The following is a 57,671-nucleotide window of genomic DNA, read 5'->3' on the forward strand; positions in this document are numbered from 1 at the left end:
CATCCGGCGGCAACGCGACGAGCGCGCCGGGGATCACGATGAGATTCCACTGGCCCGGGCGATAGATGGTCTGCATCAGCGACCCCCTCCTGCTGCGGCTTCACGCGGACGCGTGTTCATGTCGATGTCGTCGTCGGTGGCGAGCAGTGTGCCCGGGCGCGAGGCGACCGAGACGGCATCGGCGATGACGACGGTGATGTTGTCGCGCCCGCCGGCTGCCACGGCCGCCTCGATGAGCGCGTCGGCAGCCCGCTGCGGGTCGGGCGTCGTGCCGAGGATGTCGCGGATGCGCTCGTCCGACACCTCCGAGGTGAGGCCGTCGGAGCACACCAGCATCCGATCGCCCAGCTCGGCCGGGAACATCCAGTAGTCCGCGTCGCCGGTGCTGGAGGCGCCGATCGCCCGGGTGATGATGTTGCGCCGACGATCGGTGAGCGCGTCGAGCGGCGTGAGCTCGCCCGCCTCGATGAGTTCCTGCACGACCGAGTGGTCGACGGTGATCTGCTCGAGCTCGCGGTCGGCGAAGCGGTAGGTGCGCGAGTCTCCGATGTTCACCGCGAGCCAGTAGCCCATGCCGTCGACATCGGCGATCACGACGCCGCTGAGCGTCGTGCCCGCACGGCCGTTGCCCGAGGTCGACAGCTCCTCGACACGCTCGCGGGCCGTGGCCAGCGCCCGGCGCACGTCGTCGAGTTCGAGCGCCGCGCGCCCGATCGAGAAGGCGAACTCGGCGATGACGGCCGCACTCGCGCGCTCCCCCGCCTCATGCCCGCCCATGCCGTCGGCGACGACGAACACGGGCGAGGTGGCGAGGTAGGCGTCCTCGTTGAGCGGTCGGCGCAGACCCGCGTGCGTCGCCGCCCCCGACGAGACGACCAGTCCGGGCCTCATGCGTAGCCCCCGACCGTGACGATGCGGTCGCCGATCTCGATCGCGTCACCGAGCCGGATCGGCACGCGCTGACCGGGCGGGCAGGCGATGCGCTGCCCCTCGCGCACGATCGTGGTGCCGTTGGTCGAGTGGCGATCGAGCACCCATCCGCCCGAGGTCTCGGCGGCGGCCTCGAAGTGAGTCTTCGACAGCGAGAGCGTCTCGTCGCGCACCGCGACCGTCGCCGCGCCCTCCTCCGGGGAGGGGTTGCGGCCGAAGACCGTGCGCCGCGAGACCGACACGCGGGTGCCGTCGTCCCACGTGAAGACGAGACGGTGCCCGGGGATGCTGATGCGGGTCGACTCGACGTCGGGGTCGTCGACGAGCGGTGCCGGGGCGGGCGCAGCCGGCGCGGCCGCGGCGGCCGGGGCGGGCGCGGCAGGCGCGGCGGGCGCGGCAGGCGCCGGTGCGGCGACCGGTGCCGGGGGCGCGGGCGGCGTCGGCGCGGATGCCGGGGCGACGGGCTCGGGCTCGGCGGGGGCCGAGGCCTGGGGCTGCGGCGGGCGGGGCGGAGCATCCTGCGTCACGCCGGGGACGAAGGCGATCAGGTCGCCACCCTCGCCGATCGGCGCGGCCGGTGTCACCGGCGTCGCCGGGGCGGGGAACACGGGCGCCGACGGCGCGTAGGCCTCGGCGGGAGCGGGCGGGCTCTGCGGAACCCCCGCGGCGGCGGGAGGAGCAGCGGGCGACTGACCGGGAGCGGCCGGCGGTGCGTAGGGCGAGACCCCCGCGTGCGGGGCCGACGCGTGCGGGGCCGGGGCATGCGGCGCCCCGTACGATCCGGGGTGGGGCAGACCCGGGATCGCGGGCGGCTGCGACGGAGCGGTCGGCGCGGGGGACGTCGGCGACGCACCGTCGACGATCGGCATCGCCGTGGTCGCCGGTGCCGCGATCGGCACGATCCCGCCCTCGGCGCGGGCGTCGAGCACGAGCGAACGGCCGACCTTGTCGTGCCATCCCTGGAAGCGACCCGATCCGTCGAACAGCGGCGTGAAGTACCCCACGACGATGCCGGCGGCGAGACCGAAGATGATGTTGCGCAGCAGGGCGCGGCCGAAGCCGATGGACGACCCGTCGGTCTCCGACACGAGGCGCAGGCCCTGAGCGCGCATGCCGATGGAGCCCGCACCGGCCTGCATGTTCGTGTAGACCACAAACCAGCCCAGCAGCACGAGCCCGACGAGCGGCCCGCCGATGGTCACCGTGAGCAACGACGCCTCGAGCCCACCCGAGAGCGCGGTGGCGATGCCGAGCACCACGCTGAGCACGATGGCCAGACCGCCGGCGATCAACGCGTCGATGAGGTACGCGACCGCGCGTCGGGAGATCGGGGCGATCTGACCGAAGGGGAGCTGGGTCATGGGTTCTCGCTCTCGGGGGCGGTGGTGCGGTCGTTGTTCTCGATGGTGCCAGGTTCGCGGCGTGCGCGCGCGTCCGAGGAGTCGGCGACGCGGGCGGCAGCGGCATCCTTCAGGTTCTGGAAGCCGTGCGAGAGAGCCGTTCCGCCGAGGAGCGAGCGCAGATTCGCCCGCGCCTTCCAGCGCCGCCAGAAGCCGGCCTCCTTGCCCAGGCCTCCGACGATGTCGTCGACCTCGCTCCAGAACGCCTCGACATCGGCGGGCGTCGGATCGGTCGGGCCGAAGATCTCGGCATCCGCCCGCTGCGCCAGCGCGGCCGCCTTCGGCACATCGAGCGTGGCGACGACGGTCGCGGCGTCCTCGACGCGCGTGCCTCCCGGAGCGATCCGCGCGCCGTAGTCCGTCGCGCGATCGGTGAGCTCGTCCCAGCCGCCGCTGATGCGGTCGGAGGTGCGCGCGGCGCTGCGACGCGCACGGCGCTTGGCCGCCTTCCACGCGCCGATCACGATGAAGGGCGAGGCGAGGATGGCGAGGATCGCGAGCGTGATGCCGCCGATCGCGAGGATCGCGCCCAGGATGCCGAGGATGTTGAGCGTCTCGTCCTCGGACTTGCGGTCATCGGGCAGCGTCGGGGGCAGATCGACCGGCTCCTGCGGCGGGGGCGGCGGCTGCAGCACCTGCGGCTTCGGATCGACGCGCGGCTTGGTGTTCTGGTCGTTCGGCACCTGGTCCTCGGGAGGAGTCGGGTTGAACGGCAGCCAGCCCACGCCCTCGAAGTTCACCTCGACCCAGGCGTGGACGTCGTCGCCGGTGGCGGCGAACTCGGCGGCTTTCGCGTCTTCCTCGTCGGGGTAGTACCCCATCACGACGCGTGCGGGGATGCCGACCTCGCGGGCGAGCAGAGCCATCGCGACGGCGTACTGCTCGTCGTCGCCGATCATCTGGTCGCCGCCTACGAGGGTCGAGATGCGCTCGGCCGTGTGGCCGGCGCGCGAGATGACCTCGCCCTCCAGGCCGTGGCTGAAGAACCCGCCGTCGGCCAGCATCGTCTCGAGCGCCCGCACCTGCTCGATCGGGGACTCGGCATCCGCGACCGTCTCGGCCGCGAGCGAGGTGAGCTCCTCGGGCACGTTGCTCTGCTTGGGCTGGGTGACGTTGCCGAACGCGACCTCGGCGAGCCGGTCGTCGTCGATCTCGTTCGGGATGACGGTATCGACCGTGTAGGTGTCGCCCGCCGTGAGCCGGGGCGTCGCCACCGCGGTGCCGGTCTCGGTGTTGTAGAACGTGCCGCGGCGCAGCTCTTCGGCGCGGTCGCCCGTGTACTCGATCTCGGAGACCGCACCGGCATCCGGAACCCACACACCGCCGTACTCGGCGATCTCGACCTGCAGCGTGACCGGGATCCCCTCGGCCTCGGGCGACATGTCGGAGCGCAGCGGAGTGAACGCGCTCGACGACCCCGGTCCCCCGTCGGTGACGTTGTAGACCATGCCGTCGAACTGGTCCATGACCGCGATGCGGATGCGTGCCTTCTCGGGCAGTCCACGCACGGTGAAGAGCGTCTTGACCTTCTCGTCGCGCACGTTCTTGCGGAACGCCTGCAGCGGGCTCGGGTAGTCGCGGATGTCGAACGGCGGGATGATCACGTCGCGGAACACGTGGCGGGTCTCGGCGGGAGCGGCGATGGCCGACGAGGCGATGCCCGCTCCCCCGGCGATCGCGAGCACGGCCGCTCCGGCCAGCAACCGGCGCAGGCGCATGTGGGCGGCGCGCGAGGGGTCGACCTCGCTCACCGAGACGGCCGAGTTCTGCGGGGCCCACAGCTGACGCAGTGCCATCCAGGTGATGGCCACGACCGCGAACACGAGTCCCTGCACGAGCGGGAACGCGGCCTCGGGAGTGCCGAGCGCGATCACCAGCACGAGCAGCGTGCCCGCGGGGATCAGCGCCCAGGCCACGTTCGACAGCCGAAGAGCGAGCGAGGCCGTGACGGTCGACGCCACGAGGGCCAGCAGGAACGGTACGAGCAGGTGGCCGTCGGCGGCCGAGACCGGGGCGACGGTCGTGAGCATCTGCTTCCACGACGTCACCACGCCCAGCGCGAGCTTCTGGAGCGTCTCGAGCGTGGGCACGAAACCGGCGATGGTCGTGCCGGGCAACGCGAGCGCTCCGCCGAAGACGAAGTACACGGCGATCGTGAGACCGGTGATGATCAGGATGCCCCAGCGACGCCAGGCCGAGACGCCGGCGACCGCCAGGCCGAGGAGGAGTCCGCCGATCGCCGCGGGCAGGAACGACCCGCCGGCGAAGGTGGGCCAGAAGCCGAGGAGTATGGCGCCGACGAGCAGGGCGGTGGCGACGAGATCGAGGATCCAGCGGCGCAGCGGAAGGGCGGTCGGCGCGGCCGGGATCGCGGGCGCGGTCATGCGAGCACCTTCTTCAGGGCGAGGGGGATCTGCTCGAGCGCGCCGATCGTGACGACGTCGGCGTCGCCGATGCGCCGCAGCTCGGGCGAGGAGAGCGTGGAGTCGGTGACGATCGCGAGCACGCGCGCGCCGAAGGGCAGGCGCGCGCACGCGAGCCGCAGGTCTTCGGTGCGCACCTTCGACCCGCACACCAGCACGACGATGCTGGCGAGCGGCATGCTCGCGGCGAGCACGCCGGCGAGTTCGGCGATGCCGCCCTCGCGGGGTTTGGAGTTCTCGACGGCCGAGAGCGAGTCGAGCAGCTGCTTGCCGGTGCTCGAGGGCAGCTCCCTGCCCTGCACCCGCATGTCGACGCGCTGCGAATCCCGCAGCGCGCGCAGGCCGATCGATCCGGCGGCCGAGATCGCGAGCTCGAAGTCCTCGTCACGGGCGTAGTCGCCGGTCGAGCGCGAGAGGCCGATCACGAAGTGCGAACGACGGGTCTCCTCGTACTGCCGCACCATCATGGTGCCGGTGCGGGCGGTCGACTTCCAGTGCACGTGACGCAGGTCGTCGCCGGGCTGGTACTCGAGGAGGGCGTGGAACGAGACGTCGTCGCGCGACAGGTCGGCCGCCGGCATCCCCTCGAGGTCGCGCAGGAAGCCGAGCGACTGACCGTCGAAGAGGATCGTGCGCGGGTGCACGAACAGGTCGACCGGGTCGTCGCTGCGGCGGGCGCGCTCGAAGAGACCGAGCGGATCGCCGCGCACGACGCTCACCGGGCCGACCTTCACGACGCCGCGCTTCTGCGTCGGGATCGCGAAGAGCTCCTCGGCCTCGGCTCCCGGGGCGAGGCGCTGGATGCCGAACTCTCCTCGTCCCGACCCCACCGGCAGCACCACGCGCGAGGGCAGGATGGCGCGCGTTCCGAGGTTGGCGAGCTTCAGGGCGCCGATCGCCCGCTCCCCCACCACGACCCGGGTGCGGGCGAGGTCGAGCGAGACGTCGTAGGCCGTGCGGCCGATGAGGAACAGAGCGCACAGCGCGACGACGATCGCGATGACGAGGGCGGTGATCGTGAACTCCGCCCACCCGGCGACCTGCCCGAGGATCCAGAATCCGACCGCCAGGCCCATGAGGACCCACGCGAGCGGGCGCACCGCCTGCGCGATGAGACGGAGGCGCGCGAGCATCCGCACAGCCAAGACCGCCGCGATGTCGCGCCAGCCGGCGTCGCGGTCGATCGTGGGGTGCGTGCTCTGCAGGGCCTCCGTGGTCATCAGGCCGCCGTTCGCGCCTGCGGGGCCGCCACGGAGTCGAGAACCCGCGCGATCACGGTCTCGCTCGACGTTCCGGCGAATTCGGCCTCGGCGTCGAGCAGCATGCGGTGCTGCCAGACGGGGCGGGCGAGGACCTTGATGTCGTCGGGCAGCACGAAGTGGCGGCCGTGGGCGGCGGCCCAGACCTTCGCGATGCGGATCATCGCGATCGCCCCGCGCACCGAGACTCCGAGGCGGGTCGCCGAGTCGGTGCGGGTCGCCTCGGCGAGCTCGGCGGTGTACCGCAGCACGGCGGGCTCGACGTGCACGGTGGCGGCGAGGTCGGCCATATCGGCGACCGCGCTGGTGGTGATGATCGCGCCGAGGCCGGCGGAGGGGTTGCGGTCGGATGCCCCGGCCAGGATGCTCTCGGTGACGGCGAGGTCGGGGTAGCCGATCGACGTCTTGATGAGGAAGCGGTCGAGCTGGGCCTCGGGGAGCTTGTAGGTTCCGGCCTGCTCGATGGGGTTCTGCGTCGCGATGACGAGGAACGGGCGCCCGGTCTCATGCGTGACGCCGTCGACGGTGACGCGCGACTCCTCCATGACCTCGAGGAGTGCGGACTGCGTCTTCGGCGAGGCGCGGTTGATCTCGTCGGCGAGCACGATCGACGCGAAGATCGGCCCCTTGTGGAACTCGAACCGGTGCTGCTGCTGGTCGTAGATCGTCACGCCGGTCACGTCGGACGGCAGCAGGTCGGGGGTGAACTGGATGCGCGCGCTGGTGCCCTGCACGGTGGCGGCGAGAGCCTTCGCGAGGCTCGTCTTGCCCGTCCCCGGCGCATCCTCGAGCAGCACGTGCCCCTCGGCGAGCATCGCGGAGATCACCAGGCCGACGATCTCCTGCTTGCCCTGCACCGCCTTGTCGACGTTCTCGACGAGACGGTGGAAGGTGCCCTGGAACCAGGTGGCCTGCTCGGGAGTCATGGTCATGAGTGTGTCGTTCCCTGTTCTCGTGGGGTGTCTTCGTGTGCGGGGGCGTGGTGCGGCATCACTGCCAGACCCTGTGCTCGTAGGCCGTGCCGTCGATGACGACCCAGGCCTCGATCGTTCCGCGGCGCATGCCGAGGTAGCAGCCGATCCGCTCCTCGTAGTTGCCGTTGCCGTCGGTCGTGACGTTGCGGCCGCCGAACGTGCCGCCGTACGGTGCGGGAGCGTTGCTCGCGCACTGCAGGTACATCGTCTTGTTGGGCGGGAAGTCGCGCATCGTGACGTAGAAGTACGAGCAGGTGCCGTCGTTGCAGTTGGGCTGGCCGTTCGCGTTGCCGCTCGAGGTCACCCAGGCCTTGGGCGGCGGCTTCGAGCCGGAGGTCTCGCTGGCGGATCGTTCGATCGTCTGACCGGCGGAGTCCGTCACGCGCACCGTGATGGAGTGCTGCTGACTGTAGCCGTTGCCGACCGTGCGCGAGCCGGTCGCGCCGACGCCCTCCCATCCGCCGCCGTCGATCCGGATCTGCACCGAGCTCAGCTCGCGGCCGTTCATCGACTGGTTGCCGTTCCACGAGAACGTCACGCTGGTGGCGTTCTGCTGCGTCGAGAGGCCGGGTTGGCTGAGCGGCCCGTAGGGACGGCCCGACCGCGTGGCAGAGCCGTCGCTGGCGTAGGTCGTGCCGTCGACGGTGGCGACCGCGCGCAGCACCACGTTGTAGGTCGTGCCGTTGGTGAGGCCCGAGATCACGTTGTTGCCCGGGATGCCTGCCCAGCTCCCCCCGCCGTTGAGCGAGTACTGGTACTGCACCTCGTTCTCACGGGCGCCATTGCGCGCGCCCGGTGTCCACGCGAGCGTGAGTGCCCGGTCGCCGTCGGTGACCGACGAGAACGACGGCGCACTGGGCTTGTTGACGCCACGGCGCGGCGCCGACATCGGGCTCCACTCACCCCAGCCCGCCTTGTTGATCGCGCGGATGCGGTAGGTGTACGGCGTCTCGGAGGTCGAGACCGTGACCGCCTGCGTGCGCGCTCCGGCATTCGGAGTGAGGGTGTTGCGGAGGGTGTTGCCCTCCCACACCTCGAGCTGGAAGGAGTCGATCGCGTCGCCGTTGGCGCTGCCGGGCTCCCACGAGACCTGCATCTGCGCCTGGTTGCCGACGCCCTGGATCTCGGCGGTCGTGGGCGCGGCGGCGGGCATCGGGGGTCCTGCCGGGATCTCGGATGCCGACCATCCGCTCCAGCTCGACGGCTCGGGCGCGCGGTTGTGGGCCTGAACGCGCACCTGGTAGTTGCCGCCGTTCTCGAGGCCCTCCCAGGTCATGGAGTTGCCCGTGACCTGCTTCTGCGTTACGCCGGACGGCGGGGCGGGCGAGATCTCGAGGGTGTAGCTCTCGACCGGCGACCCCGGGGTGGTGGGCGTCTGCCAGCTCACGTCGAGCGACTTGTCGCCGAACTTCAGGGTCGGCGAGTTCGGGGTGTCGGGGCGCGCGTCCGGACGCGCGATCGCCGAACCGCCCGAGGGCTCGGACTCGCCGACACGGTTGGTGGCCGTGACCTGGAACGAGTACTCGACGTTGTTGGTGAGGCCGTCGAGGGTGCAGGTCGTCGAGCCGCACTCCTTCGAGTACGGATTTCCGGTCACCGAGCGCACCGTGTACTTCGTGATCTCGGCGCCGTTGTTCGACGGTGCGCCGTACGAGACGACGACCGTGCGATCCTGCACGCTCGACACCGTGGGGGTGCCCGGGGCATCCGGCACACCCTGCACGGTCACGATGATCTGGCCGTTGGCCTCGCGGTCGGGATCCTTCGTGGCGTCCTGGATGCGGTAGCGCACGACCATGGTGCCGACGAAGTCCGCGGCGGGAGTCACCACGACCTCGTCGCCCTGCACCTCGGCACCGCCCGACCCCGACTCGGTCGACGCGTTCATGAGCTTGAGCGGCGTCTCGGGGAACGGGTTGAAGTCGTTCGCGAGCACGGGCACCGTGATGCTCTTGCCCTGGTCGGCCTCCGAGATCGTGTCGGTGTTGGCGGCCGGGAGCGGACGAGTCGACGCCCCGACGCGCACCGTCACCGTGCCCTCGACGGGGTCGGTCGTGCCGTCGGAGATCTCGAGCTTGAGCGAGGCGACCGTGCCCTTCGCGACATCCGAGCCCGCCTCGACGAGCAGCTCCTGTCCATCGATGCGCGCGCTGATGCCGTCGCCCGCGCCGCTGACGTACTTGTACGTGTGCACGCCGGCGTCTTCGGGATCGGGGTCGGTCGTCAGCGGCACGAGATCGAGGCTCACGGGGTCCTCGCCCGCGGCGACGACCATCTCGGTGCCGATGAACTCGGGCTGCTGGTTGTCGGGCGGCAGCACGTTGATCGGGATGCTCAGCGTGGCCTTGCGCCCCTCGGGGTCGTCGGGCCCGGTGCCGTCGGTGACCTCGAAGGTGAGCGCGTCCTGCCCGAAGTAGCCGTCGGCCGAGGTGTAGACCAGCGTGGTCTCGTCCTGCACGAGGTCGGCGCCGTTCGCGTGCACGGCGCTCACGCGGGCGTGCTCGGTGATGCGGGCCGTGCCGCCGCCGGCGACCGTGACGTAGTCGGCGAGCGGCACTTCCTTGGTCTCGCCGCTCATGACCTCGAGCGGCTCGGTGGAGTCGAGGATCGGGCGCAGGTCGGACTCGGCCGGCACGAAGATGAACGCGGATGCCTCGAGGCCGTCCTGGTCGGTGAGGGTGTAGCGGATGAGCTGGAGCTCTTCCGTGACGGTGACCCGCACCATCCCGTTCTCCAGCTGCGTCGCGCCCTCACCGAGGGTCACCTCGAGCCGGTCGGTGGTGCCGTCGGGGTCTTCGTCGTTCGCGAGGATGTCGATGTCGGCATCCATCGTCCCCTCGGTGAGGTCGGTGGGCCGCACGCGGTCGTCGCGGGCGATCGGCGCCTGCAGCGGCACGTCGTCGTCGACCGTGATCTGCAGCGCGGCGGTCGCGGTCGCGCCGCGGGTGTCGCGGATCGTGTACTGCAGCGAGGTCTCGAGCGGACGATCCGGCGCCTGCACGAGCACGCGATCGCCCGAGACGCGCGCTTCGATGCCCGTCTCGGTGGGCACCTCGAGGCCGTCTTCGACCAGCACGATCTTGTCGCCCTCGGGGTCGGAGTCGTTCTCCATCACGGGCACGGCGATCTCACGACCGGGTCGCACGACGACGGCATCCTTCACCGCATACGGTGCCTGGTTGACCTTCTCGGCGGGGGCGATGCCGACGCGGATCGTCGCGATGCCCTCCTTGCCGAGGCGATCGCGCACCCGGTACTTGAACACGTCGACACCGGCCGAGCCGTCGAAGGCCTCGTAGGTGAAGTAGTTCTGCGCGGTCTCGGTGATGCGGCCCTTGGTCGGGTTGGAGGCGATGTCGATCAGCTCGACCGAGTCGCCGTCGGCGTCGATGCCGTCGAGCGGCACCGCGATGTTGGCGGTCGACCCGGCGAGCACCCGCGCCACGAGGTCCTGCGGGCGCGGAGCGGCGTTCGTCTCCTCGTCGACCGGCAGGATCTGGATGGTGACGTAGCCGGCATCCTTCTGTTGACGTGAATCGACGGCTTCGTAGGTCAGGTAGACCGTTTTCGCGACCGGGCCGGCCTTGAAGCGCACCGTGTCCTGCGACACGAAGGCCTCGCCGTCCTCGGGGTCGACGAGCGGCTCCACGAGTTCGGGCACGACGTGCAGCACGTCGTCGTTCGGGTGGGTGTCGTTGTCGAGCACCGGGATCGTGACGACGTCACCCGCGCGCACGGTCGCGGTGTCGTCGTTCACGACGGGTTGGAGCAACTTGTCGGGCGCCGGGATCGGGATGACCACGACCTCGCCCTCGGCCGACTTCGAGCCGTTCGAGATGCGGTACGTGATGCGCGCCTGATCGGTCAGCGCGCCCTGGTCGGTGATGCGCAGCGTCTCGTGGTTGATGACCGACACCGAGATGCCGGAGTCCTCCTCGATCGACACCGACTGCACGACGAGGATGCCGCCCGCGGGGTCGACGTCGTTCGCGAGCACACCCACGAGCACGTCGCCACCGGTGGGCAGAAGTGCGACGTCGCGCACGGCGACCGGGGGCAGATCGGTCTCGGTCGCCTCGAGCACGTCGACGCGCACGATGCCCTCGCCGTTCTCGGGACCGGCGGTCGCGAGGTACAGCACGTAGTAGGTGTCGGCCTTGTCGGCGCTGAAGGTGAACGTCTTGTTCGGGGCGTCGGGCAGCACGGTGGCGCCGGGCACCTCGCTCACGCGGCCGAGGCGCAGTGGCTCGCGGCCCGAACTGGTGTCGTTCGCGAGCGGGGCGATCGTGACCTGCTCGCCGACGCGGGTCACCACGTGATCGGCGTTGGTCTTCGGTTTCGTCGATCCCTCGGGGCGCACGTCGAGGGTGAGGGATGCCGTCGCGCTCTCGCCGTAGCCGTCGGCGACCGTGACCTGCACCTCCTTGCGGCCCTGCAGGCTCGCGGTGGCCTTGTAGGTGATCTGGCCGTCGGTGCTGAAGTCGACCTCGTCACCGGGAGCGGGGACGACGTCCTTCAGATAGACGTCGTCGCCTTCGGGATCGATCCAGTCCGGGAGGATGTTGTACGAGACCGTGCCGCCGGTCTCGATCGTGAGGCTCGTCTTGCGCTTGGGCACCGGAGCGGTGTTGATGCTCTCGTCGTACACCGTGAGGGTGACGGTCGCCGTGTCCTTGCCGTCCCGACCGTCGTCGGCCTCGTAGGTGAAGGTCGCCGAGCCCTTCGCATCCTCTGCGACGGCGATCTGCAGCGAACCCCCGTTCTGCACCTGCTGGATCTCTCCGATCGACGGCTGCGCCTCGACCAGCGTGGCGACCAGCACGTCGCCGTCGGGGTCGTTGTCGTTGTCGAGCACCGGGAGCATGGTCGTGACACCGGGGCGCACGCCGAACGAGTCGTCCTCGGCGATCGGAGGGGTGTTCTCCTCCTTGCGCTCGGGCAGAGTCGTCTCGACGGTCTCCTCGGTGGAGTCGTCCTCGTTCTCGGTCTCGCCCTCGGGCGGGGTGAGGTCGTTCCAGTTATCGACGCGCTGCAGGCTCTCGTCGGCCAGCCAGGCCGCACCGCCGACGGCGTCGTTGAGGATGATGACGTCGCGGTTCACGCGGAACACCAGGCTCTGCGACTCCTCGGCGCCCTCGACCGTCGCGTTGACGTCGTTGGTGCTGCCGGGGCATTCGCGGATGAACGTCGCCGTCCCCGCCCAGGCGCCGTACGTGCAGCCGCGCAGCCAGACCGGCGCGGTGGGAGTTCCGGTGCCCCCGGCCTGGGTCGTGCTCGGCTCGCTGCCGTCGAAGGGCAGACGCACCAGGGCATCCGGGGTGGCGATGGCGACGGCATCCGTCTCGGCGGATGCCTGCTGCAGCACCGCCTCGTTCGCCCCGGGGAGTTCGGCGCGGAAGCCGCCGGGAGAGGTGACGATGCCGGCTGCGGCGTCGAGCACGACCGGGGTCGTGCCGACCACGGTGATGGTGGGCCGTGCGGAGGTGTCGATCTCGCCGACGGAGGCGGCCGAGGGGGCGCCCGCCTCGCCCTCGGCGTCGACGGGGACCGTGACGACCTCGCCCCGCTCGGCCGAGAGACCGTAGACGGTTCCGTCGGTACCGACCGCGACGTCGGCGTCGGCGCCGAGCTCGGCGACCGGGTCCTGCGCCTCGGGTTCGAACCCGGGCACGCCCTGCACGGGGACGACCCACAGCTCGCCCGTCTTCTGATCGAGGATCGCGGTGGTGCGGTTGCCGAGGGCGACCTTCGAGGCGGCGGGGATCGCGGCCGAATCGCCGAGGGCGACGCGGGCGGGATCGACCGCGGTCATCGTGGAGGCGCTCTCGTCGACGACGAGGATGTTCGTGGCATCCTGCAGGATGTCGTAGTTCTCACCCGTCGTGCGCAGCCCGCCGTCGAGCACCGTGGACTCGTGGTTGAAGTGGCCGACCAGCAGGCTCGACGTCTTGGTGATCCAGACACCGCCGTCGTTCAGGTCGACCTTGGTGGTCGGGAAGCCTTCGTAGGTGAAGGCCATGGTGGTGATCGCGATCACACCGACGGTGACGCCGGCGGCTGACGCCAGCGTCTTCGGTCGCGCGCGCATCCAGGACAGCGCCTTCATTCCGTGTTCCCCCCACAGGTCCGTGCTCGACTGGGGCCGAACGGCCTCGGGCCGCTCGGCGCACCTGATCATCCTAACCGCGTGCTGGAATACCGCCGCATGGGGAGAGTTCCCCATGCGGTTCGGTACGTGTCAGGCGAAGCGTCGCGGCGTCAGGCGAAGACGACGAAGCCGAGCGTCACGAGCCCCGCGACCGACACCGCGCACGCACCGACGAAGGCGAGGAGCGCCGTGCGACTGCGGCGCACTCCCTGCCGCGCCACGGATGGGAGCCCCGGGTCCTCGATGCGGGTCGGTGCCGGACCGCCGCCGACCGCGGGCGGGGCCTTCGGCACGAGGGGAGCCGGGCGGGGCTTATAGATCGCCGGCGGCTCGGGCTCGGTGGGGCGCTCGAACGAGACCGGTCCCCGAGGGATCGTCGCATCGAGGTCGGACGGATCATCGAACACCGTGGTCCGCCGGCGACGCAGGCCGCGCCGGGGACGCACGATCGTCTCCTCCAGACCCGACGGCGCGACGGCAGCGCCGCCCGAGCGATCGACGACGACCGTCGACTCGTCCGGCTCGAACGATGCCGGGCGGGCGCGGTCGACCACGACGGTCGCCTCGTAGTCATCGTCCGACGATGTGTCGCGGGTACGGTCGACGACGATGGTCGCCTCGTCGATGTCGGATGCCGCGGGGCGGGAGCGCCCGACGAGCACCGTCGCCTCGTTGTCTTCCTGGTGCGCCTCGTCGTCCTCGACGTGGGCGTCGGCACCCGTCTGCGACGACGCCGGCTGCGACTCGGCATCCGCCTGCACGGCATCCGCCTGCACCGACTCCGCCTGCTCGACCGCGCGACGACGGTCGCGTCGCGTGACGATGACGGTCTCCTCATCGATGCTCTCGTCGGTCATCGCGCGCGCACCGGGATCGTCGTGCCCTCGAGCATCGAATCGGTGCCGACCGACACCGCCAACCGGCCGGCCGTGTCGTCGTCACGGCCGGCGCGCAGGCCGCCGGCGACGACGTCGATCACGACGACCGAGACGTTGTCGCGTCCGCCCGCCTGCAGCGCCCGGCGCACCAGAGCGGATGCCGCGGTCTCCGGGCGTCCGCACATCGTGAGGGTGGCGCGGATCGCCTCGTCGCTCACCTCGCCGCTGAGACCATCGGAGCACAGCAGCAGGCGCTCGCCGTCGATCACCGGGAGGAGCCAGCTGTCGGCCTCGCTGTCGGCCGCGCCGATCGCGCGGGTGATGATGTTGCGCTGCGCGAAGGTCGCGAGGTCTTCGGGACGCATCTCGCCCGCGTCGACCATCTCCTGGCCGAGCGAGTGATCGATCGTCAGCTGCACGAGATCGTTGGCGTGATGGCGGTAGACCCGCGAGTCGCCGACGTTGAAGACGAGCCAGTGCGGCAGCCCTTCGTGCTCGACCAGGGCCACGCCCGAGACCGTGCTGCCGGCTCCCTGCTTGTGCGCGGCGGCGATCGACTCGACCACGGCGGTCGCGCATCCCAGCGCCAGACGCACGTCATCGATCGTGACGGCGGTGCCTCGGAGTGGCTCGAAGGCGGCGACCACCGCGGCGCTCGCCCGGTCGCCGGCCTCGTGCCCGCCCATGCCGTCGGCCACGAGGAACACGGGGGCCGCGGTGAGCAGGGAGTCCTCGTTCGCGGCGCGCTTGAGACCGGTGTCGGTCAGTGACGCGACATTGAGGACGACCTGTTCGACGGTCACGAATCGCGCTCCGCGATCACGTGCATCCCGACCTCGCCGAGGATGAAGCGTCCGGTTCCGACCACGCTCTCGCCCGGGTCGAGCAGCACCTCGGTGCCGTCCTCGGCCACCACGACGACGCCGTTGGTCGCGTGCAGATCGGTCAGCCGCCACTCGTCATCGGTGACGACGAGTCGCGCGTGGGTCTTCGAGAGGGTGCGGGTCGCATCGGTGATCGACAGACGCTGCTCGCCCGGATCGCCCACCGGGTTGCGTCCGATCACGACGCTCGCGCCCGAGAGCGCGAAGCTGCGGCCATCGTCGAGCACGAGTGAGCGACGCACTCCGCGCTTGCGTGCCACGACGACGGTCGCCTCGAGGTCGTCGTCGACGGCGACCTGGCGGGGCTTGATGATCGTCTGTGCGAGGTCGTCGGCGAGCAGGTCGTCGGACTCGGCGTCGTGCGCGAGCGGAGCCTCCGCCGCCGACGTCTCGGTCGGCGCGGCGGGAGCGACCGGAGGCGTGGCGATCAGGGGGACGGGACGGATTCCGGGTGCCGGGGTCTCCGTCACGGGCGGCACCGTCGCGGCCGGAGCGGCCGGGGGCGCCGGGGGCGTGAAGACGGGCGGGGTCGGGGCGAAGGCGGGCGGCAGCGGGAACTCCTCGGCGGGACCCGCGGGTGCGGCCGGAGCGGCGAGAGGCACCGGGGCGGCGGCCGGAGCGGGCGGAGCGGCCGGCGGCGCGGCCGGAGCGGAGACGACCGGCGGCTGCGGAGCGGGTGCCGTGGGCGGAGCAAAGGACGGAGCCGGCGGCTGCGGGGCGGGGGCAGGCGGCTGCGGCGCGGCCTCGGACGGCGCGGCCACGGAAGGCTCGGGCGTGGAAGACTGCGGAACCGGGGGCTGAGGCGCAGACGCGGGAGCCTGCGGGGCGGGGGCGAACGCCTGCCACTCGGCCGGGATCCCGGCGTTCCCGGCGGGTGGGGCGGATGCCTCCGACCCGGCGTTCGTCGAGCGCGGGGCCGGGATGAATCCCCCCGACGGAGCCGCTCCGGCGTGTGCGGAAGCGGGGCGCTGCGGCGCGAAGGCCGGGAGCGCATAGTCGCGGGTGTCTCCGGTGGTCGGTTCGAGCAGCGGCTGGGGCGTGCGGCGCGGCCCCGGCTGCAGGGCCGCGAGGCGGTCGCCCTCCGGGTACGGCGGCGCCCCAGCGGCGAGGATCGTCGCCCACACGGGCGGCAGCAGGATCGCGAGCACCGTCGACCCGGCGCCGCGACCGAACTGCTGGTTGATCCGATGCGTCGCGATCACCTTGAGATAGATGCCGTAGATCTGCACGATCGGGATCAGGTAGAACACGACCTTCCAGGCGGCGACGCCTCCGCGCGCGAGGATCTCGGCCTCGTTGAGGATGGGCACCCAGCCCTTCCACGCCTCTCCCCCGAGCCGCGGGAACAGGCGCGACAGCGCCACCGCGTACCAGACGTAGATGCCGAGGCCGAGGAGCAGGCCGACACCCCATCCGATGAGGAGCATCGAGAGCAGTCCGGACTCTGCTGACGGTGTCATGGGGTCTCCTTCTGCCGGTCGTGGGGCGAACCGGCTACTGCGAGCGTACCGATCACCGGACGGCGACCCGCGAAACGAGGACCGCTCGTCGGCCTCGCCCGGCCCAGCAACGAGGTGAGGCGCACCCGCGCGACCAGCCGCCGCCACCGGCTGTCGGCCGTCGACAGCGCGGCTCGTTCGTCGTCGACGATCTGCCAGGCGGCGACGGCATCCGCATCGGTGGGCGGATGCCCCGCGAAGATGCCGCGGTCGACGAGCACCGCGAGCCGCACAGCGGCCGAGCGATCGGTCGACCGGGCGCGCTGCACGCGCGTGCCCTGGGTCTGCAGGGCGACGTCGTGATCGGTGTACAGGTCGACGAGCTCTTCCCAGGCGCCCGCGAGCCGCACCTCGGGATCACCGGCATCGCGCCGTGCGCGTGCCCGGCGGCCCTTCGCGATCAACAGCACCAGCAGGGGAAGCGTCAGGAGCACGAGCGCGAGGACGCCGAGACCGACGGCGCGCAGGATCGGCAGCAGAACGGCCAGGAACTCCGATTCGGGGGCCTCCAGCGGCGGAGCGTCGTCGTTCGAGTCGCTCTGCGCCTGCGGCGGATCGAGCGCCTCCGAGCGCGGCTGCTCCGGCACGGTCGGATGCTCGGGCAGCTGCTCGCCCTCGGTGATCGCACTCGGCAGCATCGCGTACTGCGGCGTGACGTCGATCGGCATCCATTCGCCGCCGGTGGACCGCACCTCGACCCAGGCGCTCATGCTCTCGCCCGTGCAGACCTCGGTGCAGGCCGGGATGCCGGGCACCTCCTCGGCGCCCGCGAGACGCGCACCGATGACCACGCGCGACTCGAGGCCCCAGTGCTCGGCGAGCAGCGCGGCGGCCGTCGAGAACTGCTCGTCGTCTCCGATCGCCGACACGAGCAGCTCGGGCGCGGCATCCGACCCGGCCCGCCGCTCCTGCTCGACCATCGCGGTGAAGACCTCTTCGATGCGCGCCGCCGAGTGACCGGCATAGCTCGAGGCGAAGCCGTAGCCCTCCGCCCCGTCGAGTGCGGCGATCCACCCGGCCGACGCGGCGTCGTCGAGCACCGCGTGGCTGAGGTAGCCGCGCGAGCGCAGTCGGTCGATCAGTTCGACGTAGCCGGCGCCGGTGCGCGGCTGCTCCTGCATCTCGGCCCACTCGACCAGCGCGGGGAACGCGTCGGCGTCGAGCGTCGAGTCGCCGCCCTGCAGCGACGCGATCCCGTCACCGGTGGCCGGAGCGTCGACGAGCACCGAGTACCGGTCGCCCGGAACCAAGCCGCTCCCCCCGCCCGGAGCATCCGCGATCGTGATGGCCGTGTCGCCGTCGGCGTCGATGTGGAACCCGTCGGCGAGAGCATCCGCCCGTGATCCGGCGAACGCCGGAGCCTCGGCGAGTCCGGCGGGGGTCGGAACCCAGATGCCGCGGTAGGCATCGCCCACCGTGATGTCGAGCGCGATACGACCCTCGCCCGGGCCGGCCGTGCGCGGGAGCCGACTGAAGCGGTCCTCCTCGGCGATGTGGAAGTCGTTGCCGTCGTACGCGTCGAGCGTGACGAGACGGACGCGGTCGACGGCTCCGGGGTCGCCCTGCACGCCGAACACGGTCTCGTCGAGGCGATCCCCCGCGAACCACGCGCGGTAGGAGCCGAGCGGGCTGGTCTGCTGCTGCACGACGATCATCGGCTCGACCTCGTCGCGCAGCACCGATCGGTCGGTCCAGCCGGCGGCGACGGGGGCCGCCGCGACGCCGGCGACGAGCGCGACGACCACGAGCGCGCCCGCGAGCAGGTGCCGGCGGATGCTGAGCCACACCGGTGCCGCCCGGCGCGAGACGCCGGTCGCCGCGACGATGCGCAGCGCCTGCGCCCGCTCGATGCGCGCCCGGCCGATCACCCAGACCAGGGCGGCGGCGAACACCCCCACCCCGATGAGCCACTCGCGCGGAGCGGGCGCCTCGATGCCGAAGACGACGACCGGCGAACTCGTCGCGCTCAACCCGAAGGCCACTCCGAAGACGCTCATCGCGGCGACGACCGGGACCGCCGCCAGGGCACGACGCCCGGGATGGAGGGCGAGGAAGGTCGCGAGGAATCCGCCGAACAGCATCACGACGAGGAACGGGATGAGCACCGCCTGGTACTCGCCGAGCGGCGGGGCCAGGGTCAGCATCTGCTTCCAGCCGAGCACGACGCCGAACACGGCGTCGCGCAGGCCGCCGAGGAACGCGGGCACCGACGACAGCGCCGAGGGGATCGCCAGGGGGACCGCGACGATCAGGTACATCGCCACGGCCGCGAGCGCGGCGAGCGGAGCGCCCCAGCGCAGCATCCGCGCGAGGACCGCCACCCCCATCCCGAGCAGGCCGCCGGCGACACCGACGACGAGCGCGCGCGGCGACTCGTACACCGGCCAGGCGGCGGCCGTCGCGAGCGCGATGCCGACCGCCACGAAACCGAGCGCCCAGAACGTGAGGGCCGAGAACCGGAGCGCGGTGCCGTTCGCACCCCGGAGAGGCGTGCGCGTGCCGCTCATCGGAGCGCTCCTCGTGCCAGCATCTGCGGCAGATCGCCGAGCGCTCCGAGGGTCATGACCGACAGCTCGCGGGCCGTGCGCATCGTGGGCTGCTCGCCGAGCTCGCTGCGCACGGCGACGGCGTCGACCTGGGCGGGCAGCTTCACCGCGGCGTGCCGCAGTCGCTCGAGCGGTGTGCGCGATCCGGTGAGCAGGAAGCCGATCGAGAGGTCGGGGTACGACTGCACCGTCAGCGCTGCCACGGCCTCGAGGCGCATGACCCGGTCGGACGCGTCGAGGGTCGAGGTCGCGTCGAGCATCGCCTTCGGGGTGACGGTCGGAAGGGTGCGGATCGACAGCACCTCGGTGCGACTGTGCTCGGGGATCTCGTTGCTCACCGAGAACAGCACGTCGCGGCCGTCGCGCACACCCTGCAGGGCGAGGGATGCCGCGGCGCTCACCGTGTTCTCGAACTCGTCGTCGCTGTCGTACGACTCGGCGTCGAGGTCGAGGATGATCGCGATGCGGGCGTGCCGGGACTCCTCGTACTGCCGCACCATGAGCGTGCCGGTCTTGGCGGTCGACTTCCAGTGCACGTGGCGCTGCGAGTCGCCCACGACGTACTCGCGCACGGCGTGGAACGACAGGTCGGCGTCGACCAGCGTCGTGCTGGGGGTGCCGTCGAGGTCGCGGATGAGCCCCGCACTGGTGCTCGGGATGCGCACGGTGACCGGGTGCACGTGGATGCGCTGCACCTCGGGCCAGCGCATCTCGCGGCGGAGGATGCCGATCGGGTCGCCACGCGTGATCGTCATCGGCCCGACGTCGATCACGCCGCGACGGTGCGCCGCGATCGTGAGCTCTTCGCGGTGGTGCCCGTCGGGGCGCAGCAGCGGCACGTGCGCCTCGACCAGGCCCTCGCCGACCGGAACGTCGACCACGCCGGGCAGCGACAGGCGGCTGCCGTTGTTGCGCACGTCGAGCGTCGCGCCGATCTCAGCCCCCGCGACCACACGATCACGGTCGAGAGCGAGGTGGATGCGGTAGTCGTGCGCGCCCAGCACGAAGGGCACGCACACGATCAGGAGCACCAGCGCGATCGCGGCCACGGCCCACGCCTCGACCCAGCCGAAGAGCAGCCCCGCGACGACGCCGAGCACCAGGGCCGCGGCCACGAGCATGCCCGCGGCCGTCACCGTCTCGCGCACCCAACCGGCCGTGCGGCGACCGGCGCGAGTCACGGTGCGAGCCGCTCGGCGCATGCCGAACACCGCTCCCCGCACGGGGCCGCGGCGCGTACGCGAGTACCGCGTCACCGTCGCCGTGCGCGTCGAGGTAGACGTGCCGGCGGTGGTGCGGGTCAGGCGCGATTCGGTGTTGAAGCTCACGCAGTGCCGTTCTCGCGCGGGGGTTCGACGTCGAGCAGGATCTGGCCGACCACGGCCACCGCGGTCACGCCGTCGAACTCGGCCTCGGGCTCGAGCACGAGGCGGTGCGCCAGAGCGACGACGGCGAGCTCGCGCACGTCGTCGGGAGTGGCGTAGGTGCGACCGTTCTTCGCGGCCCAGGTCATCACGAGCCGCGAGAGCGCGATCGCGCCGCGCACGCTGGCTCCCAGACGCACCTCGGATGCCCGGCGCGTGGCGTCGACGATGCGCATGATGTAGTCCGAGACGAGCGGGTTCACGTACACGCCGCGCGCCATCTCGGTCATCGTCAGGATGGTGTCGGTACCGACGATGCCGTCGAGCACGCGGGTCGGCTGCGCCGCACCCTGCAGGATGCGCATGGTCGCCGCGTCATCGGGGTAGCCGATCGAGGTCTTGATCATGAAGCGGTCGAGCTGCGCCTCGGGCAGACGGTAGGTACCGCCCTGCTCGATGGGGTTCTGCGTCGCCATCACGAGGAACGGCGAGCCGACCGGGCGGGTGACGCCGTCGACCGTGACGGTGCCCTCCTCCATGACCTCGAGCAGCGCGGACTGCGTCTTCGGGCTCGCCCGGTTGATCTCGTCGGCGAGCACGATGTTCGCGAACACGGGACCCGCGTGGAACTCGAACGTGCCCTCCTTCTGGTCGTACACGGTGATGCCCGTGACGTCGCCGGGGAGCAGGTCGGGGGTGAACTGGATGCGCGTGCTCGTGCCCGAGATGGTCTGGCCGATGGCACGGGCGAGCGCAGTCTTGCCGGTGCCGGGGTAGTCCTCGAGCAGCACGTGTCCACCGCTGATACCGGCCGCGAGCACCAGCTCGACGATGTGGCGCTTGCCGAGCACGACCTGCTCGACGTTGCCGGTGAGGATCGAGAACGTCTCGGCGAACCAGGCGGCCTGTTCGGGGGCGATGGTCACGGGTGCAGCGGAGGAAGCAGGCATAGGAGCAACAGTATTCTTCTCGAGAGTCTCGGACGGGTCAGGGGCAGGGGGCGGGGACGCGGTGCGTGATGGCATCCAGCTGCCCGTACGCACCTGTCCAGGTGAGGGTGACGTCATAGGCGCCCTCGGGCGCCGCGGGGTCGACCGCCACCGCGGCGGGAGGCAGATGCGACCCGCTCGCCGCGCCCGAGACGCTCACGACGTCGGCGATGTTCTCGGGCAGGCATTCGCGGAACTGGACGTTGACGATCGTGGGCACGGTCTGGGCGGTGATCTGCACCGGTGCCGAGCAGTACCCCGTCACGAACGTGTGGCATGCCTGCGCGAGCACCTGGGCGGGTGCGGTGTCGGCGGTCAACGAGAACTCCGAGCGCCACGTGCCGTAGACGTTGTACTGTGCCGCGAACCCGTCGCGCACCGAGATCGACGGTCCGCGTTCGAGCGGGTAGGAGTACGAGTTCCCGCTCTGGTTCGGCGTCGTCGCGACGCGATAGCTCGTGTCGCCTCCGGGGCCCTCGACCGACGTGAAGGTGAACACCTGTGTGGCAGAGGTCTCGCTGACGCCGTAGCCGTTCGAGGCGCATGCCTTGACGTTGTACAGCTGGTACTCGACCAGCCCGTCCAACGAGGGAGAGGGGGATTGCTTCTCGGCTCCCGACACCCGGAGTTCCCCGCTGGGGCCGGCCGTGCACGAGACGGTGCCGGAGCGCCACGCGACGTAGGTCACGTTCACGCCGAGCGCGCTGCCGTTCGCCTGTGCTGCTCCGGTGCCAGGAGAGGCGATGCTGATCGAGGTGTTGGACGACGGCCTGGCATCCGTGTGCGACGGATCGAAGAACACAGTTCCCGCCACCGTCGCCTGCGTGGTGAACGCGCCACCCTCGTTGCCCGCGTTGCCGGTCGGCGGCTGGAACTGGCTGATCGGCACGATCGTGAGCGTCTGCGCACCCGGAGCGAGCGTGATCTGGGCCGCCGTCGTTCCGCCCGTGCGATCGATGACCTGCCCCGTCTCCTCGACGCGGAACGAGCGCGCGTCATCGGGGGCATCGATCGAGAGGCTCACGACACCCTGTGTCCGGCTGGTCGTGCCGGCCACATACACCGGCGTCGCCGTCGCGTTCGACACCGTCGGTGCCGCGTACGCCCAGCTGGTGTGCGCGGAGGTCGGAGCCGATGCACCGACGGAGTTGACCGCGGATGCCGTGAACGCATGCGGTTCGCCGTTGACCAGGCCGTTCACCGTGCAGCGGTACAGGCCGCCACCGGCCGGCCCGCACGAGGCGTTCGCGGCCGCGCCGTCCTGCTGGATCGTCACGCCGGTCACCGAGGGGTGCGCGCGTCCGGCCTCACCGAGCGGCACCTCGAGCACGACGGTCGAGCGCGTGTACCCGACGGTCGTGACGCTCGCCGGCGCCTGCGGGTAGCCCTGCAGATCGAGGGTGAGGGTGCCCGTGCCGGTGCGGCCCTGAGCATCCGCCACCACGAACGGCACCACGCACTGCCCGCCGGGAGCCTGCCCGCCGCCGGGCCAGCTCGCGGTGATCGCGCGCTCTCCCGACGCGGCGAGCGTCGCGACGTCGCACCGGGCGCCGGAGCCGAGCGACACCAGCTTCAAGCCGGAGCCCTGCTTGCCCGCGAACGGGTCGTACTCGCCGGCGATGTCGACGACGTCGATCGAGCAACTGGGGCTGGTCACGACGCACTGCTTCGTGAAGGTCGCCCCGCGCGGAGCATCCGGCGGCGCCGCACCGACGACCAGGCGCACGGATGCCGCGGCCTCGCCGTACTGCGAGACGGTCACCTCGACGGCCTCGGCGGTGCCGGGCCGCGCGTCGGCGTGCGCCTCGACGGTGAGCGTCGGGCCGTTCTGCGTGACCGTGAACGAGGCGCCGCTGTAGACCGTGCGGAAGTCGAGCGAACGGGCGTCGCCCTCGCGGCCGCCCTCCCAGCTCGCCATGTTCGCGTAGAGGTCGAAGTCCGCGCTCGCGCCCGGCGCGACGGTGTGGGCGATCGACGAGAGCAGCAGTTGCGGCTCGGCGGGACGGATGCTGATGGGCACGTCGATGTACGACCAGCGCTCCTGGCCCTGGAGCCGCACCGGCACGAGGCACGTGTCGGACCACGGCGATTCGCGGCCGGCGCGATAGGTCGCCTCTCCCCCGCCTGCGGGGAGGCAGACCGCTGCGGCGCGCTGCGTGGTGAACTCGCCCGTTCCGATCTCGACCGCGTCGTTCGCCGCGAGGTCGAGGTAGTCGGCCACGGTGAACGTCGCCTCGGCGTCTTCGTCGACCACGACCGGGGTCGCGCCCGGCGTGATCTGCACCTGCATGTCGTCGAACGCGGGGATGTGCAGGAACCCGTAGGCGACGACGTCGCGTCCGCCCGCAGCGGTGCCCGTGAGCTGGAACGGCACGAGGGTGCCCTCGGCCGGGGCCGCGCCGACGATGCGGTCGCCCTGCACCGAGAAGCCGGGCTGGTCACCCCAGAGGCTGAGCTTCAGCGAGCTCGCGTCGCCCGACGGCCAGCTGACCCGGTCGGTGACGACGTCGATGCCGCGGTCGGCGAGATCGTCGCGGTCGCGCGCGGTGAGCACCGTGTCGGCGACGGTGGGCTGGTCGGTCACGGCGCCATCGGTCACCGAGACGACGATGAGGCCCTGCGCGGTGCTCTGCGTGCGGCTCGACGTCACCGTGTAGAAGTAGGAGTTCGTGCCCGCCACGTCGCCCGCGCGCAGCACGACGCGTCCGTCTTCGAGCGACGTGTCGGGGTCGATCAGCGACTTCAGCCGCTCGTAGAGCGGGTTGCCGGCGACGGGCGGAGCGTTGGGCACCAGTTCGGTGATCTCGAGGTCGCCCTGCGCCGGGTCGAGATCGTTCGCCCGGGGGTCGAGCACGATCGGCGTCGACGACCCGGCCTCGACGCGCACGTAGTCGCTGAAGGTCACCGGGGCCGCATCGTCGATGTCGGCGTCGAGCACGCCGATCCGCACGAGTCCGGTGCCCGTCTCGCCCTGCGGATCGCGCACGGTGTAACGGAAGGTCGCCTGGCCGCCGTCGACGCCTCCGGCCGGAGCGCGGTAGACGATCGAGTCGCCGCGCGCCGAGATCGTGGCCGTGCCGGCGCCCTTGCCGGGCTGATCGATGCCGGCGAGCACGACGCGGTCGCCGTCGCTGTCCATCCCGGTGGCGGGCACCGACAGCGAGACGGTCTGCCCGCTGAGCACCCGACCGGTGAGCGTGGTGGGCGTGGGAGCACGGTTGGTGCCCGGCGGCACGACGGTCACCGTCACGGCGCCGTCGTCGGAGAGGGACGGGTTGCGCTCGAGCGACACCGAGTAGGTGAGCCGGTACGTGCCGGGCGTCGACGGGGCGAGATAGCGGAGCGCGTTGCCGTCGGCGAAGACGAGCTCTCCCGCCTCACCCGAACCGGTCACCTCGGGCTGCACGACGAGGGGTTCGCCCCGCGGTGCGACGTCGTTGGCGGTCACGTTGATGCGGGTGAGCGACCCCGCCCGCACGGTGATCGCGTCGGGGAAGACGATCGGGCGGGTGACGGTCGACGGCGGCGTGAGGAAGACGGTGACCGTTCCCTCGACGGCCGCACCCGAGCCGTCGGCGACGGTGACGCGTGCACGGCCGATCACACCCGGCTCGCCGTCGTCGGTCGTGCCGTTGACGCGGATGCTCTCGTTGTTGACGACGCGCACGCTCAACTGCGGCGACGAGCTCTCGGCTCCCGAGAGCATGAGCACGCGGCCCGTCGTGTTCTGCACGGCACTGAGCACGTCGACCGTGGTGTCCTCGCCCTCGCGCACGAAAGCGGTGAGCGGAGCCATCGCGAGGGGAGCCGCCCCGTCGACCGCCGTGATGCGGATCACGGCCGACTGCTCGGCCTGCGTCGTGGCATCCTGCGCGGTGTACGTCACGACGTACTGACCGGGCTCGGCGACCGTGAGCTCGACGTCGCCGGAGGCGAGGTTCGGCGCGACCTCGAGGCCCGCCGCCGTCGCCGCCGTCTGCACGGCGTCGACCAGGCGGTACGACCCGGAGCCCCCGGAGAGGTGATCGGAGATGCGGATCGACTGGGGCTCCCCCACCCGCGCGGTCAGCGCGACCGGCGAGGCGAGGAGCGCGGGGCTGCCGGTGACCTGCACGTCGAGGTTCTTCTCGGCGCGCGCACCGTGCACGTCTTCGACCACGACGGTCACGGGGATGACGGCATCCGAAGCGTTGGGGTCGGTGTGACGGATCGCGACCCGACCGTCGGCCATGGGAACGACCATCACGGGGGCGGCGGAGTCGGTCTCGTAGGCGTCGACGAGCACGAAGGGATCGCCCTCGGGGTCGACCCATCCCGACAGCGCCGAGACGACCGTGCTGCCGCCCGGAAGCAGCTGCGGTGTCGGCCACTCCTGCTGGCACGCGTCGACACCGCACCAGACCGGGGCGGAGTTCACCCCGGGATCGACGACGGTGAGCGTGACGGTGGCGGGCGGCGACACCGCGGCCCCGTCGGTCACGGCGTACGTGAAGGAGGTCTGTCCGCTCGTCGCGGTCACGTCGACGACGAGCGACTGTCCGTCGGACACGAGCGACAGCCGACCGAAGCCGTCGTCGCCGAGCCCCGCCGACACCGACTCGGGGTCGATCGTCAGGACGTCCTTCTTGTTCGGATCGTGGTCGTTGAGAAGCACGGGCAGGATGACCTGCTCGCCGGCCCGCACGCCGAACGAGTCGTCGACGGCGACGGGCGGCATCTGCTCCGCCACGTCCTCGACGATGATCGTGCCCTCCTGCTGCTCGGTGTCGTCGTCGATCGCCCACTGCTCGAGCGGGATGAGCACGCCGTCCGGTGCCGTCCAGAGCAGACCGGTGCCGATCTCGCTGAGCACCACGCGGTCGCCGTTGCCCTGGAAGACGGGTTCGATGGTCGCGGACTCGAGCGCGTCGTCGGGGACGGACAGCGACGTGGTCTCGCCGCCGGCCCACAGGGTGCCGGACCCGGTGTCGAGCCAAGCGGCGTAGGTCGTCGTGCCGACCACGACAGGGCGCGCGGGGACGCCGGATGCTTCGGCGATACGCTCCGAGTCGCCCGAGGCGAGCGCCACCGAAACGAGACCGTCGGAGTCCGCGACGACGACGTCGTCACCGGATGCCGCGCCCGCCTGCAGTCGTGCGCCCTCGGCGACGTCGATCGTGATCGGGGCGTCGGCGCCCGACGTCCAGAGTCGCCCTTCCGCGGCCTGGAGCATCGCCCAGCGATCGCCGACCACGGTGAGCTCGAGACCGTCACCGCCCTCGGGGGCGTCGGACACCTCGGCACCGTCTCCGAGGAAGCGGTGCTCATCGATGTCGAACCGGCGCACCGCGCCCTCTTCGGCCGAGTAGAGCGCGAGCACGCCCTCGGGCGAGAGGCCGATCGCATCGGCCGTGTACGACGGCGGGTCCTCGCCCTCCTCGACCTCGACCGCGGCGAAGGGGTCGACCAGGGCCGTGCCCGCCCCCGCGTCGAGGGTGGTGACCGAGACCTGTCCGGTGTCGGTGCGATAGGCCACGTACGGCCCGGCCGACACGATCTCGCGGGTTCCGGCCGGGGTCGGCTCGGAGGCGAGAGGAGTGCCCTCGTCGCCGGCATCCGCGATCAGGTCTCCGGGGCTCGCGGGATCGAGGTCCCAGCGCTGGCGGTTGCCCTGTGCGTAGAGCACGGCCGAGGAACCGCTCTGCCACACGGCTTCGGGATCGTCGACGTTGCGCACCGTGTCGATCTCGGCGAGGTCGGTGTTGACCCGTGCGTACTGGCCGCTGTCGCGCATGACCCAGACGGCCGATTCCAGACGGGGCACCTCCTGCGACTGGTAGCCCTGCGCCGTGACGGCGAGGGTGACGACCACGGCGAGAGCCGCGACGCCCGAGATCGCGGCGATGACGCGCCCGCGGGAGCGGGGCTTCGTCGCGGTGCGGTCGCGGTCGCCGATCGCCATCACAGGACCCCGGTGAGGAAGAGGATGCCGACGCCGACGCCCGCGATCACGACGGCGCCCACGAGCGCGCCGATCACTCCGGCGACGAGCGGGGAACGCGACGGGGCCCGGGTCGCGACCGGCAGGTCGTCGCGGTCACGGGCAGCGCCCTGCTGCTTCGCGGCGCGTGCGGCGCGACGGGAGTCGGGAGCGACGGTGGTGACGACGGGGCCACGGGGCGCGGCATCCGAGAAACTGACCGGCGAGGCCGCGGCCCACTCGGCGGATGCCGCCTCGAAGGCGGTGGGCGCGATGCCGAGCTCGTACTGCGCATGACGCAGACGGTCGGCGAACGCGGCCATGCTCGGGAACCGGCGCGCCGGATCCTTCTCCATCGCCGTGGCGAGGATCTCGTCGATGACCTTCGGCATCCCCGCGATCGGCAGCGGTGTGTACTTGGCCTTCACGATGCGCTGCGTGAGCAGCTCACGCGTGTTCGACGCACGGTCGTCGCGCTCGAAGGGGCTGCGGCTGGAAAGGAGGGTGTACAGCGTCGCCCCGAGGCTCCAGACCTCGCTGGGCACCGAGCCCGACACCTTCTCCTGCAGCACTTCGGGGGCGCTCCACGGGATCGACATCGCGATGGTCTCGGAGTCGCCCTCGTCGAGCACCGCGGCCGCGATGCCGAAGTCGGCGAGCACTGGCGCACCGAGCGAGTTGATGAGCACGTTCGAGGGCTTGATGTCGCGATGCAGCAGCCCCGCCCGGTGCACGGTCTCGAGCGCGCCGGCGATGCGCACGCCGATGTCGAGCACCTCGGCGAGCGGCAGCGGTGCTTTCTTGTAGCGGGCGCTCATCGTGTCGGGGCAGTACTCCATCGCGAAGTACGGGCGGCCGTCCGACGAGATCGACGCCTGATAGATCGTGACGATCGACGGATGCGCGCTGAGGCGGGCGGAGATGTCGGCCTCGACGTTGAACGCGCGCAGCACGTCGGAGTTCACGGCATCCGCCAGCAGCACCTTCACCGCGGCGACGCGGCGGGGCATGTCCTGCTCGTAGAGGAAGACGTCGGCGAATCCACCGGAGCCCAGCGGGCGCACGTAGCTGTAGCCCGACAGCACCGGAGGCGTGGAGGCAATCCGCTTCGCCACTCGCCCTCCCCCGGGAATTGTCATCGACGGGGGTCGCATCGAAAGCGCCGCGGCACGAGCGCACCGCGGGTTCCCCCGCGCACGAGTATAACCGCGACCGGCGACGCGCTCAGGCGCGCCAGCATCCCTCGATGTGATCGTCGACCATTCCCGCCGACTGCATCAGCGCGTACATGGTCGTCGCACCGACGAAGCGGAACCCCCGCTTGCGCAGTTCCTTGCTCATCGCGGTCGACTCCGCGGTCACCGCCGGCACATCGGCGAACGACGCCGGGCGCGTGTCGGATGCCGGCGGCGCGAACGACCACATCAGCTCGTCGAGCTCGCCCTCGGCCATGTCGCGCACGAGCTGCGCATTGCCGATCGTCGCCAGGATCTTCGCCCGGTTACGGATGATGCCGGCGTCACCCATCAGGCGCTCGACGTCGTCGTCGCCGAACTCCGCGACGACCGCCGGGTCGAACCCCGCGAACACCTCGCGGAATCGCGGGCGCTTGCGCAGGATCGTGATCCATGACAGCCCGGCCTGGAAGCCCTCCAGCGCCATCTTCTCGAAGAGGGCGCGATTGCCGTGCAACGGGGTGCCCCACTCCTCGTCGTGATAGCGGCGGTACTCGGCGTCGTCACCCACCCAGCCGCAGCGCGCGCGTTCGTCGGGACCGGTGATCAACGAGCTCATGCCCCCACGCTAGCGGCGGCCACCGACACGCGGCGGGGAACCTCAGTCGGCGAAGGTGGAGGCGTCGATCACGAAGCGGTAGCGCACGTCCGACGCGAGCACGCGCTCGTAGGCGGCGTTGATGTCGGATGCCGGGATCACCTCGATCTCGGCGGCGATGCCCTTCTCGGCGCAGAAGTCGAGCATCTCCTGCGTCTCGCGGATGCCGCCGATGTTGGAGCCGGAGATCGACTTGCGTCCGCCGATGAGCGATCCGACGAACAGGGGAAGCGCATCGGACGGCATCCCCACGCACACCATCGCCCCGTCGACGTCGAGCATTCCCAGGTACGACCGCAGATCGATCGGCGCGCTGACCGTATTGAGAATCATGTCGAACGAGCCGCGCAGCGAGCGGAACGTGTCGTCGTCGCTCGTCGCGTAATAGTGGTCGGCGCCCAGGCGCAGACCGTCGTCCTTCTTGCTCAGCGTCTGGGAGAGAACGGTGACCTCCGCTCCGAGCGCGTGAGCGATCTGCACACCCATGTGGCCGAGCCCGCCGAGACCCACGACCGCCACCCGCGAATCCGGCCCGACCTCCGCGTGCCGCAGGGGCGAGTAGGTCGTGATGCCCGCGCACAGCAGGGGCGCGGCGACATCGAGCGCGAGCGCATCCGGGATCCTCACGACGAAGCCCTCCGTCACGACGACCTTCTCGGAGTAGCCGCCCTGCGTGATCGTGCCGTCGCGGTCGACGCTGCCGTAGGTGAAGACGGCGCCGTTGCGGCAGAACTGCTCCTCGCCGCGCCGGCACTGGTCGCACTCCCCACAGGAGTTGACCATGCAGCCGACACCGACGCGGTCGCCGACCGCGTGCTTCGTGACCTCGGCACCGATGGCCGCGACCGTGCCGGTGATCTCGTGTCCCGGCGCGAGAGGGTACTCGCGGGCACCCCAGTCGCCCCGCACCGTGTGGATGTCGGAATGGCAGATGCCGGCGAAGGCGACATCGATCAGAACATCGTGGGGGCCGAGCTCTCGCCGCTCGATCGTCGTCTTCTCGAGGGGCGCGGCTTCGGAGGGTGCGGCATAGGCGTTCACGCGGGTCATGCACACGACGTTACCCGCGCCGCCTGTCCCCTCTTCTCAGAGTCGCGTCTTCTCAGAGTCGCGGACCGCGGATCGCCGTCATCAGCAGACGCACGCCGAAGCTGGTCACGGCCACGCCGACGATCGCGCAGAAGACCATGGGCGGCCAGGCCCAGATCTCGGTGTTACGCCAGGGGATCGTGTCGGTCAGCGCCCACTCGACCCGGATGCCGACGGCCACCACTGCGACGAGGAAGACCGCGCCGAACAGGATCACCACGGTGCAGGCGAGCACTCGCCCGGCCCGGGACGGCGCGGGGAGCGGAGCGTCGTCGTCGGGCGCGCCGTCATCGAGTGACGAATAGTCGACCTCGCGACGGAAGTACCGCCAGAGAAAGCTCATGCCGACGATTATCCCGTCTTCCGCGCAACGCCCCCGAGTCGATACGGTGAGCACGAGACTCTGGAGGGGAAGTCCCATGTACCGATCGTCCGCGCTCGCGCGTGTCCTGACCGTCATCGTCGCCGTGGTTCTCGCGCCCGTCGGCGCCGGACTCCTCGCAGGAGGGGGCCGGGTCTGGATGTCCTCGGTCTTCCAGTACGCCCGTGAGCTCGACCTCGCGGAGCTGGCCGGACCGACCGCGCTGCAGGCCCTCGGCATCCTGCTGCTCGTCGCCGTGGTGGTCACGGGGATCTGGAGCTCGGCGGGGCTCATCGCGGTCGGCGTGCTCTCCCTCGCACCGATCGTCTTCGCGATGTTCCCGGCCGCGCTGATCACCTCGCAGCGCGCGGTCCGCCTCCCCCTCGAGTGGACCGACGGCATCATCTACGGCGTGCCGCTCGTGCTCTTCCCCGCCCTCGGAACGATGGGGGTGGTCCTGGCCCTCGCGCGTCGACGCCCCGAGACCAAGGGTGCGAGCCTCGGCATCGTCGGCGGCATCCTCGCCCCCGTCCTGCTCGCTTTCGGCGCGGGACTCCTCGCCTGGGGGATCGGAACCGGGATGCTGTACGCCTACCAGCGCTTCGAGATGGCCGTGCAACCCGTCGCCGTGGCCTCGGTGCTCGGTGGGGTGATCCTCGTGGTGATCGGGATCGCGGTGACGCGCTGGTCGCCGTTCGCGCTCCTGCTGCCCGCGCTCGCGCTTCTCGTGGTCAACGCGCTCGTGCTTCTCCCCGACGTGTTCTTCCCTGCGCTGTTCCAGTTGCCGCGGGAGATCAGCAGCACGCTCCCGGCCCTTCTGCTCTTCGGCACCGGCACGGCAGCGGCTTTCCTGTACCTCTCTTATACGTTCGTGCTGCAACGGGTGCGCTCGCGGGCGCAGCAGACCCCGGCAGCCCCGGTCGCGGCTTCGTCGTCCGGGCAGCTCCCGGGCCAGCATCCGATCTATCCGCCGTCGCCCGCGCAGTACTTCCCGGGCACGGGGATGGGTCCCGCGGCGCACTCCCCGGCGATTCCGACCTACCCGCCCGCCCCGGGCACCGGTCCGACCCGTTCATAACTCCGGAAAATCGACGAAAAGGGCCCGATCACGCCGATCGGGCCCTTTTCCATGCAGTTCCTCCGGAGTTGTGAACCCCGGCTCAGTGCTTCTTCGCGGCGCGCAGCGCCTTCTCCTGGATCGGAGCCTCGCCCGAGGCTGCGAGGTCGGCGTAGTACGCGCGGGCCTCGTCCTGCCGGGCCTTCTCCGCACCCGAGGCGATGGGCGCCCGCACGTGCTCGGGCTCGTAGCCGAACGCGTTCACGAGGTCGAGCGCGTGCGGCCGCAGGCGGGCGCAGAGCCGGTCGATATAGCTCGACACCGCCGCGGCGCGCTGCATCGACAGACGCCCGTTCATCAGGTGCCAGGCGAGGTGCTTCTCGATGAGCTGCAGGCCGAAGAGGTCGCGCAGCCACGTGAGCACGGCCTTCGTCTGCTCGTCGTCGACGGTGTGCACGGCATCCGTGAACGCCTCCCACTGCAGCAGCTCACCGTGAGCGCGGGCCGCTTCGATGAGCTCGGCCTGATTCTCGTTGAACAGGCGGGCGCCGAGCGCCTTGTCCTTGGCACCGGGACGCAGCCGGTTCGCGATGTCGGCGACCATCTGCTGCACGCGCTCGGTGAGCAGCTGGTGCTGCTGCTCCTCGCGCAGACCGTTCTCGACCGACCGCGAGACCTGTCCGAGGTCGGCGACCGACTGACCGAACTGGCGCAGTCCCGCACCGTGGAAGAGCTTGCCGGCGGTCATCCCCACCGCGTACTTGGCGAGGGCAGCGGCATCCTTGCCCTTGAACTGGCTCGCGTAGTCGGTGAGCAGGCGCTTGCCGACGAGCTGCAGCAGCACGTTGTTGTCGCCTTCGAAGGTGACGTAGATGTCGAGGTCGGCGCGCAGTCCGACGAGACGGTTCTCGAACATGAAGCCCGCACCGCCGCACGCCTCGCGCGCCTCCTGCAGCGTGTCGAGCGCATGCCAGGTCGACAGCGGCTTGAGCGCCGCGGCGAGGGTCTCGAGGTCTTCGCGGTCGTCGGGGGTGTCGGTGCGCCCCGAGAAGACGCCGTCGAACTTCCGCAGGAACTCGTCGTGCGCGAAGATCTGCGCGTAGGTCGTGGCCAGGCGCGGCAGCAGGCGGCGCTGGTGCTTGCCGTAGTCGAGCAGCACGACCTCCTGCCCGTCGACGCCGTCGAACTGGCGGCGCTGGGTCGCATACGTGATCGCGATGTGCAGGCCGAGGGCGGATGCCCAGGATGCCGCACCGTCGAGCGAGACGCGCCCCTGCACGAGGGTGCCGAGCATCGTGAAGAAGCGGCGACCGGGGCTGTCGATGGCGCTGGTGTAGGTGCCGTCGGCGGCGACGTCGCCGTACTTGTTGAGCAGGTTGGTGCGCGGGATGCGCACCTGGTCGAAGCTCAGGCGCCCGTTGTCGATGCCGTTGAGTCCGCCCTTGAGTCCGTCGTCCTCACGACCGATGCCGGGGAGATCGACGCCGTCGTCTCCGCGCAGCGGCACGTAGAAGCAGTGCACGCCGTGGTTCACACCGTTCGTGATGAGCTGCGCGAACACGGTCGCGGCGATGCCGTGCAGACCCGCGTTGCCGAGGTACTCCTTCGTCGCCCCGCGGAACGGGGTGTGGATGACGAACTCCTCGGTCGCGGGGTCGTAGGTCGCGGTGGTGCCGACCGCGGCGACGTCCGATCCGTGGCCGATCTCGGTCATCGCGAACGCTCCGGGAATCGAGAGGTCCATGATGCCGGGCAGCCACTTCTCGTGGTGCTCCTTCGTGCCGAGCTGCAGCACGGCCGATCCGAAGAGGCCCCACTGCACACCCGACTTGATCTGCAGGCTGGGATCGGCGACGACGAGCTCTTCGAAGCCCGCGATGTTGGCGCCGTTGTTCTCCTCGCCGCCGAGCGACTTCGGGAACGCCCGGTGCACGGCCTTCTTCTCGACGAGCAGGTGCAGCTGGCTGAGCACGCGCTCGCGGTGCTCGTCCTTGCCGAGGTCGTCCTGCCGCCAGAAGGCGGAGTCCTTGATCATCTCGCGGGCCTCGCGGCGGGTGTCGCCCCAGGTCCCCAGCAGGAGATCGTTGACGCGGGCGACATCGATGGCGGGGCTGGTGGCCTCGACGATCGGGGTCTTCGTGGTGCGGACGGCGGCGTCGACCATGAGCATTCCTCTCGGAGAAGAAGGTGGAGTGCTCTTATCGTAGAACTCCGACAACTTCGGGCGAAGTCACCTGTTCATCCTCTCCAACGCCCTGTCGGGATGTGCCCGCGTCGGGTTGTCGGTTGCTCACAGTCCGGCGTCGCTTCCACCTCCGCACGACCCAGAGCTGCACCTTGCGCCAGGTCACGTCGCGCACGAAGATCATGTCGCTGAAGATCATCACGAGCGAGAAGAACGGCAGCGACATCAGGATGCCGATGCCCGCGTGCATGCCCGTGATCGCGATCAGTCCGAAGATGCGCGTCCACCGGTTGAGGAGCGTCAGCGGGAAGAGCAGTTGCATGTAGACGCTCAGCCATGAGGCGATGAAGATCGCCGGGGTCACGTGCCAGGCTATCTCGTTGAGCCAGGGGAACAGGATGAACTGCTCGAGACGCAGCGGGTAGTAAGCGGCGATGCCCTCGGTCCACATCGACCCCTGCAGCTTCCACAGTGCGCTGGTGATGTAGACGATGCACAGCTGCGCGCCGATGAGGATGACGGCGACGTTGTTCGACAGCACCGGCACCCAGCGCGGCAGCATGTGGCCGCGGAACGAGAGCGGATGCTCGTCACGGGTGATCCGTCGACGGCGCGCATCGAGCGACCAGCGCCGCGACGTGTCGGCGAGCAGGAGGAAGAGGAGCATCACCCGGAACGTCTGGTAGTGCCCGGTGTTGAGCACGAGCGGGTTCGTCGACGCGTAGCCGAGCCACAGCACGACGAAGAGCGGCGCGATGATGCGCATCCGCCAGCCCAGCAGGTAGGCGACCGCGACCGCGAGCAGCAGGGCGAGCTTGAGGTAGGTGAACCAGTCCGGATCGCTGCGCGAGAACAGGATCGAGATCGGCCAGATGTAGGTGTTCACCCCGCTCGGTCGATACAGCGACTCTCCCCAGCGCGATCCTTCACCGAAGGTATAGGAGTAGTCCGGCAGATACAGCAGGATGCTGACGATCGTGAGTCCCGCGAAACCGATGCGCATCACGGCGAGGCCGTAGGTGGCGTGCCGGCGATCGAGCAGCCAGTGGAGCAACGAGTCCCAGAGTCGGGTGACCGTGTTCATTCGGCATCCTCCTCGTCGCCGGTCAGCGAGCCGGTCACGCCGGCCGCTTCGGCCCAGTGGAGGAATGTGCGGGCGAACGCGCCTTCGCTCTGCTGCGACCAATCGAGCACGGGGCGCCAACCCAGCTGCGTATAAGAGGAGTCGGGGCGGACCGCATCCGGGTCGTTGCGGTCGTCCCACCGGATCACCGGGCTGTAGACCGAGCGGGTCTGCACGGCGAGGATCTCGCCGTCGTCGCCCCAGAGTGCGCGCGCCGCCTGCGTCGCGTACGACGTCGTGTAGTTCGTGGCGCGGATGAAGGAACGCACGTCACCCGCGTTCGCGTCGTCGGCCGCGAGCAGAGCCTCGTTCAGTTCGGCCAAATCCGGACTCGTGTGGAAGTTCTCCTCGACGACCGCCTTCTGCGCCTCGGTGAGCTTGCCGAATGAGGTCATGAGCTGCTCGGCACCGATCACCGTGAGCTGCTTGCGCAGCACGCGGCGGTACGGTTCGGCGAGTTCGATGGCCGTGACGTCGACCCACTTCGTCTCGACCCGCTCGCCGTCCGGCGTCTCGACCCACGCCCGCACCCAGAGGTTGCGGTCGGCGCTGGCCGGGTCGGGGGCGAAGATCCGATAGTCCTGCACGAAGTAGGGCCGGATCCAGGCATCCGCCGCCCGACCGGGCAGCGCCTCGTATTTGACCTCCGTCGACGGGACGTTGAACACGGCGGTGAGAGCGATGTGCACCGCCGCCAGGAGGAGCGCTGCCGCGCTGGCGACTTTCGCCGCCTTCGGAATCGGCTGCGCTCTCGTCGACGTGTGGGTCATCTGCGTCCTCTGCTCGGCGTGCTGCGGAGACGTACGGCGGCACCCGAGCCGGGGGATCCCGGGTGCCGCCGATCGTGATCGGTCACGTCTTCGACGTCACCGACATCCGCCTCCTCCGCCCGCCGGCCGCGAGGGCCGCACCGGCCAACAGGAACGCCAGGCCCCAGACCAGCGACGGTCCGGATTCCGCACCCGTGGTCGCCAGACCCGACGGGGTCACTCGGAACTGGATGGAGACCGATCCGGACTCCGCTCCGGTGAGCGTCACGGTGTGGATGCCGAGATCCTGCGTTGCCGGGATCGTCCAGGTGAACGTCACCTGGCCGGCCGCGTTCGCGACCTGCGTGCCGAGGTCGAGCGGCGCGGACTGCATGACGCCCGTCACCACCTCACCCGGCCGGAACCCGGTTCCCGTCGCGGACTGGGACTCGCCCTGTGCGCGCTGCGGGTAGAGGATCGTGATCCCGAGCTCGGAACCCGGATCGGTTCCGGTGTCCGTGCCCGTGTCGGTTCCGGTGTCCGTACCCGTGTCGGTGTCCGTACCCGTGTCCGTGTCGGTGCCGGGGTCAGCGCCCGGATCCGTGTCGGTGTCGGTTCCCGGATCCGTGTCCGTAGCGGTGTCCGTACCCGTATCGGTATCGGTACCCGTGTCCGTGTCCGTACCCGTGTCGGTATCCGTACCCGTGTCGGTATCCGTACCCGTGTCCGTGTCCGTGTCCGTACCCGTGTCGGTATCCGTACCCGTGTCCGTGTCCGTGTCGGTATCCGTACCCGTGTCCGTGTCCGTACCCGGATCGGTATCCGTGTCGGTTCCCGGATCGGTGTCCGTACCGGTGTCCGTGTCGGTACCCGTGTCGGTATCCGTACCCGTGTCGGTATCCGTACCCGGATCGGTACCCGTGTCGGTTCCCGGATCGGTGTCCGTACCCGTGTCCGTGTCCGTACCCGTGTCGGTATCCGTACCCGTGTCGGTATCCGTACCCGTGTCGGTATCCGTACCCGGATCGGTGTCCGTACCCGTGTCCGTGTCCGTACCCGTGTCCGTACCCGTGTCCGTGTCCGTACCCGTGTCGGTATCCGTACCCGTGTCGGTATCCGTACCCGTGTCCGTGTCCGTACCCGTGTCCGTGTCCGTACCCGTGTCCGTACCCGTGTCCGTGTCCGTGTCCGTACCCGTGTCCGTGTCCGTACCCGTGTCCGTGTCGGTGTCCGTACCCGTGTCGGTGTCCGTACCCGTGTCGGTGTCCGTACCCGGATCAGTGTCCGTGTCGGTTCCCGGATCGGTGTCCGTACCCGTGTCGGTATCTGTACCGGTGTCCGTGTCGGTACCGGTGTCCGTGTCCGTACCGGTATCCGTGTCCGTCCCCGGATCGGTATCCGTGTCGGTTCCCGGATCGGTATCCGTTCCCGGATCGGTATCCGTACCCGTGTCGGTATCCGTACCCGTGTCGGTATCGGTACCCGTATCCGTGTCCGTACCCGTGTCGGTATCGGTGCCCGTATCCGTGTCCGTACCCGGATCGGTGTCCGTGTCGGTGCCCGGGTCCGTCACCGGATCGGTGTCGGTTCCGGTGACCTCGACCACGAGGTCGGCCTCCACGGTGTTGCCGTTCACGTCCTCACCGACCACTGTGTAGTCACCCGGCTCAGCCGTTCCCGGAACCGTGAGCTGCGTCCCCGCGGGCACCACGCCGTTCTCGTCGGTCTCGACGGTGACGGGAGCACCCACCGGGTCGCCCGCGGCGTCCTCGATCTGGAACGTGACGTCGGTCAGCGGCGGCCATCCGTCAGAGGTGACCGTGGTCGCAGCTCCCGGCGCGACCGGGCTGGTCACGTCGAGCGTCGGCGCGAACGCCTCCACCGTCACGTCTCCCTCACCGGTGTTGCCGTTCTCGTCGGTACCGACGACCGTGAAGGTACCGGGGTCGGCATCGGCCGGAACCGTGATCGTCGTTCCGGACGGAACGTCGCCGTTCTCGTCGGTCGTGACGATGACGGGCTCGCCCACGGGGTCGCCGTTCTCGTCTTCGAGCTGGAACGTGACCTCCGTCAGCGGCGGCCACCCACCCGACGTGATCGTCGTGGGCTGCCCCGGCTTCACCGGACCCGAGAGCTCGACGGTCGGGGTCCAGGCCTCCACCGTCACCTCACCCTCACCCGTGTTGCCATCCGCATCCACACCGACCACCGTGAAAGTGCCCGGATCCGCATCGGCCGGAACCGTCAGCGTCGTCCCCGCCGGGATGTTGCCATCGGCATCCGCCTCGACCGTGATCGGGTCACCGACCGGATTGCCGTCGGCATCCTCCAGCTGGAACGTGATGCTCACCAACGGCGGCCACCCACCCGACGTGATCGTCGTGGGCTGGCCCGGCTTCACCGGACCCGAGAGCTCGACGGTCGGGGTCCAGGCCTCCACCGTCACATCCCCCTCACCCGTGTTGCCATCCGCATCCGTGCCGACCACCGTCAGCGTGCCGGGATCGGTGCCGACCGGAACGGTCAGGACCGTGTCGGCGGGGATGTTGCCATCGGCATCCGCCTCGACCGTGATCGGGTCACCGACCGGGTCGCCCGCGGCATCCTGCAGCTGGAACGTGATGCTCGCCAACGGCGGCCACCCACCCGACGTGATCGTCGTCGACTGGCCCGGCTTCACCGGACCCGAGAGCTCGACCGTCGGCGTCCACGGCTCCACCGTGACCGTCGCTTCCGCGGTGATCCCTTCGACGCCGGTACCGACGACCGTGTAGTCGCCCGGCTCCGTGCCGACGGGAACCGTGAGCACGGTCCCTGCGGGCACGTTGCCCTCGGCATCCGTCGTGACCGTCACCGGAGCACCGACGGGCTCACCCTCGGCGTCTTCCAACTGGAACGTCACCGACGTCGCCGGCGGCCATCCGACCGACGCGATCGTCGTCGCCTGACCCGGCTTCACCGGACCCGACGCCTCGACGGACGGGGTCCACGGAGCCACCACGAGCGGCCCCTGGGCCGTATCGCCCTCGCCCTCACCGACGACGACGTAGTCGCCCGGGTCGGTCGAGATCGGGACCGTGAGGGTCGTGCCGGCCGGGATGTTGCCGTTGACGTCGGTCGTCACCGTGACCGGGTCGCCGACGGGATCGCCGGCCTCGGTCTCGATCTGGAAGGTGACGTCGACCGCGGCGGGCCACCCGCCCGACGCGATCGTGGTCGTCTGGCCCGGCTTCACCGGACCGGATGCCGTCAGCTGCGGCGTGCCCGGAACGGCGAGCACCGTGACGGTGCCCTCCGCCGTGTTTCCGAACTCGTCCTCACCGGCGACCGTGTAGTCGCCGATCGCGGAGCCGGCCGGAACCGTCAGCGTCGTGCCCGCGGGGACGTTGCCGTCCTCGTCGGTCGTCACCGTCACCGGGGTGCCGACAGCGGCGCCGGTGGGGTCTTCGAGTTCGAAGGTGACCTCGGCCTCGGCGGGCCAGCCGCCCGAGGTGAGCGTCGTGGACTCTCCGACCGTGATCGGACCGGTCGCCGAGATCGTCGGCGTGTAGGCCTCGACCACCAGCGGCGCTTCGACCGTCTGATCACCGGCGGATGCCGTGATCGTGTAGTCGCCGGCTGCCGCCGTGGGCGGAACCGTCAGCGTCGTTCCGGCGGGGAAGTCTCCGTCGCCGTTCGTCGTCACACTGATCGGATCACCGACCGCCGTTCCCTCCGCATCGGCGAGCTGGACGCTCACGGCGGTGTTCGCCGGCCAACCGCTGGAGGTCAGCGTGGTGGGCTGTCCCGGTTTCACCGGACTCGTCGCCTCGAGCAGAGGAGCGAGCGCGTTCGGCCCCACTTCGGCTCGCGCGAGCACGAGCGTGCCCACCCCGCCTCCGCCGGCGATCGCGCCGACCGTGAGGACGAACGCCTCCTGGCTGTAGATCGGGCCGTTGTCGGGCTGCACGTTACCGCGGAGCGAGACGACGCCGTTGAGCAGGCTGACCGCCGGGGCGATCGCGGTGACGATGTTTCCCACCGCCGTCGTGACGGTCGGCACGACGGTGTTCACGACACCGCCCGGCCCGAGCAGGACGTTGTTGATCGGCGTCGCCAGCGCTCCGAGGAGCGTGGTCAGCGGAATATCCACCGGGGCGCCCAGCGCCTTCACTGTGAGGGGAGCCACCGCCGTGCCGGCCACGACGCTCGCTAGCGTCTGGTTCGTCATGTTGATGGTGATGCCGGTGCCCAGGTCGGGGAAGCCGGTGGAGCAGGTCGGCCCCGTACCGGCGAGGCAGATCGCCGCGGTGATGGTGAGGGTCGCCGCGTTGAGGGTGCTCGTGAGCGTGGTCTGCACGAGGCCGGGAACGGTGTTGAGCAGGGTGCCGACGCGCGTGATCAACGCGTTGAGCACGGGTGCGGAGAGCACCTCCTCGTTGACTCCGAGGTTGTTCAGACCGTGGCCCGTGGCGCTCGTGAGCAGCGCATCGAGGTTGGCGCTGACCACGCCCGTGCGCAGGTTCACGCTCACGACACCGTCGGTGAGCGGTGTGTCGAGGATGGTGTTGATCGCCGTGTTCACCTGGGTGGTGATCGTGATGTTGAGCCCCGGGTTGCCGAGCAGCGGCCCGAGCGCCCCGTTCACCCCGGCGAGGGCTCCGGCCAGAAGACCGTTGGGTCCGGTGAGGGTGTTCACCGCCGCATCGACGGTCGAGACCACACCTCCGGGTCCCGTCAGGGTGGTCGTCAGACCTGTCACAGCAGGCAGTTGCAGCGTGAGGTTTCCGCCGGCGACGTTGTAGTCCCGAGTGACGGTTCCGTCGGCCGCGAGGGCCACCTCGGCGCTGATCGCTCCGAGCGACACGTCGAGATCGCCGACGACGCTGGTCACCGTCGAGCCGAGCAGCCCCTGCAGGTTGAGCGAAGCATTCGCCGGGTAGGCCCCGGTGCCGGTCGTATCGACCACGCCGTTGTCGGCGACCGCGCCCGTTACGGCACGGCTCGAACCGTCGGGATTCGATACGGAGTACTGATTCACCGCCCCGAGAGACAGGAAGTTCGAGAGCGCGGGAACGCTGAGTCCGCTCGGGATGCCGATGCTCAGCGCGTTCAACGCGGTGAGGTTCAGCGCCCCGGTCGAGACGTTCGGTTGCCCGGTCGACCCGTCGTTGGTCGTCTGCACCCCTTGAAGCGCCACGACGTCGTCGAGCGGTAGTCCGCCGAGCAGAAGACTGCCCGTGAGGAATCGCGAACTGGAGGCAGACTCGTCCCCTGGAGCTGCCACCGCCGCTGTCGGGGCGATGACGCTCCCGACCACCACTGCACTGATTGCTGCTACTGCGAGGATTCTGCTTTTGGGCAGAGTCCTCCTTCGTGTACTGCTCATTTGCCCTCCCGTGATGTCGAACCAAGTTCGTCGTCACTAGGCCCCCCCAGGAACCGGCTTCCTTACCGGTCAGGCGCAAGTAAGAGTGTTTCTACGGGAGATCTCGATGGTTGTCTAGGCGTTCAGCGAATTCCATTTAAAGAATATTCAGGGTCGCGAAACGTCATTGTGCGCTCCGTGTCATCGACGGAGACGCTGGGGGAGAGGATCAGTTGGCGGCGATGACCGAGAGCACGGCGTCGCCGTAGTCGTCACGCTTCTTCGCTCCGATGCCGCTGATGCCATCGAGGTCGGCGAGGCTCGCCGGGCGGTTCTCCGTGAGGGCGCGGAGCGTGGCGTCGCTGAACACCATGTACGCGGGTCTGCCCAGTTCACGAGCGGTTTCCGCACGCCAGACCCGGAGGGCTTCGAAGAGCGGCCGGTCGTCGGCATCCACCGAATCCGCGGCCGTCGCCTTGCGTGCGCGCGTAGTCGTCGCACGCCCGATCGTGTCTTTGCGCAGGGGCACGGCGGTCTCTCCACGCAGCACCCCGGCGGCCTGTTCGCCGGGCGCGAGGGTGCCATATTCCCCCTGCGCCATGAGAATGCTCCGGGCGAGAAGTTGGCGAACCACACTGCGCCAATCCTGATCCGAGAGATCGGACCCGATGCCGTAGGTGGCGAGCTTGTCGTGGCCCTGTTGGCGGATGCGTTCGGTCGACGCGCCCCGGAGGATGTCGATCAGATGCCCCGCGCCGAAGGCCTGGTTGCGCTCGCGCTTGAGGCGCACGATCGTCGAGAGCAGCTTCTGGGCGGGGACGAGTCCGTCGAAGGTCTCGGTGTCTTCGAGGCAGGTGTCGCAGTTGCCGCAGGGCTGCGACTCCTGGCCGAAGTAGCCGAGCAGGTTCTGCCGGCGGCACTCGACCGTCTCGCACAGGGCCAGCATCGCGTCGAGGTGCTGTCCCATGCGCATCTTGAAGGTGCGGTCGCCGGGGCTCTGGTCGATCAGGCGCCGCTGCTGCACGACATCGCCCAGGCCGTAGGCCATCCAGGCGACGGACGGCTCGCCGTCGCGCCCCGCCCGTCCCGTCTCCTGGTAGTAGCCCTCGACCGACTTGGGCAGGTCGATATGGGCGACGAAACGCACATCGGGCTTGTCGATGCCCATGCCGAAAGCGATCGTCGCCACCATGACGACGCCGTCCTCGCGCAGGAACCGCGACTGGTTGGCGGCCCGCACCTCGGCGGGGAGCCCTGCGTGGTACGGCAGGGCGTCGAGGCCCTGCGCGGCGAGATACGTGGCGGTCTGCTCGACCGACTTGCGGCTGAGCGCGTAGACGATTCCCGCGGGACCGGTGGCCGCGCCTTCGGCGGACTCCTGCGACTTGATGAAGGAGACGAGCTGCTTGCGCGGGTCGACCTTCGGCACGATCCGGTACTGGATGTTCGGGCGATCGAAACTGGCGACGAAGTGCTGCGCGGTACCGAGCTGAAGACGCTCCGTGATCTCCTGGTGTGTGGCGCGGGTGGCGGTGGCCGTGAGCGCCATACGCGGAACCCCGGGGAACCGCTCGCCCAGGTCGCCCAGCGCGAGGTAGTCGGGGCGGAAATCGTGCCCCCACTGCGACACGCAGTGCGCCTCGTCGATCGCGATCACGCTGAGGGTGCCGCGCTGGAGGAGCGCCGTGGTCTGCGCGTTCGACAGACGCTCGGGGGCGACGTAGATGACGTCGAGCTCACCCGCGATGTAGGAGCGCTCGACCTCTGCACGCTCCTGCGGCGACTGCGTGGAGTTGAGGTAGGCGGCGTTGACGCCGTTGGCACGCAGCGCGTCGACCTGGTCGTGCATGAGAGCGATGAGCGGACTCACGACGAGTCCGGTGCCCTCGCGCACGAGCGCGGGAACTTGATACGTGATGCTCTTGCCGCCACCGGTGGGCATCAGCACCACCGCGTCGCCGCCGGCGATCACCTGATCGACGATCGCGGCCTGGTCGCCGCGGAACTCGTCGTAGCCGAAGACCGTGTGCAAGGCCTCGCGCGCGGTCGCGTATCGGCTCGGCGTGGCGCGGCGGGTGACGGGTGCGCTGCTCGGCCGCGGTGCGGATGCCGTCGACACCGGGGTCGTGGGGCCGGGGCCCCAGTCGAGGGGCGGCTCGAAACCGGCGCCCTGCGGCTCCCAGTCCATCGGCTCGGGCGGGGCGCTGGGCTCCCACCCGTCGTCGTAAGGCTCGTCGGCGTACGGCAGGTCCGCGTACGGGTCACGGGGAGTCTGCGGCATCCCTCCAGCGTAACGACCCCCGCCGACGCCGGCCCGCCCCTCTCCACAGGTGACTCATCGGCGGGCGAGCGCCGCCGTATCCCCACACCCTGAGAGGTCAGAACACGCCGCCACGGCCCCGGGGCGCGCGGCGTGTTCTGACCCCTCACCGGGGTGAGCCGCGCTCCCCCGCGCGGGCGTAGGTTTGAACCAGACGCCCGAAGGAGCATCCGATGACCGACATCACCGTCACCCGCAACGACGACGACTCGCGCTACGAGATCCGCACCGGAGACCTGCTCGCCGGCTTCGCCGCGTTCGAGACGAAGCACGGCCAGATCCGGTTCACGCACACCGAGATCGACCCCGCGTTCCAGGGGCAGGGGCTGGCAGGCAAGCTCGCGAAGGCCGCGCTGACGGATGCCGCGGCGAGCGGCGACGCGATCGTGCCGCTGTGCCCCTACATCGCCTCCTACCTCGAGACGCACGAGATCCCGGGCGCCGAGATCCGCTGGCCGAAGCGACCGGGCGCATGATCGGCGAGCGGCGCATCGTCCTCGAACCCCGCGAGGTTCCCCTCGGCGGAGTCCGGGGCATGAACGTGCTGCGTGCGCTGCCCCACCGCAACCTGCCGACCATCGGCGCGTGGTGCTTCCTCGACCGCTTCGGCCCCGCCGATACCCGCATGCGCGTCGAGCCCCACCCGCACATCGGCCTGCAGACCGTGACCTGGCCGCTCGTCGGCGAGATCCGCCACCGCGACTCTCTCGGCAGCGATGCCGATCTGCGCCGCGGGCAGCTCAACCTCATGACGGCGGGCAACGGCATCTCGCACTCCGAGTACTCGATCGGCGACGACCCGATCCCCCTCGACGCCCTGCAGTTCTGGGTGGTGCTGCCGGAGTCCGCGCGGCACGGGGCCGCCGGCTTCGAGCGCCACACCGAACTGCCCGGGCTCACCGTGCCCGCCGAACAGGGAGCGGATGCCTCCGCCACCGTCGTTCTCGGCGAGTTCGCCGGCGTCCGTTCACCGGCGACCGTGCACACCCCGATCGTCGGCGCCGAGATCGTCGTGCCCGCGGGAGCCCGCGTGCGGCTGCCGCTGCGCCCCGAGTGGGAGCACGCCGTGATGCTCGTCGAGGGCGATGCGCAGGTGGCGGAGCATCCGCTCTCCCTCAACGACACCCTCTATCTGGGCGACTCCCGCGACACGGTCACGGTCGAGAGCGCCGAGGGCGCCCTGCTGTTCGTGCTCGGCGGCGAGCCCTTCGAAGACGAGATCGTCATGTGGTGGAACTTCGCGGGCCGCTCGCACGACGAGATCGCCGAGGCGCGCGAGGAGTGGGAGGCGGCATCTGCCCGCTTCGGAGAGGTCGAGGGGCACGACGTGCGCATCCCGGCTCCTCCGCTGCCACCCGTGCGCCTGATGCCTCGCAGCCGCAAGCTCTGACGCCCGCGGCATCCGTCACCCGCGCTCGGGGGTGTGCACGCGGGCGAGGAACCGGTCGGTGCGGGGCGAGGGCCCGCGCGGGTCGAGCACCGACACGACGACCGTGACGACGACGGCGAGCGGAATCGTCCACGCGGCCGGCTGCGCGAGATACGGTGCGGCGATTCCGACCCCGTCGATCGCCGCATGCACGAGCAGCGCGAGCCCGCACGCGACCCCTCCGCTCACCATGCCGGCCACGGCCCCGCGCGCGGTGAGCCCGCGCCACCAGACCCCCAGCAGCACGACCGGCGACAGCGTGGATGCCGCGACGACGAACACCACGCCGACGCTCGCGACCAACCCCGCCGGCACCGTGAGCAGCGCGATCGCGAGAGGCACCAGCGCGCACAGCAGCGCCGAGACGCGGAACGAGCGCACCGAGCCCGAGAAGACGTCCTGGCTGATCACCCCGGCGAGCGACACGACGAGTCCCGCCGACGTCGCGAGGAATGCCGCGAAGGCCCCGGCGACGATGAGGGCCGTCAGCAGCTCGCCGATGATGCCGGGGAACACCCGCGACGGCAGCTGCAGCACGACGGTGTCGGCGAGACCCGGCACCGCGAGGTCGGGGGCGGCGATGCGCGCCAGCAGTCCCATGCCGCTCGACACCGCGTAGAACGCGCTCACCATCGCGATCACGATCACGGTGGTGCGGCGCGCCGAGACGCCGGTCGGGCTCGTGTAGAAGCGCACGAGCACGTGCGGCAGCCCCATCGTGCCCAGCAGCAGGGCGAGCAGGAGGGATGCCGTCTCATAGGCGTCGAACCCCAAAGGGCCGGCCTCGGCGGGGAACACGAGCGCGGGGTCGAAGTCGTGCGGACCGCCGCTCAGCGCGAACGCGATGAGGATGACCGGCACGAGGAGTGCCGTGAGTTTGAGCCAGTACTGGAACGCCTGCACGTAGGTGATCGCGCGCATGCCGCCCGCGGCGACGGCGGCGGCCACGAGCACCGCCACGGTCACCGCGCCCACCCACTCCGGCAGCCCCGCGACGACGACGAGGGTGATGCCCGCACCGTGCAGCTGCGGCACGATGTACAGCCAACCGATGATGAGCACGGCCGCACTCGTCACCCGTCGCGCCGAGGTCGACTCCAACCGGGCCTCGACGAAATCGGGGATCGTGTACGCCCCGCTGCGGCGCAGGGGTGCGGCGACGAACGCGAGCACCAGCAGATATCCCGCCGCGTAGCCGATCGGGAACCAGAACCCACGCGCCCCGTCGAGCAGTACCAGCCCCGAGAGCCCCAGGAAGGTGCCCGCCGAGAGGTACTCCCCGCTGATCGCCGAGGCGTTCCACACCGGGCGCACGGTGCGGGAGGCGACGAAGAAGTCGCTCGTCGTGCGCGAGATCCGCAGGCCGTAGACGCCGATCAGCAGCGTCGCGACGACTACGAGCGCGACGCCGACCAGATCGAGGACCGCGTTCACTCGCGGTCCCGCAGGGCACGGTACCGGCGCTCGTTGCGCGCGGCGGTGCGCACGTACAGCAGCGCGAACACGAGGATCACCGGATAGAACGCGAACGCCTGCAGCAGCCACGACAACGGCAGCCCCCACAGCACGATCCGATCGATCGCAGGGATGAGCGCGATCGTCAACGCCATCGCCAGCACCACCAGCACGAACCCGGCGATCGTGCCGAGGGCGAGCCGGAACTGGCTGCGCATCAGGGCGCGCGCGTACACGGCATCCGCTTCGTCGACCGGGGAGCCCGGCAGGGCGATCCCGCGCGTCGCCGTCGTCTGGCGGCGCGGCGCGGCATCCGCCGTCACCCGCACCCGCTTGGGCGCCTCCGTCACGGCAGCCCCTCGCTGCGCACCAGTGCCTCGCGCACGGTCGGCACCAGGCGCCTGCTCACCGGCAGCACGATCTCGCCCACCGACACCGACGGATCGGTGCCCGAGAGTCGGGCCTCGGTGACGGCGGATGCCCGCACCAGTGTCGAGCGATGGATGCGCAGGAATCCGGCATCCGCCCATCGCGCCTCGAGTTCGGAGATCGGGATGCGCACGAGATGCCCGGCATCGCCGTCGTCGTGGAGCCGCGAGTAGTCGCCCTGCGCCCGCACCCAGCGGATGTCGCTGCGGCGTACGAAGCGCACCGCCAAGCCGATCGATACGGGCAGCACCTCGTCGTCACCGGCCGAGGGTGCGTCACCGCGCTCGATCACCCGGTCGACGGCCTGCCGCAGACGGGCCGCGCGCACGGGCTTGAGCAGGTAGTCGGCCGCGCGCAGTTCGAAGGCCTCGACGGCGCGGGCGTCATCGGCGGTGACGAAGACCACGGCGGGCGGTTCGGCGAGCGAGAGCAGTCCTCGCGCGAGTTCGGTGCCGAGCAGACCGGGCATGTGGATGTCGAGGAAGGCGATGCGCACCGCGCGCTGGGACAGCTGCCGCAGGGCGTCGGCACCCGTCGTGGCCGTGAGGATGTCGCCGATGCGCTCATCGGTGCCCAGCAGGTGCACGAGTTCGTCGAGCGCCGGTCTCTCGTCGTCGGCGACGAGCACGTCGATCATGGCCGCACCTCAGTCGTTGTCCGGGTCGTTCAGCGGTTGCGACTTGGGCACCCGCATGCGCACCAGGGTACCGGCGCCGGTGTTCGTCTCGACGACCAGACCGCCGTCCGCGCCGTAGAGCTGACGCAGACGCGTATCGACGTTGCGCAGCCCCACGTGCAGGCCGTCGTCGGCCGCTGTGAGCGTGGAGCGCAGGGCATCCGGATCCATGCCGATGCCGTCATCCTCCACCGTGATCTCGGTGTGCGTGCCCTCGTCGCGCGACGCGATCCGGATCTCGCCCCCGCCCTCGCCCGGCTCGAGCCCATGGCGCACCGCGTTCTCGACGAGCGGCTGCACGGAGAGGAACGGGATCACCGTCGCGAGAGTCTCGGGCGCGATCTGCAGCGTCACGCGCAGACGCTCGCCGAAGCGGGCGCGCTCGAGCTCGAGGTAGGAACGGATGCTCTCGAGCTCATCGGCCACGGTCGTGAACTCGCCCTGCCGCCGGAACGAGTAACGGGTGAAGTCGGCGAACTCGAGCACGAGATCGCGGGCGCGGGCGGGATCGGTCGTGATGAAGGAGGCGATCGCCGTGAGGGCGTTGTAGATGAAGTGCGGCGAGATCTGCGCGCGCAGCGAGCGCAGTTCGGCCTCGGCGAGCTGGGTGCGCGAGGCGTCGAGTCCGCCCAGCTCGACCTGTGCCGCGCACCAGTCGGCGACCTCTTCGGCCGCCCGCACCAGCGCCGCCCGCACCGGGGCGGCGAACGCGACGACCACGCCGATCACGTGGCCGTCGACGACGATCGGCGCACCGACGCCCTCGAGATGGTCGTCGGCGGCCTGCGAGGGGAAGACCTGTCGGCGACCCGATTCACGCACGCGGCTCGCGATCCGCACGGCCGCGGCTTCCATCCCATCGGGCGCGCCGTCGAACGAGACGGTGTCGTCGGCGGCGACGATCGCGACCGCGGCACTGCCGAGCAGCACGCGCAGGTGCCGGGCGGCCTTCACGACCTCCGGAGCCGAGAGGCCCGCGCGCAGGTGCGGAGCGGCGAGACTCGCGTGATGCAGCGCCCGCAGAGCCGCCTGCTCACCCTCGCTGCCGAGATCGGCCGCGCCGCGCGCGAGACGGCGGGCGAGCAGCAGCAGCACCGTCAGCGCGATGCCGCCGAGCACGCCCAGCACGGCGGCGAGAACGACGTCGGTCATGTGATCAGCCTAGGCAGGGTGCCTCGTGGGGGACGCTTCGACAGGCTCAGCGACCCAGCCCTTGTGGGTCGCTGAGCTTGTCGAAGGGCCCCGCCGGGCGCACCGGTCAGCAGCACCGGGCGCCGGGGTTGCGGTCCTGGTCGTCCATGCGCTGACGCCAGAACTGGCGCTCGGTCATCGGGTCCTCGTCCGGATGATGACGACGGTGATGGGCGACGTAGGTCGCGTAGGCCGTGTCGCCCATCAGCGTCGTCATGTACCAGCGGATGCCGCGCCCGACCCGCGCCGCGGCACCGATCAGTGCACGCAACGGGGTGGGCGCGGCATCCGTGTGATGGATCACCATGTCAGTGGCTCGAGACCTTGCGCTCATCGGCGAGGATCGGCTCCCACTGCTTCTCGAGCTCGCGCTCGTCGGCGTTGGGCAGGAAGCCCGCCGGGGCGAACCGGCGGGAGGCGACCGGTTCGTCTTCGGTGTTCTCGCCGCCGCCGTTGCGGATCGCCTTGATGGTGACGACGATCGCCGCGATCATGACGATCAGCGCGAGCGTCACGAAGATGATCGAGAGCGTGCCCTGCACGGCCGTGTTGCGGATGACCGCTTCGAGCACCTCGCGTTCGCCGAGCGACGTGTCGCCGGTGTTCAGCGCCTCGAGGTAGCGGAAGTGGTTCGCCCAGTATCCGATCGCCGGGACCGGCGAGAAGATCTTGTAGAGCGAGGCCGTGACCGTCACGACCGCGGTGAACGCGAGCGGCAGGCCGATGATCCACAACCACTTGACGTAGCTGCGGCCGCGCTTGGCGACGATCGCCATCACCACGGCGAGCGCGATCGCGGCGAGCAGTTGGTTCGCGATGCCGAACAGCGGGAAGAACGTGTTGATGCCGCCGAGCGGGTCGGTGACGCCGAGGATGAGGATCGCTCCCCAGCCGGCCACCATGATCGCCGTGCAGATCCACACGCCGGGCCGCCACGAGACGTCGCGGAACTTCGGGAACCAGGCGCCGATCGAGTCCTGCAGCATGAAGCGGGCGACGCGGGTGCCGGCATCCACCGCCGTGAGGATGAACAGCGCCTCGAACATGATCGCGAAGTGGTACCAGAACGCCATGAGCGCCTGCCCACCGAGCGCCTGCTGCATGATGTGCGCGAGGCCGAGCGCGAGGGTCGGGGCGCCGCCGGTGCGCGAGACGATCGACTCCTCGCCGACCGCTTGAGCCGTGCCGGTGAGCATCTCGGGGGTGAGGTTCACCCCCGTCAGACCCAGCGAGTTCACGAAGGCGACCGCGCCCTCGACCGTACCGCCCGTCACCGCCGATGGCGCGTTCATCGCGAAGTAGATGCCCTGGTCGATCGAGATCGCGGCGACGAGCGCCATGATCGCGACGAACGACTCCATGAGCATGCCGCCGTAGCCGATGAAGCGCGTCTGACGCTCCTTCTCGACGAGCTTGGGCGTCGTGCCGGAGGCGATCAGGGCGTGGAAGCCCGACAACGCTCCGCAGGCGATGGTCACGAACAGGAAGGGGAAGAGAGGACCGGCGAACACCGGCCCCATGCCGTTCTCGCCGAAGATGCTGACCGCGGGCACCGTGATCTCGGGGCGCACCAGGATGATCGCTCCGGCGAGCATCACGATCACACCGATCTTCATGAACGTCGAGAGGTAGTCGCGGGGAGCGAGCAGCAGCCACACCGGGAGCACCGCGGCGATGAAGCCGTAGATGATGATGCCCCACGCGATCGTGGTGCGGTCGAGGTGGAAGATCGCCTGACCCCACTCGGTGCCGGCGACCCAGCCGCCGCCGATGATCGCGGCCATGAGCAGCACGAACCCGATGATCGAGACCTCGGTGACCTTGCCCGGGCGCAGGAAGCGCAGGTAGATGCCCATGAAGATCGCGATCGGGATGGTCATCGCCACCGAGAAGACGCCCCAGGGGCTCTCACCGAGGGCGTTGACGACGACGAGCGCGAGGATCGCGACGATGATCAGCATGATCAGCAGCGAGGCGATGATCGCGGCGGTGCCGCCGATCCGTCCGAGTTCCTGACGTGCCATCTGGCCGATCGTGCGGCCTCCGCGGCGCATCGAGAAGAACAGCACGGTGTAGTCCTGCACGGCGCCCGCGAGCACGACACCCACGATGATCCAGATCGTGCCGGGCAGGTAGCCCATCTGCGCGGCGAGCACGGGGCCGACGAGCGGGCCGGCGCCGGCGATCGCGGCGAAGTGGTGCCCGTAGAGCACGCGGCGGTCGGTGGGGACGTAGTCCTTGCCGTCCTGCTTGACCTCGGCCGGTGTCGCGCGGCGGTCGTCGGGGCGGGTGATGTACTTCTCGATCACCTTCGAGTAGAAGCGGTAGCCGATCAGATAGGTGCAGACCGCCGCGAAGACGAACCAGATCGCGTTCACGGTCTCGCCGCGCACGATCGCGAGCATCACCCAGGCGACACCGCCGAGCAGCGCGATCGCCGTCCAGATCAGGATCTTCGGGAGGGTCCAGCGCCGGCTCTTCTCCTCGTGCTCGGGAGAGAGGGCGACGGGTGGGAGTTTCGGGTCGGTGACGATGATGGGCTCGTCGTCGACGGTTCCGGCGCCGCGTCGGCGCGACGAAGGTGCGGTCATGGGGTTCTCCTCGGGGTGCGCGTCATTGCGTTCCCCCACGCTAGGAAACGGGCGCGGGGGTCGAGGGGCGGGAGCGGATGCCGTGCGACGAGCGGCATCGACGATGCGACGAACGGATGCCGCGGCATCCGTTCCTGAACGGCACCCAGGGCGATGTCCGACGTCGCGGATACACTCGCGACAATGCCCTCCCCCTCTGAGAACGCACCCGACTCGTTCGTCCGCGTCCGCGGGGCGAACGAGAACAACCTCCGCTCCGTCGATGTCGACATGCCACGCGATCGGATCGTCGCGTTCACCGGAGTCTCGGGATCGGGCAAGTCGTCGCTCGCGTTCGGCACCATCTTCACGGAAGCCCAGCGCCGATATCTCGAGTCGGTGGCGCCGTATGCGAGGCGGCTCATCCAGCAGGGCCACGATCCGCACGTCGAATCGATCTCGGGCCTGCCCCCGGCGGTCGCCCTGCAGCAGCGGCGCGGCGCGCCCAGCTCGCGATCGAGCGTCGGCACCGTGACGACGCTGTCGAACTCGTTGCGCATGCTCTTCTCCCGGGCGGGCACCTTCCCGGAGGGTTTCACGACCCGGCTCGATTCCGATGCGTTCTCACCCAACACCGTCGCCGGAGCCTGCCCGGAGTGTCACGGCATCGGCGTCGCGCACACCGTCACCGAGGACTCGCTCGTGCCCGACCCTTCGCTGAGCATCCGCGAAGGAGCGATCGCCGCCTGGCCGGGCGCGTGGCAGGCGAAGAACCTGCGCGACATCACGATCGCGCTCGGCTACGACGTCGACGTCCCCTGGCGGGATCTTCCCCCCGCCGATCGCGAGTGGCTGCTCTTCACCGACGAGCAGCCGGTGGTGCAGATCACTCCGCAGCGCGACCGCGTGGCCAAGCCCTACAACGGCATGTTCTGGAGCGCCAAGAAGTACGTCTTCCACACGCTCTCCGACTCCAAGAGCCAGATGATGCGCACCAAGGTGCTCCAGTTCGTGCGATCCGGGCCGTGCCCGCTGTGCGGGGGTACGGGGCTGCGGCGCGAGGCCCTGGCCGTCACGTTCGCCGGCCGATCGATCGCCGAGCTCAACGCTCTCCCCCTGACCGACCTCGCCGACGTCATCCGCCCGACGACGCAGCTCACCGAGGTCACGCCTGCGCTCCCCACCACTCTCTCGGGCGAGCGCACCGACGTCGCCGTCGCCCTCACGACCGACCTGCTCGCGCGCATCGAGGTGCTCACCGACCTGGGGCTCGGCTACCTGGGGCTGGGCCGAGCGACGACCACGCTGTCCCCCGGTGAGATGCAGCGGCTCCGGCTCGCGACGCAGCTGCGGTCGGGACTCTTCGGGGTGGTCTACGTGCTCGACGAGCCCTCGGCCGGCCTGCATCCCGCCGACGCCGAGCAGCTGCTCGACGTGCTCGCACAGCTCAAGCGCTCCGGGAACTCGGTCTTCGTGGTCGAGCACAACATGGACATCGTCCGGCACGCCGATTGGATCGTCGACGTCGGCCCCGGAGCCGGCGAAGGCGGTGGGCACGTCCTCTACAGCGGTGCGGTGCCGGGGCTCGCCGCTGTCGAGGCATCCGTCACCCGCCCGTTCCTGTTCCCCGAGGCGCAGGCGGCATCCGTGACGCGCCGCGACCGCCGCGAGGCATCGCCGTGGCTCACGGTCGAGGGCGTGAGCCTGCACAACCTCGCCGACATCGATGCATCCGTCCCGCTCGGCACCCTCGTCGCCGTGACGGGCGTCTCGGGGTCGGGCAAGTCGACACTCGTCAGTCGGGTGCTCCCCGATGTCGTGCGCGCGCACCTGCGCGCGGACGACGCCCCCGACGAGATCGACGACGCCCCGATCGATGCCGGAGGCGACGACTCCCGACCGGCCGAGGCGACGGTGCCGGATGCGGGCGCCGACTCCCTGACGGTGCGCGACGTGCGCGGCCTCGAGCACATCGATCGTCTCGTACGGGTCGACCAGAAGCCGATCGGCCGCACACCGCGCTCGAACCTTGCGACCTACACGGGTCTGTTCGATGCCGTGCGTGCGGTCTTCGCCCGCACCGACCTCGCTCGCGAGCGCGGGTACGGCGCCGGACGCTTCTCGTTCAACGTCGCCGGCGGGCGCTGCGAGACCTGCCTCGGCGAGGGATTCGTCTCGGTCGAGCTGCTGTTCCTCCCCGGCAGCTACGGGCGCTGCCCGACGTGCGACGGCGCGCGGTACAACGCCGAAACGCTCGAGGTCACCTACGACGGCCGGACCATCGCCGACGTGCTCGCCCTCACCGTCGAGCAGGCATCCGAGGCGCTGGCCTCGATTCCGGCGGCGGCGCGCAGCCTGCGTGCTCTCCTCGACGTCGGGCTCGGATACCTCCGCCTCGGCCAGCCCGCCACCGAGCTCTCCGGCGGCGAGGCGCAGCGCATCAAACTGGCGACCGAGCTGCAGCGCGTGCGCCGTGGCCACACTCTGTATCTGCTCGACGAGCCGACCACCGGGTTGCACCCCGCCGACGTGCAACGGCTGCTCGCGCAGCTGCATGCGCTGGTCGACTCCGGAGACACCGTGGTGGTCGTCGAGCACGAGATGGACGTCGTCGCTGCGGCGGACTGGGTCATCGACCTCGGGCCCGCCGGTGGCGACGCGGGGGGCCGCGTCATCGCGGCCGGAACCCCGGAGCACGTCGCGCAGAATCCCGCGAGCCGCACGGCGCCCTACCTGGCCGAACGCCTGCGCTGACCACCGACGCCGTGCTTTTGCACGGCCCCCTCGGCATCCGCGCATCGAACGCGCAAGTAGGCTGGAACCGTGGCCCGAACCTCTGTCCTGCCGACCCGCGTGCTGCTGATCTGCGCCGCGATCGGCGTCGCGACCGGCCTCATCGGAGGCATCGCCGGATGGGTCACGCCGATCCTGCTCGCGAGCCCCCTGCTCTTCCTCTACGGGCTCGTGCTCGGCTCGCACGTGCTGCCGGGGATCATCGCGCAGGAGGTGCTGCGGCGTCCGTTCGTGGCGCTCATCACGCACCTGATCGCCGCGCTCGTCTCGAGCGCGTTCAACCCGGCCTGGGCGCTGCGCTTCATCGGCACGGCGCTGCTGTTCGGCGCGATCCAGGAGGGCGTCGCGGCTCTCACCCGCTACCGCGCCTGGGGCGCCTGGCGCTTCTTCATCTCGGCGGCGCTGATCGGCGTCGTCGTGGCGGTCGCCGTGTTCTTCGCCGCACATCTCGGCACGATGCCGCTGTGGGCGCAGATCACGTACCTCGCGATCTCGGTGCTCGGCCCCATCGCGTGGACCGCGATCGGCCTCGCGGTCGGCACGGCGCTCAGCCGCGCCGGCGTCGCCCGTCGCTGAGCGCGTCGTTTCCGCCATCCGTCGCGCTCGACTCTCCGTGAGGGGTCGAGACACGCCTCAGCGGATGCCGGGCGTGAGGCGTGCCTCGACCCCTCACGGACTCACGAACACACGTCGCGAGGTCAGGTAAGGCTCGGCTAAGTTAGAGACGTACGTTCCACCGAAGACGTACGTCCACCGACCCGGGGTCTCGCCGTGCGCCCATCCGCGCCTCTTCTCCGCGTGCGTGATGTCTCTCTCACCCACGCGGATGCCGCGCACCCCTCCCCGCGCGACGTGTCGTTCGACATCGACCCGGGCGAGGTCGTGCTGCTGCTCGGCCCCTCGGGCTCGGGCAAGTCGACGCTCACGCTCGCGCTGAACGGGCTCATCCCGCACGCGCTTCCCGCCACCATGACCGGCACGGTCGAGGCGGGCGGAGTCGACACGGCCGACGCGCAGACCTCCGAGCTGAGCACGCGGGTCGCGATGGTCTTCCAGGACCCGGATGCCCAGATCGTCACCGGAACCCTCTACGACGAGGTCGCGTTCGGCCCCGAGAACCTGCGCCTGCCCCTCGCCGAGGTCACCGCCCGCACCGAAGACGCTTTGCGCCGCGTCGGGCTATGGGAGCGCCGCGACGACAACCCCGACCGGCTCTCGGGCGGCGGTCGCCAGCGCCTCGCGATCGCCTGCGCCCTCGCCATGGGGTCGCCGTTGATCGTGCTCGACGAGCCGACCGCGAACCTCGACCCGCAGGGCATCGATGACGTCTACGCCGCGCTCGCCGACGTGATCGCCGCGGGCGACCGGGCTATCCTCCTCGTCGAACACAACCTCGACGCCGCGATGGGATTCGTCACTCGCACGATCGTGCTCGACCGCGAGGGGCGGGTCGCCTACGACGGTCCGGTCGCCGAGATCCTCCGTGCGCACACCGACGAGCTCGTCGCGATGGGGGTGTGGCTGCCCGCGGCGACGCTGGCGGCGCTGCGACTGCGCGACGACGGCATCCGTCTCGACCCCCTGCCCCTGACACCCGAGGAGCTGGCGGCACAGCTGCCCCCGGCATCCGATCGCCCGAGCGCGGCCACGACCGCGACCGACCCGACGACGGATGCCGCGCCCTCGGGCGAGGCGATCATCCGGGCGCGCGGGCTCACCGTGCGCCGGGGCCGCACCGAGATCCTGCACGGCATCGACCTCGATCTCACGCCCGGCAGCCTCACCGCCATCGTCGGCGCCAACGGGGCCGGCAAGACCACGCTCATCCAGGCACTCGCCGGCGTCGTGCCCCCGCCGAAGCGACAGGTCGACGTCGACGGCATCGACCCCGGGCGGGCCGCTCCTCGCGACCTCGCCGCCCGCATCGGCTTCGTGTTCCAGAACCCCGAGCACCAGTTCATCGCGCATACGGTGTTCGACGAGCTCGCGCACGGGCTGACCCTTCGACAGGCTCACGGACCCCAGGGCGAGCAGATCACGGATGCCGAGATCACCGAGCGCGTGACCGAGATGCTCGAGCGCTTCGGCCTCGCGCACAAGGCCGACGTGCATCCGTTCCTGCTGTCGGGCGGCGAGAAGCGCCGCCTGTCGGTGGGCACCGCGCTGATCACCCGCCCCCGCATTCTCGCGCTCGACGAGCCGACCTTCGGTCAGGATCGCGCGCGGGCGACCGAGCTGCTCGCGCTGCTGCAGAGTCTGCGCGCCGAGGGCACGACGATCGTGATCGTCACCCACGACCTGCAGCTCGTCGCCGAGCACACGACGCACACCGTAATCCTCGCCGACGGGCGCGTGCACGCGAGCGGACGCACGGCCGATCTCTTCCGCGACGAGCAGACGTTCACCTCGGCGGGGCTCCGCCTGCCCGCTCTGCAGCGGGTGCTCGCGGCGCACGCACGGGGGGCCGAGGCATGACCGCCACCGCGTTCGACCCGTACGCGACGATGACCGTCACCTCGCGGCATCAGTTCCTCTACGCCCTCAACCCGCTCGCGAAGGTGGCGGGATTCGCCCCGGCGATGATCTTCCTGGTGTTCGTGCGCGACCTCGCCACTCCGGCCGCGTTCCTGCTGCTCGCCTATCTGCTGCTGCTCGTCGGCGCCCGCCTCACCTGGCGTCTGCTCATGCTGCTCGCGGTGCTGCCCGTCGGCATGGCCGTGATCGGCGTGAGCTTCTCCCTCTGGGTCGACACCGCGCTCGTCGGCGACACGACCCCGATGCTGCAGATCGGCGACTGGACGCTCTACAGCGGAGCACTGATGATCGGTTTCGCCACGGCGTTGCGCCTCGGCGCGATCATCTCGCTCGCCCTCATCGGCGGGCTCACCACCAGCGGACCCGACCTCGTGCGGGCGAGCGTGCAGCAGCTGCGGGTTCCGTACCGCATCGGCTACACGGCGTTGGCCGCGTTCCGTTTCGTGCCGCGCTTCGGCTACGAGCTCTCGGTGATCCGCGCAGCCCATCGCGTGCGAGGACACCACGGCGGCAACGGCCCCTTCTCGCGCATCGCACGCGGATGGGGGTACATCGTCCCGCTGCTCGCCGGGGCCATCCGGCACGCCGAGCGCGTCGCCCTCGCGATGGACTCCCGGGCCTTCGGCGCACACCCCACCCGCACCGAGCGGCACCTGGTGCCGTTCCGCACGCGAGACACGATCTTCGTCGCGCTGAGCCTCGCGGCATCCGCGGTGATCCTCCTCGTGTTCTCCCCCTGGCAACCGCCCTCCCTCTGAAAGGCACCCGATGGCGTTCAGCAAGCTCGTCAAGCCCGAGACGCAGGAACTCGTGCACCTCACCGTGCTGCGCTCCGAGCGTCTCTCCCCGCATTGGATGCGCGTGACCCTCGGTGGCGGTGAGATCGAGAAGTTCCGGCCGATGGGCTTCGATCAGTGGTTCCGCCTGTTCCTGCCGATCGGCGGTGACGCCGGACTCGACCGCGTGCCCGCCAAGGCCAACAAGATGTTCGGGTACCTGAAGTTCCTGCGCATCCCCGACGGCGAGCGCCCCGTGATGCGCAACTACAGCGTGCGCGCGTACCGACCGGCCGAGGGCGATCGCGGCGCCGAGATCGACGTCGACTTCGTGCTGCACGGATCGGCCGCCGAGGGCACCGCCGGACCCGCATCGCGGTGGGCCGAGACCTGCACCCCGGGCGAGCACGTGCTCATCATCGACGAGGGCCTCACCTTCAATCCCGAGCGCGGTGTCGACCGGGTGCTGCTCGTGGGCGACGAGACGGCCCTGCCGGCGA

Annotated in this window: 37 protein-coding genes (2 of these 37 cut by a window edge); 8 read left to right on the forward strand and 29 right to left on the reverse strand. The window is 70.5% G+C overall.

Annotated elements, in window-relative coordinates; genetic code table 11:
- The 18 genes from ACI2JZ_RS12600 to ACI2JZ_RS12685 form a co-directional block, all read right to left on the reverse strand.
- On the reverse strand, positions 1–76 hold the 5' end (the start) of the coding sequence (locus ACI2JZ_RS12600; RefSeq protein WP_404597822.1) for an FHA domain-containing protein. 1,337 nt of this gene lie to the left of the window's left edge; 76 of the gene's 1,413 nt are visible here — the first part of the coding sequence; the start codon lies at positions 74–76; the stop codon falls past the left edge of the window.
- Positions 76–891, reverse strand: a complete 816-nt coding sequence (locus tag ACI2JZ_RS12605) for a PP2C family serine/threonine-protein phosphatase (protein ID WP_247623538.1) — start codon at positions 889–891, stop codon at positions 76–78. The genes ACI2JZ_RS12600 and ACI2JZ_RS12605 overlap by 1 nt, the downstream gene beginning before the upstream one ends.
- Positions 888–2,291: an RDD family protein gene (locus ACI2JZ_RS12610; RefSeq protein WP_404597824.1), complete on the reverse strand. Its 1,404-nt coding sequence runs from the start codon at positions 2,289–2,291 to the stop codon at positions 888–890. Before ACI2JZ_RS12610 ends, ACI2JZ_RS12605 begins: the two co-directional genes overlap by 4 nt.
- Positions 2,288–4,714 (reverse strand): transglutaminaseTgpA domain-containing protein, encoded by a 2,427-nt coding sequence (locus tag ACI2JZ_RS12615; protein ID WP_404597826.1) that lies wholly within the window; start codon positions 4,712–4,714, stop codon positions 2,288–2,290. The genes ACI2JZ_RS12610 and ACI2JZ_RS12615 overlap by 4 nt, the downstream gene beginning before the upstream one ends.
- Positions 4,711–5,973 carry a DUF58 domain-containing protein gene (locus ACI2JZ_RS12620; protein WP_404597827.1) on the reverse strand — a complete coding sequence of 421 codons (1,263 nt, stop codon included), beginning with the start codon at positions 5,971–5,973 and terminating at the stop codon, positions 4,711–4,713. The genes ACI2JZ_RS12615 and ACI2JZ_RS12620 overlap by 4 nt, the downstream gene beginning before the upstream one ends.
- Complete coding sequence (locus ACI2JZ_RS12625) at positions 5,973–6,944, reverse strand: MoxR family ATPase (RefSeq protein WP_247623542.1); 972 nt, start codon at positions 6,942–6,944, stop codon at positions 5,973–5,975. The genes ACI2JZ_RS12620 and ACI2JZ_RS12625 overlap by 1 nt, the downstream gene beginning before the upstream one ends.
- 58 nt (positions 6,945–7,002) lie before the next feature.
- Positions 7,003–13,092 carry an Ig-like domain-containing protein gene (locus ACI2JZ_RS12630; protein ID WP_404597830.1) on the reverse strand — a complete coding sequence of 2,030 codons (6,090 nt, stop codon included), beginning with the start codon at positions 13,090–13,092 and terminating at the stop codon, positions 7,003–7,005.
- 152 nt (positions 13,093–13,244) lie between these two features.
- The gene (locus ACI2JZ_RS12635) at positions 13,245–13,991 is read right to left on the reverse strand and encodes a hypothetical protein (RefSeq protein ID WP_404597831.1); all 747 of its coding nucleotides are present in this window, start codon (positions 13,989–13,991) and stop codon (positions 13,245–13,247) included.
- Complete coding sequence (locus ACI2JZ_RS12640) at positions 13,988–14,815, reverse strand: PP2C family protein-serine/threonine phosphatase (RefSeq protein WP_404597832.1); 828 nt, start codon at positions 14,813–14,815, stop codon at positions 13,988–13,990. Before ACI2JZ_RS12640 ends, ACI2JZ_RS12635 begins: the two co-directional genes overlap by 4 nt.
- Positions 14,812–16,356: a DUF5684 domain-containing protein gene (locus tag ACI2JZ_RS12645; protein WP_404597833.1), complete on the reverse strand. Its 1,545-nt coding sequence runs from the start codon at positions 16,354–16,356 to the stop codon at positions 14,812–14,814. Before ACI2JZ_RS12645 ends, ACI2JZ_RS12640 begins: the two co-directional genes overlap by 4 nt.
- Positions 16,353–18,902: a transglutaminase domain-containing protein gene (locus tag ACI2JZ_RS12650; RefSeq protein ID WP_404597835.1), complete on the reverse strand. Its 2,550-nt coding sequence runs from the start codon at positions 18,900–18,902 to the stop codon at positions 16,353–16,355. Before ACI2JZ_RS12650 ends, ACI2JZ_RS12645 begins: the two co-directional genes overlap by 4 nt.
- Positions 18,899–20,269, reverse strand: coding sequence for a DUF58 domain-containing protein (locus tag ACI2JZ_RS12655; RefSeq protein WP_404597837.1), 1,371 nt, complete (start codon positions 20,267–20,269; stop codon positions 18,899–18,901). Before ACI2JZ_RS12655 ends, ACI2JZ_RS12650 begins: the two co-directional genes overlap by 4 nt.
- Positions 20,266–21,255, reverse strand: a complete 990-nt coding sequence (locus ACI2JZ_RS12660) for a MoxR family ATPase (RefSeq protein WP_247632997.1) — start codon at positions 21,253–21,255, stop codon at positions 20,266–20,268. Before ACI2JZ_RS12660 ends, ACI2JZ_RS12655 begins: the two co-directional genes overlap by 4 nt.
- A 37-nt stretch (positions 21,256–21,292) precedes the next feature.
- Positions 21,293–27,235, reverse strand: coding sequence for an Ig-like domain-containing protein (locus ACI2JZ_RS12665; protein ID WP_404597840.1), 5,943 nt, complete (start codon positions 27,233–27,235; stop codon positions 21,293–21,295).
- Positions 27,235–28,368 (reverse strand): serine/threonine-protein kinase, encoded by a 1,134-nt coding sequence (locus tag ACI2JZ_RS12670; RefSeq protein WP_247623550.1) that lies wholly within the window; start codon positions 28,366–28,368, stop codon positions 27,235–27,237. The genes ACI2JZ_RS12665 and ACI2JZ_RS12670 overlap by 1 nt, the downstream gene beginning before the upstream one ends.
- Positions 28,369–28,477: 109 nt before the next feature.
- Positions 28,478–29,047, reverse strand: a complete 570-nt coding sequence (locus ACI2JZ_RS12675; RefSeq protein ID WP_247623551.1) for a DNA-3-methyladenine glycosylase I — start codon at positions 29,045–29,047, stop codon at positions 28,478–28,480.
- Between the two features lie 42 nt (positions 29,048–29,089).
- Positions 29,090–30,136: an NAD(P)-dependent alcohol dehydrogenase gene (locus ACI2JZ_RS12680; RefSeq protein ID WP_247633000.1), complete on the reverse strand. Its 1,047-nt coding sequence runs from the start codon at positions 30,134–30,136 to the stop codon at positions 29,090–29,092.
- Between the two features lie 52 nt (positions 30,137–30,188).
- Positions 30,189–30,518 (reverse strand): hypothetical protein, encoded by a 330-nt coding sequence (locus ACI2JZ_RS12685; RefSeq protein WP_404597842.1) that lies wholly within the window; start codon positions 30,516–30,518, stop codon positions 30,189–30,191.
- 76 nt (positions 30,519–30,594) lie between these two features.
- On the opposite strand from ACI2JZ_RS12685, the gene ACI2JZ_RS12690 reads away from it, so the two are divergent.
- Entirely contained in the window at positions 30,595–31,614 is a 1,020-nt protein-coding gene (locus ACI2JZ_RS12690) for a hypothetical protein (protein WP_404597843.1), read from the forward strand.
- A gap of 82 nt (positions 31,615–31,696) precedes the next feature.
- On the opposite strand, the gene ACI2JZ_RS12695 is transcribed toward ACI2JZ_RS12690, so the two are convergent.
- The 5 genes from ACI2JZ_RS12695 to recQ all read right to left on the reverse strand — a co-directional run bounded on the left by ACI2JZ_RS12695 (position 31,697) and on the right by recQ (position 43,278).
- Positions 31,697–33,757: an acyl-CoA dehydrogenase gene (locus tag ACI2JZ_RS12695; protein ID WP_404597845.1), complete on the reverse strand. Its 2,061-nt coding sequence runs from the start codon at positions 33,755–33,757 to the stop codon at positions 31,697–31,699.
- 34 nt (positions 33,758–33,791) lie between these two features.
- Complete coding sequence (locus ACI2JZ_RS12700; protein ID WP_404597846.1) at positions 33,792–34,862, reverse strand: HTTM domain-containing protein; 1,071 nt, start codon at positions 34,860–34,862, stop codon at positions 33,792–33,794.
- The gene (locus tag ACI2JZ_RS12705) at positions 34,859–35,671 is read right to left on the reverse strand and encodes a DUF5819 family protein (RefSeq protein WP_404597847.1); all 813 of its coding nucleotides are present in this window, start codon (positions 35,669–35,671) and stop codon (positions 34,859–34,861) included. Before ACI2JZ_RS12705 ends, ACI2JZ_RS12700 begins: the two co-directional genes overlap by 4 nt.
- Before the next feature lie 82 nt (positions 35,672–35,753).
- The gene (locus tag ACI2JZ_RS12710) at positions 35,754–40,916 is read right to left on the reverse strand and encodes a choice-of-anchor G family protein (protein WP_404597849.1); all 5,163 of its coding nucleotides are present in this window, start codon (positions 40,914–40,916) and stop codon (positions 35,754–35,756) included.
- 310 nt (positions 40,917–41,226) lie between these two features.
- A complete protein-coding gene (recQ, locus tag ACI2JZ_RS12715) occupies positions 41,227–43,278 on the reverse strand; it encodes a DNA helicase RecQ (protein WP_404597850.1) in 2,052 nt (683 codons plus the stop codon).
- 212 nt (positions 43,279–43,490) lie between these two features.
- Between recQ and ACI2JZ_RS12720 the strand changes: the two genes are divergently transcribed.
- On the forward strand, positions 43,491–43,793 hold the full coding sequence (locus ACI2JZ_RS12720; RefSeq protein ID WP_247623560.1) for a GNAT family N-acetyltransferase: 303 nt from the start codon (positions 43,491–43,493) through the stop codon (positions 43,791–43,793).
- Positions 43,790–44,707 carry a pirin family protein gene (locus ACI2JZ_RS12725; RefSeq protein WP_404597852.1) on the forward strand — a complete coding sequence of 306 codons (918 nt, stop codon included), beginning with the start codon at positions 43,790–43,792 and terminating at the stop codon, positions 44,705–44,707. The genes ACI2JZ_RS12720 and ACI2JZ_RS12725 overlap by 4 nt, the downstream gene beginning before the upstream one ends.
- 15 nt (positions 44,708–44,722) lie before the next feature.
- Here ACI2JZ_RS12725 and ACI2JZ_RS12730 read toward each other — a convergent pair whose 3' ends face one another.
- The 6 genes from ACI2JZ_RS12730 to ACI2JZ_RS12755 all read right to left on the reverse strand — a co-directional run bounded on the left by ACI2JZ_RS12730 (position 44,723) and on the right by ACI2JZ_RS12755 (position 51,088).
- Entirely contained in the window at positions 44,723–46,180 is a 1,458-nt protein-coding gene (locus ACI2JZ_RS12730; protein ID WP_404597854.1) for a cation acetate symporter, read from the reverse strand.
- Positions 46,177–46,551: a heavy metal transporter gene (locus ACI2JZ_RS12735; RefSeq protein WP_404597855.1), complete on the reverse strand. Its 375-nt coding sequence runs from the start codon at positions 46,549–46,551 to the stop codon at positions 46,177–46,179. The genes ACI2JZ_RS12730 and ACI2JZ_RS12735 overlap by 4 nt, the downstream gene beginning before the upstream one ends.
- Positions 46,548–47,267, reverse strand: coding sequence for a LytR/AlgR family response regulator transcription factor (locus ACI2JZ_RS12740; RefSeq protein WP_404597857.1), 720 nt, complete (start codon positions 47,265–47,267; stop codon positions 46,548–46,550). Before ACI2JZ_RS12740 ends, ACI2JZ_RS12735 begins: the two co-directional genes overlap by 4 nt.
- A gap of 9 nt (positions 47,268–47,276) precedes the next feature.
- Positions 47,277–48,458 carry a sensor histidine kinase gene (locus ACI2JZ_RS12745; protein WP_404597859.1) on the reverse strand — a complete coding sequence of 394 codons (1,182 nt, stop codon included), beginning with the start codon at positions 48,456–48,458 and terminating at the stop codon, positions 47,277–47,279.
- 106 nt (positions 48,459–48,564) lie between these two features.
- Positions 48,565–48,804: a YbdD/YjiX family protein gene (locus tag ACI2JZ_RS12750; protein ID WP_247623566.1), complete on the reverse strand. Its 240-nt coding sequence runs from the start codon at positions 48,802–48,804 to the stop codon at positions 48,565–48,567.
- A gap of 1 nt (position 48,805) precedes the next feature.
- On the reverse strand, positions 48,806–51,088 hold the full coding sequence (locus ACI2JZ_RS12755) for a carbon starvation CstA family protein (protein WP_247623567.1): 2,283 nt from the start codon (positions 51,086–51,088) through the stop codon (positions 48,806–48,808).
- Between the two features lie 183 nt (positions 51,089–51,271).
- On the opposite strand from ACI2JZ_RS12755, the gene ACI2JZ_RS12760 reads away from it, so the two are divergent.
- The 5 genes from ACI2JZ_RS12760 to ACI2JZ_RS12780 form a co-directional block, all read left to right on the forward strand.
- The gene (locus ACI2JZ_RS12760) at positions 51,272–53,821 is read left to right on the forward strand and encodes an ABC transporter (RefSeq protein ID WP_404597860.1); all 2,550 of its coding nucleotides are present in this window, start codon (positions 51,272–51,274) and stop codon (positions 53,819–53,821) included.
- A 69-nt stretch (positions 53,822–53,890) separates the two neighbouring features.
- On the forward strand, positions 53,891–54,436 hold the full coding sequence (locus ACI2JZ_RS12765) for an ECF transporter S component (protein ID WP_247623569.1): 546 nt from the start codon (positions 53,891–53,893) through the stop codon (positions 54,434–54,436).
- 195 nt (positions 54,437–54,631) lie between these two features.
- Positions 54,632–56,335 (forward strand): ABC transporter ATP-binding protein, encoded by a 1,704-nt coding sequence (locus ACI2JZ_RS12770; protein ID WP_404597861.1) that lies wholly within the window; start codon positions 54,632–54,634, stop codon positions 56,333–56,335.
- Positions 56,332–57,153, forward strand: coding sequence for an energy-coupling factor transporter transmembrane component T (locus ACI2JZ_RS12775; RefSeq protein WP_404597862.1), 822 nt, complete (start codon positions 56,332–56,334; stop codon positions 57,151–57,153). Before ACI2JZ_RS12770 ends, ACI2JZ_RS12775 begins: the two co-directional genes overlap by 4 nt.
- A 10-nt stretch (positions 57,154–57,163) precedes the next feature.
- Positions 57,164–57,671 carry the 5' portion of a siderophore-interacting protein gene (locus ACI2JZ_RS12780; protein WP_404597863.1) on the forward strand. Its footprint extends 368 nt past the window's final position, so 508 of the gene's 876 nt are visible here — the first part of the coding sequence; the start codon lies at positions 57,164–57,166; its stop codon lies beyond the right edge, outside the window.

The sequence above is a fragment of the Microbacterium sp. NPDC087868 genome (genome assembly GCF_044900755.1).
GTDB classification, from domain to species: Bacteria; Actinomycetota; Actinomycetes; order Actinomycetales; family Microbacteriaceae; genus Microbacterium; species Microbacterium galbinum.

Coding starts and splice junctions, on each gene's coding strand:
- ACI2JZ_RS12605 (WP_247623538.1), bottom strand. CDS start 891: ATGAGGCCCGGACTGGTCGTCTCGTCGGGGGCGGCGACGCACGCGGGT.
- ACI2JZ_RS12610 (WP_404597824.1), bottom strand. CDS start 2,291: ATGACCCAGCTCCCCTTCGGTCAGATCGCCCCGATCTCCCGACGCGCG.
- ACI2JZ_RS12615 (WP_404597826.1), bottom strand. CDS start 4,714: ATGACCGCGCCCGCGATCCCGGCCGCGCCGACCGCCCTTCCGCTGCGC.
- ACI2JZ_RS12620 (WP_404597827.1), bottom strand. CDS start 5,973: ATGACCACGGAGGCCCTGCAGAGCACGCACCCCACGATCGACCGCGAC.
- ACI2JZ_RS12625 (WP_247623542.1), bottom strand. CDS start 6,944: ATGACCATGACTCCCGAGCAGGCCACCTGGTTCCAGGGCACCTTCCAC.
- ACI2JZ_RS12630 (WP_404597830.1), bottom strand. CDS start 13,092: ATGAAGGCGCTGTCCTGGATGCGCGCGCGACCGAAGACGCTGGCGTCA.
- ACI2JZ_RS12635 (WP_404597831.1), bottom strand. CDS start 13,991: ATGACCGACGAGAGCATCGATGAGGAGACCGTCATCGTCACGCGACGC.
- ACI2JZ_RS12645 (WP_404597833.1), bottom strand. CDS start 16,356: ATGACACCGTCAGCAGAGTCCGGACTGCTCTCGATGCTCCTCATCGGA.
- ACI2JZ_RS12650 (WP_404597835.1), bottom strand. CDS start 18,902: ATGAGCGGCACGCGCACGCCTCTCCGGGGTGCGAACGGCACCGCGCTC.
- ACI2JZ_RS12660 (WP_247632997.1), bottom strand. CDS start 21,255: ATGCCTGCTTCCTCCGCTGCACCCGTGACCATCGCCCCCGAACAGGCC.
- ACI2JZ_RS12665 (WP_404597840.1), bottom strand. CDS start 27,235: ATGGCGATCGGCGACCGCGACCGCACCGCGACGAAGCCCCGCTCCCGC.
- ACI2JZ_RS12675 (WP_247623551.1), bottom strand. CDS start 29,047: ATGAGCTCGTTGATCACCGGTCCCGACGAACGCGCGCGCTGCGGCTGG.
- ACI2JZ_RS12680 (WP_247633000.1), bottom strand. CDS start 30,136: ATGACCCGCGTGAACGCCTATGCCGCACCCTCCGAAGCCGCGCCCCTC.
- ACI2JZ_RS12685 (WP_404597842.1), bottom strand. CDS start 30,518: ATGAGCTTTCTCTGGCGGTACTTCCGTCGCGAGGTCGACTATTCGTCA.
- ACI2JZ_RS12690 (WP_404597843.1), top strand. CDS start 30,595: ATGTACCGATCGTCCGCGCTCGCGCGTGTCCTGACCGTCATCGTCGCC.
- ACI2JZ_RS12695 (WP_404597845.1), bottom strand. CDS start 33,757: ATGGTCGACGCCGCCGTCCGCACCACGAAGACCCCGATCGTCGAGGCC.
- ACI2JZ_RS12700 (WP_404597846.1), bottom strand. CDS start 34,862: ATGAACACGGTCACCCGACTCTGGGACTCGTTGCTCCACTGGCTGCTC.
- ACI2JZ_RS12705 (WP_404597847.1), bottom strand. CDS start 35,671: ATGACCCACACGTCGACGAGAGCGCAGCCGATTCCGAAGGCGGCGAAA.
- recQ (WP_404597850.1), bottom strand. CDS start 43,278: ATGCCGCAGACTCCCCGTGACCCGTACGCGGACCTGCCGTACGCCGAC.
- ACI2JZ_RS12720 (WP_247623560.1), top strand. CDS start 43,491: ATGACCGACATCACCGTCACCCGCAACGACGACGACTCGCGCTACGAG.
- ACI2JZ_RS12725 (WP_404597852.1), top strand. CDS start 43,790: ATGATCGGCGAGCGGCGCATCGTCCTCGAACCCCGCGAGGTTCCCCTC.
- ACI2JZ_RS12740 (WP_404597857.1), bottom strand. CDS start 47,267: ATGATCGACGTGCTCGTCGCCGACGACGAGAGACCGGCGCTCGACGAA.
- ACI2JZ_RS12745 (WP_404597859.1), bottom strand. CDS start 48,458: ATGACCGACGTCGTTCTCGCCGCCGTGCTGGGCGTGCTCGGCGGCATC.
- ACI2JZ_RS12750 (WP_247623566.1), bottom strand. CDS start 48,804: ATGGTGATCCATCACACGGATGCCGCGCCCACCCCGTTGCGTGCACTG.
- ACI2JZ_RS12755 (WP_247623567.1), bottom strand. CDS start 51,088: ATGACCGCACCTTCGTCGCGCCGACGCGGCGCCGGAACCGTCGACGAC.
- ACI2JZ_RS12760 (WP_404597860.1), top strand. CDS start 51,272: ATGCCCTCCCCCTCTGAGAACGCACCCGACTCGTTCGTCCGCGTCCGC.
- ACI2JZ_RS12775 (WP_404597862.1), top strand. CDS start 56,332: ATGACCGCCACCGCGTTCGACCCGTACGCGACGATGACCGTCACCTCG.